Below are 55963 nucleotides of genomic sequence, written 5' to 3' on the forward strand. Positions count from 1 at the left end.
GCCCGGTGCTCCCCGCGCACGCGGGGATGGTCCCTGGAAGGACTCGCCCTGGACCTGCGAGTGCGGGTGCTCCCCGCGCACGCGGGGATGGTCCCAGCCGTTTGACGGGGTCGGGCCGCCCGGCCCGGTGCTCCCCGCGCACGCGGGGATGGTCCCTGGAAGGACTCGCCCTGGACCTGCGAGTGCGGGTGCTCCCCGCGCACGCGGGGATGGTCCCCGAGGCTTCCCGGGCGGGGGAAGTGGCCGGAAGTGCTCCCCGCGCACGCGGGGATGGTCCCCGGCTGTCCGGGGTCACCGGCGAACGGGTGTCGAACACCAGCTTGTGCTCCCCGCGCACGCGGGGATGGTCCCAGGTAGAGGGTCTCGGTGCTCATCGGGTGGTGGTGCTCCCCGCGCACGCGGGGATGGTCCCTGGTTGATGTAATTCCAGATCTGTGCATAGTCGTGCTCCCCGCGCATGCGGGGATGGGTCGCAGCTTCCGGGCCGGGGGAAGCTTCTGCTGGCTGGTCGCCGGATTGTTCTTCCTACAGGCCGTGTTCGCGTTTGGCCGCAGCGATGAGGCCGACCAGCGCGTCAGCGGTGTCCGCTTGCACCAGGACGTCGCCGGGGTGCTGTGCCCACAGGCCGTCCAGGTGGGTGACGGGGACGTTGCGGTGCAAGAACCCGACATACCAGCCGGGGTTGGTCTGCTCGATCCGCTCCAGGGCTTGAAGGTCGGCGCGCACCCGGCCGAGGTCCAGGACGCGCAGGGTGGTGGGGGTGTTCTCCCAGGGGCGTTGGAAACTCACCGCCGGGTGGCCGTTGTCCTCGGTGGGGGTGATCTGCCAGGTCATCGGCGCTCCTGTGCGCGTCTGGGCGGGGCCGGTCCGGGGAAGTACGACCGGCCCCGAGAGGGTGGGGCCCGGGTCCGGTACAGGCGGGTACCGGCCCCGGGCGTGGTGCGGCGCGGCAACCCCCCGGGGTCAGGGAACGGGGGAGGGTGCGTCATCGCCGCACCGACCGCCGGGTCCAGGCCCGGCGGGGTCTTTTCAGGGGGAGCGGCCAGCGGCGACCCGGCGGGTCACGTACCGCATGTGCTGGGACAGCTGGTCGGGGTGTGGGTGTCGGAGCGGGGTCACGGTGGCGGGGCCCAGGTAGAACGCCACCCACGCGCGTAGGGAGTAGGACCACATCACCCACCAGTGCGGGGCGTGCTGGAGGGTGAGGGCGTCGGCGGTCTCCTGCTGGGCCCGGTCGTGCTCGGGGTTCCACTTCACGGGTTCTCCACCACCGCGCGGATGGTGAGGGGCCCCATAGCGGTGCCCTTCCACTCCCAATCCCACTCCCAGTACACGGCCAGGTGATCGACCAGGTGCAGACCCGGCAGGGGGGCCTGGCGTGGGTCACCCAACCGGGGGTAGGGGATGGCGGTGTCCCTGCGGGGGCCGTTGTCGGTGACGGCGATGCCGATGAGGAACGGGTTGACATCGACCACGACCCGCACGGTTCCGCCGGGGTCCCCCGAGCGAGTGTGCTTGTGGGCGTTCGAGGCGAGCGCTTCGGCCACCAACGCCACCGGTTTCGCGGCCCGGCGGGGGATCTTGGCCCGCACCCAGTTCGACAGGGCGGTGTACTCGCGTTCGTGGCCGAGGACGATGCCGTGCTTGTTCGGCTGGTCGAACCCGATCCGGTGCGGGTACGGGACGCCGGCCTCAGGGTCGGGGTCTGGTTTCGGTGCCGTGGTGCCGGTAGTCTGCATTCGTCTCACCTCGTGTCTTTGCGGGACAGGTGGGGCTTTTGCCTCGGAGGTCGTTGCCCGCGACCACCGAGGCTCTCTTTTTGCCCGAGGTGGCCGCCCCTTTCGCATCCCTAATCGAGAGGGGCGCCACGTGCCGGTTGGGCGTTGAGCCCTTCCGGGGCTACACGATTACATGCCTGTGAGGGCTCACTGAAGAGCGCGAACCAAGCTTCTTACCTTTGTCGTTGACGTGTATTTTTTTGTCGTATTCTGTCGTCAAGAACTGCCTGGTTGTGATTTGCTTAAGACATGACAGAGGCCATGGAAAAGGACATATCGGATGTTCGCATGGGTCGGGCCCTCTCCCGCTACCGCAAAGGCACTGGCCTGACGCAGGAGCAACTAGCCCGGAGGCTGAAGATCAGCAAGGGGCTGGTCTCTCTCTTTGAGCTGGGGAAACGCAAAGTGTCAGCACCCCTCATCGCGGAGCTTGACAAGCATCTCCGCGCCGAGGGGCGACTCATCCGCGTCCACAAGGACCTGTACGCCCCAGATGAAGTTGACTGGTTGGGTCAACTCGCGCAACACCAGATGGAAGCGGAGCTGATCCGGGAGTATCAGCGGCTTCACGTACCAGGAAACCTACAGAGCCCCAGCTACGCCGCCGCGATCATCTCGTCGGGTGCGCCATGGTTCCCGCCGGACGAGGTGGACGAGAGGGTCGGAACAAGGAGGGAGCGAGCGCAGCGCTTACTCGAATGCCCTACCCCGCACTACCACGTCGTGTTGGATGATGCGGCGGTGCGTCGACCTCTGGCGAAACCCGAGGTGATGCGGGAGCAGTGCGCAACCCTGCTGGAAAAGCTCGAATCAGGGCGGGTCCTACTCCAGATGTACGAATGGGGCCAATACCCTCACCCTGGCGTTGATGGTTCGTTCGCGCTCATTGCGGCGCCGGCGGCGCCTGAAGTTCTCCACGTCGAATCGGTGTTGCGCGGACAGACCTCCGACGATCCGTCAACAGTGCGTCGATATGGCATGCTGTTCAGCAGATTGCAGGCCGCTGCCCGGACCCCGGCTGCTTCGGCGGACCTGCTTCGACGGTTGATTGAGGAGTACACGGTATGACGAACTCGTACCTGGACAGTGACGGCGCGTGGCACAAGTCGTCCTACAGCTCTGGGTCGCAGAACTGTGTGGAGGCCTTGGAGGGGGAGAGGGTCTTGGTCCGCGATACCCAGAACCGCGGGCACGGTCACATCGACTTCACCACTGATGCCTGGAGTGCAGTTCTCCGGGTTCTGTAGCACGCGAGTGCGCAGAACCGGCCCCTCGCCATCCGTATTGGCGAGGGGCCGGTTCTCGTGGTTCTGCGGATTCAGGCTACCCCGGGGTGCGACCTGCCACCAGGACCAAAGCCACGAGCATCTACCGCGCGCCCAGGTGCTCCGCCCACGCGGTGGCCGCCGCAGACAGTTCCCGCAGCCACCCTTCCTTGGGGTGCGACCGAGCGATCTCCACGTACTTGCGAGCGTTCACCGCAGAGCACACCTGCCGCGCCCGGACCGACGCAACCCTCCATGCCTTCAACTCGGACACCCAACTCAAAGCCGATGCAGGTGTGTGCCCAGCAGAGACCAGCTGCACGCCGAGCATGGTCGGCATCAGCGCCGCAGAGGCCCGGGTTGGCCACTCCCAGTCGACCACCCACCCACGCCCGCTCCCATCCAGCAGGATGTTCCGGCCGTGCATGTCGGTGTGGGTCAGGGCATCTCCGCGCAGGTAGGGAAGATCCTGCTGGTCCGCGAACTGGTCCCAACGGGTGTCCTCCCACTCTTCCGCCACGGCGGGCAGCCCCACCGTGTAGATGCGGTCGACCGCCGACATTGCCGGGCCCAGGTCCGGGGAACCCGGGGTGAGGTCGGTTGGGCGAGCATCCAGGGCCTCGACCACGGTCACGAGCCAACCATGGTCCTCGATGTGGAAGAGGAACCTGGGCGCCACCCCTTCCAGGTGAGGACCGATCGCGGCTTCGCGTCGAGTCGCCTTCCGGTTTCTCCCGGCCTTGTTCGGAGCGGCCTTGACGAACACGCGTTCACCCTGACTGTGTTCGACGATCGCGGTGGTGGCACCCCCGTACCCGCCCGTAGCGGGCTTGATGACGAGGTCTGTTCCCAGACGGGGTTCGAGCAGAGCGATGATGTCGCGGTCCATGGTCATTTCCTGGGCGGGCACCAGCTCAACGGGCCGGGCCGGCATTCGTTATCGGGTGCGCATTCAATGGTGACGTGGCCGTCGTCGTCCTCGTCGTTGTCCTTCTTCCCGGCCAGGATCTCAGAGCGGGCCTGAGCCATGTCCGGGCCGGTCAGGATATCGGCCAGCCCTTCGGCGTGGACGCTTCCTGTGGACATCCAGGTGGTGAACACGCACGGGGACACGGTGCCGTCCGGTGAGACCGACGCCCGGTTGTCTCCGCACGCCCCGCACAGGCCGGAGCAGTCGGGTTCTCGGCCTTGGGCTGCGCGCCCGTAGGGGCGGACGTGGTCGATGCCGATGCGGGTCACGCCGAGGGCTTCGAGTTCGGCCCGGGTCTCCTCCACCCCGTCCCCGTGGGTGGTGATGATGCTCGCCCGGGTGGGGATGCCCAGGGCCAGGGCTTTGACGAGGTTGCGGCGGGTGTGCCGGTGGGAGGCGGCCCGGCCGGTCATGGCGTTGTGTCGGGCGGGGTCGGCCGAGTAGTAGGAGGTGGCGAGCGACATGCCGGGGCGTTGGAGGAGTTCCCACCACGTGTCGGTGACGTGCACGAGGTTGGAATACACCTCGGCCGACATCCCGGAGTTCAGGGCGTGGGCTGCGATGGCCAGCGCGTCGGGGTGCAGGGTGGGTTCGCCTCCGATGAGCTGGAGGTGGCGGACCCCGGTGTCGGCGGCCTGGTCGATGGTGCGCATCCAGTCGGTGCGGGTCATGGTGCCGTGCCCGCCGGTGGGGCCGGAGTTGTTGTAGCAGTGGGCGCATTCGAGCTGGCATTGGCGGGTGAGGTCGAGCCAGATCATGCCGGGGGCGGTGGTTGGCCGTTCGGGGGTGATGGTCACGCGGCCTCGCTTCGGGAGGTGGTGGCTGTTCCATCGGGCCCAGGGGCCCACCACGGAAAGTAACCCCGCGACGCCGCTCCCACACCGGGTTGGCTGGAACCGGCCACCCGCACGAACGGCCGCCCCCACCCCGGGTCGTGGGGTGGAGGCGGCCGGCAGCGGGTTCTGCACGGGCGGCAACGGGACCGAACCGTCCCCGACCTGGCGCCGGGCAGGTGGTTGTCTGCGCGCCTCCGTGGCGGCCACGAACGCGTCGATCTCCTCGCCCGGCCCGGTCGTGCGGGGGCCTCGGGTAGGACTTGTGTGGCGAGCGCTCTCACCTGGTGCGACGCGACAAGATGCCGGAGTGCTGTCCGCGCCCGGCCTCTGCGGGAGTGAGCGGCAGCCCGACCGGAGCACCGATTCCAGTACCGGTATAGTATGGCCGGTATAGTTATCCGTTGCGTGAGAGGGGCGCCGCATGATCGAGATCCTGAAACCCGCCGAACTGGCCCGAGCCAAGGACACAGGCGCCCTGGTCGCCGACATCCTGCAGACACTGAAGGGCCGGAGCACGGTCGGCACGAACCTCCTGGACATCGACCGGTGGGCCGCGGCCATGATCACCGACGCCGGAGCGCAGTCCTGCTACGTCGACTACGAGCCCTCGTTCGGCCGTGGGCCGTTCGGCCACTACGTCTGCACGGCCGTCAACGACGCCGTGCTCCACGGACTGCCGCACGACTACACGCTCGCCGACGGCGACCTGCTGACACTCGACCTCGCCGTCTCCCTGGGCGGAGTCGCCGCGGACTCCGCCATCAGCTTCGTCGTGGGCGAAACGAAGCCCCCGGAGAGCCTCGCGATGATCAGCACGACCGAGCGCGCGTTGAGCGCGGGGATCGCCGCCGCCGGACCCGGGGCCCGCATCGGCGACATCTCCCACGCCATCGGCGCGGTTCTCAGCGAGGCGGGGTACCCGATCAACACCGAGTACGGAGGCCACGGCATCGGATCGACGATGCACCAGGACCCGCACATCGCCAACACCGGACGGCCCGGACGCGGGTACAAACTGCGTCCCGGACTGCTGCTCGCACTGGAGCCGTGGATCATGGCAGACACCGCCGAACTCGTCACCGACGCCGACGGGTGGACGCTCCGCAGCGCGACGGGCTGCCGGACGGCGCACAGTGAGCACACGATCGCCATCACCGGCGACGGAGCCGAAATCCTCACCCTGCCGAAGCAGGCGCACGCGTGAGGTCGCGGCCCGCTCCCAGGGGCCCCGGCCCGCGGTGTGAGGCGGGCCGACCGCCCCGGGCCGGTCAGAACACCGGGGCCACCACACCGTCCGGGTCGGCGGCCTCGCACTCGGCGCAGTCGCAGTAGTTCGTCATCGATATGGACCGGCACCGGGTGCAGATCTTGCGCTTGGCGCCGGGCGCGTCGTGCTTCCAGTCGTGGTGCCCGCGCCGACAGATCCCGGAGGGGCGCAGAGCGGTGTCGTCACGCGATGAGTCCATGGCAGAACCGTAGCCCCGCCGGACAACCGGGGCCAGGGCCACCGGTCCTCCCCGGTGGAGGCGTTCCTGGGCACTCCGGACGTTCCGGGCGCCGGCCGACGACCCTGAAGCTTCGGGGCCGGGCCCGGACAGGCCGAAGCCCGGTACCGCCGCGCGACGGCACCGGGCTCCGGTAGACCGACCTGGAGGGGTCAGGCGTCCAGGTCGGTGGCCAGCATCTCCACCAGCTCGTCCAGGACCTTGTCGGCGGTCTCGGACTCCTCGGCGGCGAGGGTCACGGTCTCGCCGTGCTTCACGCCCAGGGCCATCACCCCGAGCACGCTGCGCGCGTCCACAGGGTCGCCGCCCTCGCGGGCGACGGTGACGGGCAGGCCGGACGCGTTGACGGCCTGGACGAACAGGGAGGCCGGTCGTGCGTGCAGGCCGAGAGGCGAGCCGATGGCCACGGTGCGCTGGGGCATGTCAGTCCTCGGGGAGTAGTCGTCGGCCGGGAGGGAACCCGGCCCGGTTCACAGCTTCGCAATGTCAGAGCTTGTCGACCGACCACCGGGGGTCGGGGTCGGGTACCACGGTGATCGCGTCGGCGCCCACGTCCTCGGGGGAGGGGACCGTGGTTCCGGGAAGGGACACCGCGGCGGTCCCCCACGCGACGGCGTGCCGCAGCCGCTCGACGGGGGAGTCGCCCGAGCCCAGGAACCCGGCGAGGGAGCAGTCGCCCGCGCCCACCGTGCTGCGCGTGCGGACCTCGGGTCCGTGCGCCCACCAGGTGTGCTCGGAGTCGACGAGTATCGCACCGTGCCCGCCCAGTGTCACCAGGGCCGAGCGGTTGCCCCATCCGAGGACCTCACGCGCGGCCTCGACGACCTCCCCGACGGTCGGCAGGTCCCGGCCGATGAGCTCGGCCAGCTCCTCGTGGTTGGGTTTGAGCAGCGACACCGTCCCGGCGCGGGCCGCAGCCTCCAGGGGCTTGCCCGAGGTGTCCAGGGCGAGTGACACCCCGTAGGAGGCGGCGAGCTCGGCGACGCGCACGTACAGGTCCTCGGGCGCCCCGGCGGGGAGGCTGCCGCTGGCGACCACCCACTCGGGTCCCCCGGCCAGCTCGTTCTCCAGGGCGGCCAGGAGGGCGTCGGTCTCCTCGGGGGTCAGGGTGGGGCCCGGGGCGTTGAGCTTGGTGGTGGTGCCGTCGGCCTCCGTGACGGCGACGTTGGCGCGGGTCTCCCCCGCGATGGGGACGGTGACGCACGGCAGGTCGCCGAGGAGGGTGACGAGTTCGGCGCCGCCGCCCCCGCCGACAGGGAGGACGGCCTTCGTGGGGACGCCCGCCCGGCGCAGGGCCCGTGCGACGTTGACGCCCTTGCCGCCGGCCTGCGCGCGGGTGTCGGACACCCGCAGGACTTCGCCCCGTACGAGGTGGTCGACCTCCAGGGTGTGGTCCACGCTCGGATTGGGGGTGAGGGTGAGGATCATCGGTTCTCTCTTCGAGGTGTCCGTGCCCAGCCCGGCCCGGATGTGGGACTGCTTTTGATTATGTGTGTTTGTCTGTGTATGTCAACACTATTGTGTCTGGGTTTCCGGTTCCGCTCTGGGGGGTGGGGTCCGATGTGTGGTTGGCGGGTCCGGGTGTCTGTGGTGCCGCTCAGATGTTCTCCGCCCTCGTTTCCTGGTCATGCCGGTCGACTGAGGCGTGCGGAGCATGGGTCTTCGGCGGGATTGCTGCGATATTGGGAGGGGGTACCCCTTGTGTGTCCCAGGCAACACGATTAAACTCACCGAAAACCACACCGAAACACAGGTGATCCAACATGTACGCGGAAGAGCGCCAGAAGGTGATCCTCGAACGCGCCCGCCGTGACGGCCGGGTCGACGTGACGGGGCTCGCCGCGGAGTTCGACGTGACCTACGAGACCATCCGGCGCGACCTCACGGCGCTGGAGCGCCACGGTGTGCTGCGCAGGGTCCACGGTGGCGCGATCCCCGTCGAGCGGCTGGGCTTCGAGCCCACCCTCAACGTGCGCGACTCCGTCATGACAGAGGAGAAGGAGCGCATCGCCAAGGCCGCTCTGGCCGAACTCCCCGACGAGGGCGCGATCCTGCTCGACGCGGGGTCCACCACGGGACGCCTCGCCGAGCAGCTGCCCGCCGACCGGGAGCTCACCGTCGTCACCAACTCCCTGTCCATAGCGCTCACGCTCACACCGCGTACCAACATCAACCTCATGCTTCTCGGCGGGCGCCTGCGCACGAGGACCCAGGCCACGGTCGACGCCTGGGCTCTGAGGGCGCTCGCCGAGTCCTACGTGGACGTGGCCTTCATCGCCAGCAACGGCGTCTCCGTCGAACGCGGGCTCACCACCCCCGACCCCGCCGAGGCAGAGGTCAAGCGGGCCATGATCGCGTCCGCGCGACGCTCCGTCCTCCTTGCCGACCACACGAAGGTCGGCAACGACCACTTCGCCCGCTTCGCCGCGGTCGAGGACCTCGATCTGGTCATCACCGATACCGGGCTCGCAACCGGGCTCGCCGAAGAACTGGAGGCCTCCGGACCCCGCGTCCAGGTGGTCTGACCAGACCGGGTGCCCGGAGCAGCGGGAGGGACGACGGTTCGCCGTCCTGAACCGACCGCCCCACCCCTCCCGGGTGCCCCACCCGTCACTTTCTCCCCATATCGGCGCGGCAGATCGCCCGTCGTACCTCCCAGGAGGTCCCCCATGTCCACACAGCAGAGCAGCAGACTCACGACGGTGCGTTCCGCCGTCCAACGCTTCGGCGGGTCGCTCTCCAGCATGGTGATGCCCAACATCGGCGCGTTCATCGCCTGGGGCATCATCACCGCCCTGTTCATTCCCGACGGCTGGCTGCCCAACGAGTACCTGGCCCAGCTCGTCGACCCGATGATCAAGTTCCTGCTTCCGCTGCTGATCGCCTACACCGGCGGAAGCCTGGTGTACGGGCAGCGAGGCGGCGTCGTCGGCGCGGCCGCCACCATGGGTGTGATCGTCTCCGCGGACATCCCCATGTTCCTGGGCGCCATGGCCATGGGCCCGCTCGCCGCCTACCTGATGAAGCACTTCGACCGTGTCGTCCAGCCGCGCATCAAGACCGGCTTCGAGATGCTGGTCAACAACTTCAGCGCGGGTATCCTCGCGGCCCTCCTGGCGATCCTCGGCGCCTACGTCATCGGCCCGGTCGTGCGGACCATCGCCGACGCCCTGGGCGCGGGCGTGCAGTTCCTCGTCGACATGAGCCTGCTGCCGCTGGTGTCGATCATCGTCGAGCCGGCCAAGGTCCTCTTCCTCAACAACGCCATCAACCACGGCGTCTTCACCCCCCTCGGCTCGGCCCGCGCGCTCACCGAGGGCAGTGCCATCGAGTTCCTCCTCGAGGCCAACCCCGGCCCCGGTCTGGGCATCCTGCTGGCGTGCATGTTCTTCGGGCCGAAGATCAGCCGCGCCACCGCTCCCGGCGCCATCGTCATCCACCTCTTCGGTGGAATCCACGAGATCTACTTCCCGTACATCCTCGCCCAGCCGAAGCTGATCCTCGCCGTGATCGGCGGCGGCATGTCCGGTGTCGCGACCTTCATGGTCATGGACGCCGGGCTCATCTCGGCGGCCTCCCCCGGCAGCATCATCGCCATCATGGCCGTCACCCCGCCCGGAAGCCACCTCGGTGTCCTGGCCGGTGTCGCCGCTGCCACCATCGTCTCGTTCGTCCTCGCCTCGCTCCTGCTCGGCTTCGGCCGCTCCGAGCGCAAGGCGGAGAAGGAAGAGCAGGCCAACCAGGCCACAGCAGAGAACCAGGAGACCACAGCATGAGCAGCATCCAGGGGTCCGACATCAAGAGGGTCGTCGTCGCCTGCGACGCCGGTATGGGGAGCAGCGTCCTGCTGACGTCCCAGCTGAAGAAGTCCCTCTCGCCCCACGGTGTGACCGTGGAGCACTCCGGCGTGGACCGCATCCCGGAGGGCGCCGACGTCGTCCTGTGCCAGGCGGGCCTGGTCGCGCGGGCCAAGGCCCGGGTGCCCGACACCGTCGTGGTCGGCTTCCAGATGTTCCTGGGCGACCCCGCCTTCGCCCGCCTGGAGCAGGCCATCAAGGACGGGAGCACCCTTGCCGACTGACCTCACCCTGACCGCCGACGCGGTGCGCCTGGGGCGCGCCGCCGCCGACCGGGCCGCCGCCATCGACCAGTGCGGTGCGCTCCTGGTCGAGCTGGGCGCCGTCGAACCGGGCTACGTGACCGCGATGCACGAACGCGAGGCCTCCGTCCCCACCTTCGTCGGTGAGGGCGTGGCCATCCCGCACGGCACCGACGCCGGGCGGGCCCTGGTCAAGGAGACCGCGCTGGCCGTCATCCAGTTCCCCGACGGGGTCGACTGGGACGGGCCCACCGTGTACGTGGCCATCGGTATCGCCGCCTCCGGGGAGGAGCACCTGGGTGTGCTCTCCTCCCTGGCGGGGGTGCTCACCGACCCGGAGAAGGCGGCCCGGCTGCGCTCCGCCGCCACCCCGGCCGACGTCATCGAGCTGCTCGGCCCCGGCCAGAGCGACTGAGCGGCCCACACCGCGCGGTTCCCCGCACCGGCCCACAGGCCGGTCCGTCCACCACACCACCCGCTGGGCCGTGACCCGGCCCGGCGGGGCCCCACCAGAAAGGCCCGAACATGCTCGTCGCCCGCTTCTACGCACCCGGTGACATCCGACTGGAGCAGGCCCCCGAGCCGACCGCCGGACCCGGACAGCTCAAGATCGCCGTCGCCAACTGCTCCACCTGCGGCACGGACGTGAAGATCTCCCGGCACGGCCACCACCACATCCACCCGCCCCGCGTCATCGGCCACGAGATCGCCGGTCGCATCGTGCAGGTGGGCGAGGGCGTCACCGGCTGGGCCGAGGGCGACCGCGTCCAGGTCATCGCCGCCATCCCGTGCGGTACCTGCGTCGAGTGCGCCGACGGCCGCTTCACGGTGTGCTCCAACCAGGAGTCGATGGGCTACCACTACGACGGCGGTTTCGCCGAGTACATGATCATCCCCGAGTCGGTCCTGGCCGTGGACGGGGTCAACCGGGTGCCCGAGAACATCGACCTCGCCGAGGCGTCCGTCGCCGAGCCGCTCGCCTGCGTGCTCAACGGCCAGGAGATCGCCGGTGTCGGCAAGGGCGACACGGTCGTCGTCATGGGCGCCGGCCCGATCGGCTGCCTCCACGTCCGGCTCGCCCGCGCCAAGGGCGCCGCGAAGGTCTTCCTGGTGGACATCAACCGTGGCCGCCTCGACATGTCCGCCGACGTCGTCCAGCCGGACGCCACCATCTGCGGTGAGGAGGTCGACGCGGTCAAGGAGGTCCTCGAACTGACCGGCGGCCGCGGCGCCGACGTGGTCATCACCGCCGCCGCGTCCGGACGCGCCCAGGAGGACGCCCTCCAGATGGTGTCGCGCAGCGGCCGGATCAGCTTCTTCGGCGGCCTGCCCAAGGACGCGCCGATCATCCAGCTGGACTCCAACCTCGTGCACTACCGGGAGATCTCCATCTTCGGGGCCAACGGCTCCAGCCCGGAGCACAACCGCCGGGCCCTGGAACTGATCTCGTCCGGCGCCGTCCCCGTGGCCGACCTGATCACCGAGCGGATGCCCCTGTCGGACGTGCACAAGGCCATCGAGACGGTCGCCTCGGGCACCGCCATCAAGGTGACCATCGAGCCGTAGGACCCCCACCGGGGCCGGACCAGCGCCGGGGACGGCTGCCGTCCCCGGCCCGGAACCGGTCCGACCGGGCGGGGTTGTCCACAGCCCCTACCGGGGCCCGGAGCCCTGGGGTTTGCTTGACATAGGGGGCCCGGAAGGCCGGTCGGCACCGCGCTGCCCGTGGTCCGCCGCCGGCCCGGCTCCGCGCCGGGACGACCCGCCCGACCGGCACCGCGCCGGACCGGCCGCGACCACCGGGCCGCGACCGGGCGGGGGTCCCGCCGCCGCTTCCGAACCGCCCCCGAGCCCCTGCACCCTCTCCCGACCGCACCTCCCCCGACCAGCACCTCCCCCGACCGCACCGGCCCCGGCGTCCGACGCCGCGATCCGGGGCAGGAAGACCTCGGCCCGTCACCCTCCCGGGCCGCCCACCGCCCATCGACGTACGGAGCGACCATGGCGCAGACCGAACACCCCTCGCCCACCGGCGGTGCCACCCTGCTGTCGGGCATCCCGGCCAGCCCCGGCGCCGCCGTCGGGCCGGTCGCCCGGATGGCCGACCCGCCCACCCTCCCGGAGGACCGGCCCGCGGCCGGTGACCCCGGGGACGAGGCAGCCGCCGCCCGCGGGGCACTGGAACGGGTCGCCGACCTGCTCGACGCGCAGGCCGCGCAGCTCACCGGCGAAGCCGCCGCGGTGCTGGGCGCGCTGGCGCTCATGGCCCGCGACCCCGAGCTGGGGCGGAGGGTCGGGGAGCGCGCCGAGGCCGGTGAGCCCGCCGCCTGGGCGGTGCACTCCGCGTGCGGCGCCTACCAGGAGCTGATGCTCGCCGCCGGCGGCTACCTGGCGGAGCGCGCCGCCGACCTCGCCGACATCCGGGACCGGGCCACCGCACTGCTCCTCGACCTTCCGATACCGGGCCTGCCCGACCCCGGCGTCCCGCACGTGCTGGTCGCCGACGACCTCGCCCCCGCCGACACCGTCCGGCTCGACCCCGCGCAGGTCCTCGGCATCATCACCCGCCTCGGCGGCCCCACCAGCCACACCGTGATCCTGGCCCGCGCGCTCGGCATCCCCGCCGTCGTCGGGTGCGCCGGAGCCGAGACCCTGCTGGACGGGGTTCCGGTGGCGTTGGACGGCGACGCGGGGACGGTCCTCCCCGAACCCGACGCCGAGCTCGCCGACGAGATGGTGCGCCGCACCGAGCGCCGCCGGGCGCTGCTCGCCGAGTCCACCGGCCCCGGCCGGACCGCGGACGGGGTGCCCGTCGCCCTGCTTCTCAACGCGGGGGAGGGCAATTCCAAGGAGGCCGGCGCGCACGACAGCGAGGGCATCGGCCTGCTGCGCACCGAGTTCCTGTTCCTGGACCGCGCCGACCCGCCGACGGTGGACGCGCAGACCGCCACCTACACGCGGCTGTTCGAGGAGTTCTCGGGCCGGACCGTCACGGTGCGGACCCTGGACGCGGGCTCGGACAAGCCGCTGGCGTTCGTGGAGACCGGCCACGAGGACAACCCCGCCCTGGGCGTGCGCGGGTTCCGGACCGCTCGCGTGCACCCGGGCCTGCTCACCGACCAGCTCGCCGCGATCGCCGCCGCGTCCCGTGAGGCGGGCGCGCGGGTGCGGGTGATGGCTCCGATGGTGTCGACCCCCGACGAGGCGTCCGACTTCGTCGCGCTGGCCCGCGACGCCGGGATCTCCGAGGCCGGGGTGATGATCGAGGTGCCGGGGGCCGCGCTGCTCGCGGACCGGCTGATGAGCCGGGTGGACTTCGTCTCGATCGGCACCAACGACCTCGCCCAGTACACGATGGCCGCCGACCGGACCCTGGGTTCCCTCCCCGACCTCCTCGACCCCTGGCAGCCCGCCCTCCTCGCCCTGGTGGGCACGGTGGGCACGGCCGGCGAGCGGTCGGGCCGACCGGTGGGCGTGTGCGGCGAGGCCGCCGCGGACCCGCTGCTCGCCCTGGTCCTGGTGGGCCTCGGGGCCACCAGCCTGTCGATGTCGGCGCCCGCACTGTCCGCGGTACGCCACGCGCTGGCCCTGCACACCCACGAGCAGTGCCACCGCCTGGCCGAACTCGCCGTGGCGGCCTCCAGCGCCCAGCAGGCGCGCGAGGCGGTGCGCTCCGCCGCGCACCCGGAGTCACTGGACTGACCCGGGACCACCGGTCCGCGACCCCGCGCACACCCCGTGGTCACGGGCCGGTCCCCTCGGCCGGGGCCAGGACCGGGAGGTCCAGGTAGGAGTCCTCGCCCAGCGCGAGGGTGAAGGTCTCGTCCGGCGGGCCGTAACGCGCGAAACACGAAGCGTCATGGCCCGCCACCGAGACCCTGATCCGGTGACCGGCCCGCAGGACGAAGGAGACGGGCAGGAGTTCCACGGCGAGGTGGAGGAACCGCCCCGGGACGACCGGCAGTCTGTCGGCCCGGGTGAAGCTCCGCGGCACCCCGAGGCCCGCTGGTCCGGCGGGCCCGGCCGTCCCCCGGTGGACGAACCGCAGGCACCCCTCGGTCAGGTAGGAGACCACGCCGTCGGGGCCCACGTCGTCGAGGTAGACGTAGACGGCTCCGTCCGACCCCGTCGTCGCGAGCCGGAGCGCCACCAAGGGGAACCCGAGAACCCGGATCCCGTCGGGGAAGGGCGGGGTGGTGAAGGAGGGGAGGGCCTCGTCGGCCGCACCGCGGCCGGGGTACGCGGCTCCCCGTCCGGACTCACCGGCGAGCCACCGGTTGGTGCCCCCCGACGACGTGGCGGGGTCGACGCGGTACCGCAGGGTCGTCCGCGGCCCCGGCTCCTCCGTGAGGCCGCCCCGCGGCCCCGGGTACCAGCGTCGCGTACCCAGCCCCTCCGGCGGCCACGAGCCGACGGTCCGCCACTCCTCGGTCCCGAGGGTGCAAAAACCCAGCTTGCCGCGCCCCCCGGGCCGCCCGTCCCGGCTGTCCCGCCGCAGGTACCTCGCGAAGAAGTCCACGAGGCGGCGGCCTTGGCCCTCGGGGCCGAACCTGTCCCCCTCCAAGACACCGGCCGGGCGCAGCGGGTCCACCAGGGCCCTCCCGCCGTGGTCCCAGGGGCCGATCTCGACCTCCTGGTGGTTGCCGAGCGCCGCGAACCGCATCAGTGCCCCTGCCGCGAAGGCTCCGTCGATCCAGCCCGCGCGGATCAGCAGGGGGACGTCCGACGCCTCGGTCTCCCCCCGGTGGGAGGCCGGGGCGGTGGCCTTCCAGTCGAGCCCCTCGACCCCGTCGTCGCGGCAGGGCACCCGGTCCAGGAGGGCGCTCACGTCGACGTTGTCCTGGTGCTCTCCGACGGCCTCCTCCAGCAGGGCGGGGCCGTCCGGTCCGTCCACGGGCTTGACCGGCGGCGGGAGCGGGACGGACTCCGGAGGCAGCCCCGTGAGCGCGGCGAGTTCCGCGGAGGAGCCGGCGACACCGTCCTTGAGGCGGCTCTCGCACATCCACCGGGCGAACCTGCCCGAGGTGGCGCTCCCGCCCGGGTAGAAGAGCTGCCGGTACGGGTCGTACGGGCTGAACAGCGCGGCGGCGGCGACGACGTGGGGGTTGCGGAGCCCGGCCACCAGCTCGGCGGCCTGCCCCTCGTACGAGGTGCCGTAGAAGCCGACGCGGCCGTTGGACCAGGGCTGCGCGGCCACCCAGTCGACGACCTCCCCGTAGTCCGCGATCTCGCGCTCACCGAGTTCGCCGGAGCGGCTCCCGAACGACGCACCGGTACCGCGTGCGTCGACCACGACCAGTGCGAAGCCGGCCTCGTTCCACAGGTCCCCCTCCGGCCGGTTGGAGTCCTCCGCGGGACCGGGGCCCGGTGGAACCTGTGAGCGGTGGTAGCGGGTGGCCCGGACGACCGTGCCGACGGCGCCTTCCGCGGCGATCCGTTCGACCGGTAGCCACACGTCGGCGGCGAGTCGGACGCCGTCGCCGACCGGAACGTACAGGGCCTGGAGGCGGCGCGCCGTGTCGATCGTCATGGCGCGGAGTCTGGCACAGGGGCCCTGGCGGCGACATCGCTTTTCGGGCGGCGGGGCGCCGCTCGAAGGAGCCCTGCCGCGCCGCAGGGTCGACGGCGGACACCCGGCGGGTCTCCCGCCGGGCGTCCCGCCCGCCCCTATCGGCTCCGGGCGCCTCAGGTGGTGTAGTCGGCGTTGATCCGGATGTAGCCCTCGGTCAGGTCGCAGCCGTAGGCCGTGAACCCGCCTGCGCCGATCCCCAGGTCGACGCCGATCAGGACCTCGTCGCCCTTCATGTGCCGGGAGGCGCGCTCCAGGACCTCGTCCGTGGGCTCGGCGGGGTAGGTCTCCACGTCGCCGAAGACGATCCGCACGTTCTCCGGCGAGATGTCGGTCTCCTGCTCGCACTTGCCGACGGCCATCGCCACCCGGCCCCAGTTCGGGTCGGCGCCGTGCACCGCGGTCTTGACCAGGGGCGAGTTCACGACGGTCTTCGCGACGAGTTTGGCCTGGGCGTCGTCGCGCGCACCGGTGACGCGCACCTCCAGGAGCTTGCTGGCGCCCTCGCCGTCCGAGGCGATCATGCGCACCAGCTTCAGGGCCACCTCGTACAGGGCCGCCTCGAACGCGGCGGTGTCCACGGGCCCCGCCAACCCGTTCGCGAACACCGCCGCCGAGTCGCTGGTGGAGGTGTCGGTGTCGATGCTCAGGGCGTTGAACGTCCGGTCCACCACCCGGCGGAACACCTCGTCGAGCACGGGCTGCTCCAGCTCGGCGTCGGTGAAGAACCAGGCCAGCATGGTCGCCATGTTCGGCTCGATCATGCCGACGCCCTTGGCGATGCCCGTCACGGTCGCCCCGCCCACCCGAGCGGAGGCGGCCTTGGGGCGGGTGTCGGTGGTCATCATCGCCCCCGCCGCCCGGTCCAGGTCCGCCGGGGGGAACCGCGCGGGCAGGCCCGCCAGGTGGGTGCGCACCTTCTCCATCGGGTAGGGGTGCCCGATCACGCCGGTCGACGCGACCAGGATCTCCTCCGGGCGCACCCCGGCGGCGCGGGCCACGCCCTCCTGTAGTTCGCGGGCGTGGTTGTCGCCGGCCCGGCCGGTGGCGACGTTCGCGTTGCGGGCGATCACGGTGACGCCGCGCGCGCGGCCGTCCGCGGCCGTCTCACGGCTGAGTATCACACTGGGCCCGGCGAACCGGGACCGGGTGAACACGGCCGACACGTGCGCGGGAACCTCCGACACCACCGCGAAGAAGTCGTCCTTCGGGTCCTTGATCCCGATGTTTCCGGCCACGCTGCGGAACCCGGCGGGTACGGGGGTCTGGTTGCTCATGGTCCTCCTCGGGGGCTTCTCCGGCGCCACACTACTCCGGCGTCCCCGGGCTCGTGCCCCCGCGGTCACCGGGCCCCATTACGGCCGTGACCTGCTCGGGTTTCGTCCTGCGCAGGGAAACCTCCCGTGTGACAACAACCGGATAACGGGGTATCCGCCGAGTGTGATACCACCCGGGGGGAGGCGTGTTGTGCGTGATGGTGACTGGCTCACGGAGACCGGGGCGCAGATTCGGGGCGTCCTGAAAGTGATGGTGGACGCCGGGTGGCTGCCGGGCGGCGCGGCCGTCATCGGCACCGGCGGCATGTGGGAGTTCGTCGCCGTGGGCCGGATCGACGGTGAGAACGACACCGCGCCGGACGTCGCCTACGACGTGGCGAGCCTGACCAAGGTCATGGCGACCTGGCCGTTGGTCGGGCAGGCGGTCGCCGAGGGGATTTTGGACCTGGACGCACCGATGTCCGAATATCTGCCCGCGGAGGGGCTGCCAGGGGCCCGGGTGACCGCGCGGCAGATCCTCACCCACACCAGCCGGCTCAATCCGGTGACGTGGCTGGAACGGTACGTGGGTACCGGCCAGGACCTGGGGGAGGCCATCCTCGCCGACCCGTTGGAGGACCCCGGCTACCAGTACGTCGACCGGGGGTTCATCCTGCTCGGCCTGCTCCTGGAACGCCTCTACGGCATCAGCCTGGACCGGCTTGCCGCAGACCTGTGGGATGAGCTGGGGATGCGTTCGACGACCTTCGGGCCGGTGGCGCGGTCACCGGCCGTGGCGCCCACCGAGCGCCGCCTGCCGGGAGCCGCGCCCGCCTGGGGGGTGGTGCACGACGAGGCGGCGGCGCTGATGGGCGGGGTCGCGGGGCACGCGGGCGCGTTCTCGACCGCCATCGACGTGGGGGCGTTCGCCCGGGAGGTGCTGCGGATGCACGAGGGAGGGCCCGGCCCGGTCCCCTCGCCGTTCGTGCGGACGAGCTGGCAGCCGCACGTCGACGCGGGCCAGCGCCTGTGGCGGGGGCTGGGCTGGCTGATCACCCCCGAGGGGGTGGTCTACCACAACGGGTTCACGGGGACGAGCCTGTTCCTGCACCCGGACAGCGGACGGTACGTGGGTGTGCTCACCAACGCGGTGCACTACGGACGCGACCGGGTCGGGTTGGGGGACCTGCGCTCGGCGGCACGGTCGGCGCTCACGCCCCAGGCGCACGGATCGCCTCCGTGAGTCCGTCGAGCAGCTCCGCCAGACCGGCGGGGCCGGGGACGACCAGGTCGGAGGCGTCGGCCACCGCGGTGACCTCGTCGGAGGAGGAGCACACGGTCAGACCGGGGACGCCCTGCCCGCGCAGGGCGGCCACGGCCCCGAACGCGGGGAGGTCGCCGAGGTCGTCGCCGGCGTAGAGCACGGCGCGCGCACCGGTCTCCTCGACGAGGGCGGTGAGGGTCGCACCCTTGTCCACACCCTGTGGACGGAGTTCGACGACCATCCGCCCCGGCTCCACCTGGAGGTCCGCCCGCTCGGCCAGGGCGGTCAGGGCGGGGGTGAGCAGGGCGAGCGCACCGTCGGGATCGGCGGTGCGCCGGGTGTGCACGCTCAACGACCGGCCCTTGTCCTCGATCCAGGTGCCCTCCGGTGCGCCCGTGCGGGCGACCAGGTCGGGAAGCTCCTCCCGGACGAGGGCCACGCCGGGCGGCGGCTCGGCGGCGACGACGTGCCCGTCCCTCCAGTGCTCGGCGCCGTAGTGGCCGAGCACGGTGATACCGGGGACCCGCTCCAAACCGCCCATCCGGACCGCCGTGGCGGCGGGCCTCCCGGTGATCACGGCGACCGAGCCGATCAGCCCGGCCAGGTCGGCGAGGGTCTCCACGATCCCCGGATAGGGGGCGGACGTGCGCGGGTCGGCGACGATCGGTGCGAGCGTGCCGTCGAAGTCGAAGGCGGCCAGGGCGCGCCCGGGCACGGCGACGAAGGCGTCGAGCCCGGTGCGTCCGGCGTCCGTGCTCGGTCGGGGCAGGTTCATGGAAAGCCTTTCCGGTGAAGCCGCGTACGCGGGCGAAACGGAGTGGGACGGGCGGGGCGCCGGACCGTCCGCGCGCTCCCGCCCGGGCCGGGCTCGCGCGGATGGGCGCCCGGTCGTGCTTCTGTGTCCCCGGCGGCGGTCGGTGTCCCTGACCGGGAAGGGGGCGGTACGCCGGGGATGGCCCGTACGACACGCCCGAGGGGATTCGGTGAGGATCCGGTGGAGAACGCAGCCCGCAGGGGTGAGACCGCTGCCCTCAGCGGGTACCGCGTCCATGTGACCGAAAAGAGAAGAGGGACAAGGGTTCAGAGTTGGATGCCGAGCTGACGTGCGTTGCGCTGTCGGCGGCGGTCGGCGCGAAGCCGACGCAGGCGCTTGACGGTCATCGGGTCGAAGGCCAGAGCCTCGGGGCGTTCCACCAGCCCGTTCAGCAGTTGGTAGTAACGGGTCGCGGAGAACCCGAACTCGTCACGGATCGCCTGTTCCTTGGAGCCCTCGAACTTCCACCACTGGCGTTCGAAGGCGAGGATGCGCTGTTCGCGTTCGGCGAGGGCCGACTGACCGTCTCCGGTCGGACCGATATTCGGCATGGGACACCCCCTGGACGGGAAATTGGTTTGTCCGGATCGGCGCGACTCATGCTAGCGACTCGCCATGCCGTACGCGGACCCCGAAACACAGGACTGGCACCAGGGATACAGTTACGTTTTCTACCCCCGAGGCCACTTGTCCACGCCGGAATCCTGTGCTCGTGACAGGATTGTGGAGGTCCGGGGAGGGCCGCGTGGAACGTCGACCGCATCGTTCGAGGGAGCCAGACGTGCTCGGGGGCAACAGTCGTGACAGGACACACACACGCCATGTTCGTGGCGCAACCGCCGCGGCATGCGCGGCCGTCACCGTCCTCGGCCTGACGGCGGTCCCCGCCGCGGCCGACGGCCAACCGGACTTCCGACCGGAGCAGTGGGGCCTCCAGTCGATCGGCGCACAGGAAGTGTGGCCGGACACCCAGGGCCAGGGCATCACCGTAGGTCTGCCCGGGATCTCCGTCTACGAGGACCACCCCGACCTGGTGGACAACCTCACGGTCGACACGCAGTTCGGGGAGGGCGGCGACCCCGAGACCGGCAGCGGAGCGGCGGCCCTGGTCGGGGGACACGGCCACGGCATGGACGCCGACGGCGGCGTGCTCGGGGTCGCGCCCGCCTCCACCCTCCTCGTGCTTCCCACCCAGGACGAGCTGGACGACGCCGTCCGTTTCGCGGCGAACGAGGGAGCCCAGGTCATCCTGCTGCCGGAGACGGACGGATCCGTCGACCTGACGGACGCCACCCGGGAGGCCGTCCAGAACGGCGCGCTGGTCGTCGGCCCGGCGGGGGGCGGCGAGGACGCCAGCGTGCTCACGGTCGCCGGAACCACCGAGGGCGGCGACCTCATCCCGGGCTCGCCCGCCGCCGAAGGGGTCGAGCTGACCGCTCCCGGCGCCGACCTGGAGACCGCCGGACCGGACATGGGACAGGTCCAGGTCACCGGTACCCCCTACGCGGCCGCCGTGGCCGCCGGTGCGGCCGCGCTGCTCCGCGCCGACTACCCGCAGCTGCGCCCCGAGCAGGTCCGCGAGGCCCTGGTCCAGGGCGCGCAGCAGGGCCCCGGCGGGCTGCCCGCCCTGCACCTGCCCACCGCGCAGGCGCAGGCGGCCGATACCGCCCAGGACATCCCGCTGATCGACGAGGACCTCGTGAACGAGGGGGAGCAGTCGCAGGGCGTGCCCGTCTGGGCGTGGTTCCTCACGGTCGGCGCCGTCCTCGTCCTCGGGGTCCTCCTGCTGGTCGTGTGGCTCCGCCGCTCCACCGCCGACCCCTACGGGGTGAAGGCCGAGCGCCGCGAGGAGGACGCGCAGATCGCCGCCGAGCGCGCCGCCGAGGCCCCGTCCAACGGCCGCCGCAAGCAGAGGGGCGGTCGCCGCCGCAAGACGCGCGGCAACTGACCGGCCCCTGCGCCCGTCCCCGGGGCGCCGACGACCACTCGGCGCCCCGAAACGCTCCCTACCGGCGGCCCGAATCCCGCGGGAACCCCACGACCCCCTCGGAGGGCACCCTCCGGGAGAGCTCTTCGTGAGCCCTCGGGGTGGGAAGTGTTGCGGGTCGTCACCCAGGTCACACAGCCTGTGATGTAACGTCTGCGCGTGCATATGTAAGCACGCCCGGACGCTCTTGACGCGGGCACGCGAGGGGACAAGGCTTTGGAGAATGTCACCCCTTGAAGCATCGCCGTTGCCCTCACGAGGTGCTCCGCGGGTCGGGTCCTCACCCGAGTCCCGCAACCTCGTCAACGGCCGTGTCCACATCTCTGAGTACGACGCCAAATGGCCCTACCTCTTCAAACGCGAGTCGGCGAAGGTGCGCGCCGCCCTCGGTGACCGCGTCCTCCTCTTCGAACACGTCGGTTCCACCGCCGTCCCCGACATGGCCGCGAAGCCGTGCGTCGACCTGCTGCTGGTCGTCGCCGACCCCGCGGACGAGTCCGCCTACCTGTCCGACCTGGAGGCCGCCGGGTACTCCCTGGTGATCAGGGAGCCCGACTGGTACGAGCACAGGGTCCTCAAGGGCCCGGACATCAACCTCAACCTGCACGTGTTCGGTGAGGGATGCGCGGAGGTGGAGCGGATGCGCCTCTTCCGCGACCACCTCATCGCCGACGCCGACGCGCGCGAACGCTACACCGCGGTCAAACGCGAACTGGCCGAACGCACCTGGAGCCGCATCCAGGACTACGCCGACGCCAAGACCGCCGTCGTGAAGCAGATCCTCGCCGAGGCACAGGCCCGGCGGACGGCGCTCTCGGGCAGCTGACCCGCGTGACGCGGTGCGGGGCGCCCCCGCCGCGAGGAACACCCCCGGCCCCTCCCGGGGGCCGGGTCCCGGCGCCCGCCCCGACCCGCCGCGCTCAGCCCAGGGAGCGCAGCTGGTCCTGGAACCACCGGCGCGGAGGCAGGGCGACAGCCGCCTCGGCCAGCCCCTCCCGCCGCTTCCTGCGCTCGTCCTCCGGCATCGACAGGGCTTGGTGCAGCGCCTCCGCCGTCTCCAGGGTGTCGTAGGGGTTGACCAGCAGCGCGTGCCGTCCCAGCTCGTCGGCGGCGCCCGCCTCGCGGGAGAGCACCAGCACCGAGTCGCGCTCCGACAGCACCGGCCCCTCCTTGGCCACCAGGTTCATGCCGTCCCGGGTCGGGTTGACCAACAGGACGTCGGCCAGCTGGAACGACGCCAGCGAACGCGGGTAGTCGTCGTTGACCTCCAGCACCAGCGGCGTCCACCCGGGGGTCGCGAACTCCTCGTTGATCTCCTCGGCGGTCCGCAGCACCGAGTCGGTGTACTCGCGGTACTCGGGCACGTCGCCCCGGCTCGGGTAGGCGAACGCCAGGTGCGTCACCCGGCCCCGCCACTCCGGATGGGCGGTCAGCAGCTCCCGGTACGCCTCCAGGCCGCGCACGATGTTCTTGGACAGCTCGGTGCGGTCCACCCGCACGATGAGCCGCGTGTCGCCGACCGTCTCCTCCAGGGTCCTGCGGCGCACGGCCACGGCCGGCTCGGCGGCGCTCTCGCGCAGCCCCTCCTCGTCCGCCCCGAGCGCGTGCACGCCCACCGCGATGAGCCTGCCGCCGTACTCGACGGTCCTCTGCGTGAAGTCCACCTCCGCGCGCAGGATCTCGGCGCAGCAGCGCAGGAACGCGTCCGCCCAGCGGGGACTCAGGAAGCCCAGCCGATCCGCACCGAGCATGCCCTCCAGCAGGTCGCGGGCGACCTGGTCGGGCAGCATCCGGAAGTACTCCGGCGGCGCCCACGGCGTGTGCGAGAAGTGCGCGATACGCAGGTCGGGGCGGCGGGCGCGCAGGATGCGCGGCACCAGCGCCAGGTGGTAGTCCTGCACGGCCACGCGGGCGTTGTCGGCGGCGCCGGCCACCAGGGCCTCGGCGAACGCGTTGTTGTAGGCGGTGTAGTCCTCCCACAGCCGCCGGAACTCCGAACCGAAGGACGGCTTGTTCGGGATGTCGTACAGCATGTGCTGCACGAACCACAGGGTCGAGTTGGCGACCCCGGTGTAGGCCCCCTGGAAGGTCCGCTCCGGGATGTCCAGCATGTGGACCCGCATGCCGTCGAGGTCGTACGCCAGGTCCAGCCGGGACTCCGGGGCCTCCGCCGCCGCCCGCCTGTCGGCGTCGGACAGGGCGGCGCACACCCAGATGCTGTCGATCTCCGTGGCCACGGAGATCATCCCGGACACGAGCCCGCCCCCGCCCCGGCGTTGTTCCAGGGAACCGTCCTCGGCGGTCGAGAAGGACACTGGTCCCCTGTTGGAGGCAATGAGGATCTGTGCCTTGTCCACGTGGTCGTCCTCTCGAAGCTGCGGATGGGGCGGTCGCTGCCGTCGGCGGTGGGGCGGAGCCCACGCGGAAGCGGGACGCATCTTATGTCTCGCCGGTCGGCAGCCGCCCCAAACCCGTCCGGGGCCGACGACGCGGGGCGTCACCGCCCCGAAACGGAGCACGTGCACACCGGGCGCGCTGACCGGTGGCGTCTCAGCATGTGAGCGAGATCGTGTTACCCGGATCACCAGCCGTGGAAAACCGGTCAACGCGTCCGTTACAGTGACGGTGCGGATCCGACAGGACCGCCCACAACTTCATATTGCTCATCCAGAGGGGTGGAGGGACCGGCCCTGCGAAGCCCCGGCAACCATCTCAGCGCGCACTACTCACGAACCCGTGAGGCGGCTGGGGCAGGTGCCAACTCCGGCCTGGGGACAAGGTGTCCGCCAGGAAAGATGAGGGGAGACGCCTCGCTATGGCGATGACCGCCACCGAACCCACCTCCGTCCGCGCCTTCGGCCCCGGAACCGCGCTCTCCTGTCGCGAATGCGGCCGGCGCTACGAGCTCACGCCCCAGTTCGCCTGCGAGTTCTGTTTCGGCCCCCTAGAGGTGGCCTACGAGTTCGGGAACGTCACCCGGGCCGACATCGAGAGCGGCCCCAACAACATCTGGCGCTACCGCTCCCTCCTGCCGGTCCCGGCCCACGTCGCCGAGCTGCCCAACATGGCCCCCGGCCTGACACCGCTGGTGAAGGCCGACCGCCTCGCCGCCGAGCTGGGCATCGACTCCCTGTACGTCAAGGACGACTCCGGCAACCCCACGCACTCCTTCAAGGACCGCGTGGTCGCGATCGCCGTCGAGGCGGCCCGCACCTTCGGCTTCACCACCCTGTCCTGCTCCTCCACGGGCAACCTGGCCGGTGCGGTCGGCGCCGCCGCCGCGCGAGCCGGGTTCGAGTCCTGCGTGTTCATCCCCGCGGGGCTGGAGGAGGCCAAGGTCGTCATGGCCGCCGTCTACGGCGGCAAGGTCGTCGCCATCGACGGCAACTACGACGACGTCAACCGCTTCTGCTCCGAGCTGATCGGCGACCCGGTCGGCGAGGGCTGGGGGTTCGTCAACGTCAACCTGCGCCCCTACTACGGCGAGGGCTCCAAGACGCTGGCCTACGAGATCGCCGAGCAGCTCGGCTGGCGGCTGCCGGAACAGATCGTCATCCCGATCGCCTCCGGGTCCCAGCTCACCAAGATCGACAAGGGCTTCCAGGAGCTGATCAAGCTCGGCCTGGTCGAGGACAGCCCGTACCGGATCTTCGGCGCCCAGGCCACGGGGTGCTCCCCGGTCGCGCAGGCCTGGGAGAAGGGCATCGACGTCATCCAGCCGGTCAAGCCCGACACCATCGCCAAGTCGCTGGCCATCGGCAACCCGGCGGACGGGCCGTACGTGCTCGACATCGCCCAGCGCACGGGCGGCTCCGTGGAGCACGTGAACGACGACGAGATCGTCGACGCCATCAAGCTCCTCGCCCGCACCGAGGGCGTCTTCGCCGAGACGGCGGGCGGCGTCACCACGGGTGTGCTCCGCAAGCTGGTGCGCGAGGGCAGGCTCGACCCCAAGGCCCAGACGGTCGTGCTCAACACCGGTGACGGGCTCAAGACCCTCAACGCGGTGGACGCCGGTGTGACCGCCACGATCAAGCCGTCCCTGAGCGCCTTCACCGACGCGGGCCTGGTCTGACCGCCGTCCCGGAAACCTCCGGCCACCCCGGAGGGCCGCCCGCCGGCCCTCCGCCCCACAGCAGAAGGAAGAACTCCGCCATGAGCGCCAGCGTCCGCGTCCCCACCATCCTGCGCACCTACACCGACGACGCCTCCGAGGTCGAGGCGAAGGGCGCCACCCTCGCCGAACTCCTCGACGACCTGGAGGCCAACTACCCGGGCATCCGCGCCCGCATCCTCGGCGAGGACGGCAAGGTGCGCCGCTTCGTCAACGTGTACGTCGGCGACGAGGACGTGCGCTTCGAGAAGGGCCTCCAGACCGAGATCGCCGACGGCGCCAAGGTCTCGATCATCCCGGCGGTCGCCGGGGGCTGCTGACCGGTTCGCCGCGCGCCGACCGGCGCCGGCCCGCACCGCCCGCGAGGGGGCGGCCCGTCATTTCCGCGAGACGCGGGAAGGCCGTGGCCGCCCCCTCGCCGCGTCCCGGCATCCTCCACCCGCTGTACGCGACCGACGTCCCGCTGGGGTTCGGCCCGTCCGGGGGCGTGTTCGGCGAGTACTCACCCTGCTGCGCGACGGGCGGTATCCGCAGAACACGGCCCTAGCAGGCACGAAGGGTGGCGGCGTCTGTCCGCTGAGCGCGGAAAACAGCTCACCATGGGTTGTATGTGCAGGTAGGGGCTGCTATGGGAGGAGGGGAAATCGTGACCACATCGTTTGCACTCTCCATGGCCGAGTGCTAAAAAGGGATCTGGTTAGCACTCGTCTTCCTAGAGTGCTAACCGGATCGAGGCTGCGAGACCGTGGCAACCGACAGCAGGGTTGTCGGTGCGCTCCGGTCGTCCGTCGCGGGCGCATGCCTCGTCCCATCGCGTATCAGCCCGGTCACGGGAGGACAAGAACTCAATGGCAGCCAAATTGATCGCGTTCGACGAGGAGGCCCGTCGCGGCCTCGAGCGCGGTATGAACCAGCTCGCGGACGCCGTCAAGGTCACGCTCGGCCCGAAGGGTCGCAACGTCGTTCTGGAGAAGAAGTGGGGCGCCCCCACGATCACCAACGACGGTGTCTCCATCGCCAAGGAGATCGAGCTCGAAGACCCGTGGGAGAAGATCGGGGCCGAGCTGGTCAAGGAGGTGGCCAAGAAGACGGACGACGTCGCGGGTGACGGCACCACCACCGCCACCGTGCTCGCCCAGGCCCTCGTCCGCGAGGGGCTGCGCAACGTAGCCGCCGGCGCCAACCCGATCAGCCTCAAGCGCGGCATCGAGGCCGCCGTCGCTCGCATCAACGAGGAGCTCGGCAACCTCTCCAAGGACATCGAGACCAAGGAGCAGATCGCCTCCACCGCCTCGATCTCCGCCGGCGACCCCCAGATCGGCGAGACCATCGCCGAGGCGATGGACAAGGTCGGCAAGGAAGGCGTCATCACCGTCGAGGAGGGGCAGACCTTCGGGCTTGAGCTGGAGCTCGCCGAGGGCATGCGCTTCGACAAGGGCTACATCTCGCCCTACTTCGCCACCGACCTTGAGCGCATGGAGACGGTCCTTGAGGACCCCTACATCCTCATCGTCAACTCCAAGATCTCGAACAACAACGAGTTCCTGCCCGTCGTGGAGAAGGTCCTCCAGGCCGGTCGCCCGCTCGTCGTCATCGCCGAGGACCTGGAGGGCGGCGCCCTCCAGACGCTGATCGTCAACAAGATCCGCGGCACCTTCAAGTCCGTCGCCGTCAAGGCTCCGGGCTTCGGTGACCGCCGCAAGGCCCAGCTCGGCGACATCGCCGTGCTGACCGGCGGCCAGGTCGTCACCGAGGAGGTCGGCCTCAAGCTGGAGAACACCGAGCTCGACATGCTCGGCCGTGCCCGCAAGGTCGTCGTCACCAAGGACGAGACCACCATCGTGGACGGTTCCGGTGACGCCACCGCGATCGCCGGTCGCGTGAACGAGATCCGCAACGAGATCGAGCGCACCGACTCCGACTACGACCGCGAGAAGCTCCAGGAGCGTCTCGCCCGCCTGGCCGGCGGCGTGGCCGTCATCAAGGCCGGTGCCGCGACCGAGGTGGAGCTCAAGGAGCGCAAGCACCGCATCGAGGACGCCGTCCGCAACGCCAAGGCCGCGGTCGAGGAGGGCATCCTGCCCGGCGGTGGCGTCGCGCTGCTGCAGGCCAGCGTCCCCGCGTTCGCGAAGCTCGACCTGGACGGTGACGAGGCCATCGGCGCCGACATCGTCCGTCGCGCCATCGCGGAGCCGCTCAAGCAGATCGCCATCAACGCCGGCCTTGAGGGCGGCGTCGTGGCGGAGAAGGTCCGCAACCTGGAGCCCGGTTTCGGCCTCAACGCCGCCACCGGTGAGTACACCGACCTGTTCAAGGACGGCGTCATCGACCCGACCAAGGTCACCCGCTCCGCCCTCCAGAACGCGGCTTCCATCGCCGGTCTGTTCCTGACCACCGAGGTCGTCATCGCCGAGAAGCCGGAGAAGGCGTCGGCTCCGGCCGGCGACCCGACCGGTGGCATGGGCGGCATGGACTTCTAGGACCTCCTGGAGTTCAGGGGTCCGATACGCGACCTCGCCCGCGACGACCGGGCGGCCCTTCGGGGCCGCCCGGTTTCGCTGTGTCCGGGGCCGGTGTGCGCGGGGGATCGCCGGGCGCGCGGACTGTCCTTCGAGGAGGGCCATGGCTATTCTGCGAAGTGTCGGGTGGACGGGGACACGGAGCGTTGCGCTTCCTGTCCGAAGGTGCGAGGCGAAATGGGTCTGGCTATGACGGAAGCCGCCCCGGCGATGGGGTTGTCGCGGTGGGACTACCTGCTGAGCACCTGGCGAGAGCTGGATGTGCCCGACGGCTGGCGGGCCGAGATCATCGATGACAACGGAGTCGTGCTCGCGGCCCCCCCATCTGACCCCCACAACTACATCGCGGTCCGAGTGAACCGGGCACTCGGCAGCATCATCCCCGATGACTGGGACGTGTACCAGACCCTTGGCATCCAGCTACCGGTCATCGAGCGCTTGTACGTGCCGGACCTCGTGGTCATGCCCGAGTCCGTCGTCCTCGATCCGTCCAGGACCCCCTGCCCGGGGACGAGGCGGAACTGGTGGTCGAGATCGTGTCCCGGAGCAGCATGGACATCGACCGGAGAAAGAAGCTGTGGGGCTACGCGCACGCGCCGGTCCCGCTCTATCTGCTGATCGACGCGTGGGATGAGGCGGGTCCGTCGGTCACGCTCTACGAACAGCCCGGAAACGGCCGGTACAACCACGCCACGACCGTGGAGTTCGGCGAGAAGATCCGGTTGCCCGAGCCGTTCGGCGTGGAGCTCGACACCTCCAGGTTCCCCCGCCCCGAGCTGTGGCCCTCCTGAGAACACCGGACCGGACGTGGGCCCGACCGCGGTGCCGTGCGTGTCCGGTGCCGCCGTGCCGGGGCCGGTGTGCGCGGGGGATCGCCGATCAGGCCTTCCCGTCGACGGCGCTCCCCTCAACGGCCAGGGCCGCGTGCGGCCTCAGGCGTCCCCGTGCCAGGCGTGCCACAGGTCGGCGTACGAACCACCCCGGGCCAGCAGCTCGTCATGGCTGCCCAGCTCGCTGATCAGCCCGTCCTCCACCACGGCGATCCGGTCGGCGTCGTGCGCCGTGTGCAACCGGTGCGCGATCGCCACCACCGTGCGACCCGACAGCACCCCGGCCAGCGACCGCTCCAGGTGACGGGCCGACCCCGGGTCCATCAGCGACGTCGCCTCGTCCAGCACCAGCACCTCCGGATCGGCGAGTACCACCCGGGCCAGCGCGAGCTGCTGCACGTGGGCCGGGTCCAGCGGGAGGTGCCCCGACCCCACCCGCGTGTCCAGGCCCTCCGGTAGGGACCGCACCCACGCGTCGGCGTCCACCGCGGCCAGCGCCTCCCACAGCCGGTCCCGGTCCACGTCGGCGGCGTCCAGGGCCAGCGCCAGGTTCTCGGTCACGGTGCCCCGGAACACGTGGCTCTCCTGGCTCAGGAGGATCACCCGTTCGCGCCGCAGCTCGGGCGACAGCCCCGCCATGTCCACCCCGCCGACCCGGACGCTCCCGGAGGTCGGCCCGTGGACGCCCGCGACCAGCTTGCCCAGCGTCGACTTGCCCGCCCCGCTCGGCCCGACCACCGCCAGCCGCTCACCCGGTCGCAGCACCAGGTCCACCCCGTGCAGGACCTCCTTGCCGGTGTAGCCGAACCGGGCGCCACGCACCTCCACCGCCCCCGGAACGTGCTCCCCGGTCCCCTCCTCGGAGGCCGTCCGCTCCTCGGCGAGCCGCACCCCGAGCAGGCGCCGCAGGCTCGTGAAGCCCATCATCAGGCTGTCCACCTGGTCTATCAGCTGCTCCACCGGCCTCGCCATCTGCAGGGAGAGGAACACGGCGGTGGCGATCTGGCCGACGCTCACCAGGCCGTCCGCGTACAGGTGGCCCGCCACCAGGAACGTGCACGCGGTCGCGAACAGGTAGGCGAACTCCAGCGGCGGGTACCACGCGCACCGCAGCCACAGCGTGTACCTCTCGGCCAGGTAGGCGCGGTGCACCATGTCGTCGGCCCGCGCGGTCTGGCGGATCTGGCGTCCCAGCGACTCCAGGGTGTGCGCCCCCTCCACGGTGTCCGTGACGCTCTGCGTCAGGTCCGAGTAGGCCGCCAGCTCCCTGACGTACCCGTCGGGGGCCCGGCGGGAGTACCAGCGGGTGGACACCCAGATGATCAGCAGGGACGGCACCCAGGCCAGGAGCAGCGCGGGGTGCAGCAGGCTGATCGCGGTCATGATGACGGCCACCGTCACCGTGCTCACCGCCACGACCGGGACCGACTGGCGCACCGTATGGCTCAGGTGCCCGATGTCGCGGCCGGACCTGGCCACGAGGTCACCGGTCCCGGCGCTCTCCACCGTTCCGAGCGGCAGGCGCAGGACCGCGCGGACGAACTCCTCGCGCAGCTCGGCCAGCACCCCCTCGCCGAAGCGGATCGACTGCGCCACCGACACGAGCGTGAACCCGGCGTGGAACACCAGGCTGACGACGATCACCACGGCGAGCAGGTCGACCCGTTCCGGGGCGGCTCCCGCGCGGACCGCGTCGACGACCATGCCGAGCACCCACGGGGCGACCAGCGCGGCCAGTGCCCCCGCCCCGTACAGGAGCACGACGCCCAGGAGCGCTCGGCCGTGGTCGCGTCCGGCCCGGCGCAGCCGCGCCCAGACCATGGGACCCGACGCGACCGGCAGCGCGGCGGTCGCGGCCTGCTGCGCCGGGGGCCGCTCGGGCGGGGCCGCGAGGGGTGTGGTGTGCGTGGAGGTCCGGGTCATGGCTTCCCACCCGTGGAGACGGTGCGCAGGACGGTGGCGGCGTAGTCGGGGACGGCCGCGAGCAGGTCCCGGTGGGTGCCCTCGGCGACGACGCTCCCGCCGTCCACGAACAGCACGTGGTCGGTGTGGTCGAGCAGGAGGGGGCTGGTGGTGACCAGGGCGGTGGTGCGTCCCTGGCGCTCGGCGGCCAGCCGTTCGCCGATGGCCGCCTCGGAGTGGGCGTCCACGGCGGAGGCCGGTTCGACCAGGACCAGGATCTCGGGGTCCAGGCCGAACGCCCTCGCGAGCCGGAGGCGCTGCTGCTGGCCGCCGGAGTACTCGCGACCGCGCTCGGTGAGCAGCGCCTCGAACCCCGCCGGGGACTGGTGCACGACGTCGTCGGCGTAGGCGGCCCGGACCACCGCGGCGAGGCGGTCGTCGGACAGCCCGCTGTCGGGGGACAGCTCCTCCCGGAGCCTGCCGGAGAAGAGGTGGGCGCTGTTAAACGCGACCAGCACGCGGCGGCGCACGTCGCGCAGCGGCAGGTCGCGCAGGCGCACCTCCCGCGCGGTCTCCCGCTCGACGAGCAGGGCGTCCGCGCCGTCCTCGTCGCGGTACCGGCCCAGGCGCTCGGCGAGAGCGGTCGCCCCGGCAGCGTCCGAGCACACCACCCCGGTGGTACGCCCCGCGGCCACGACGACCCCGCTGGAGGGGTCGCGCAGGTCGCACGGGGCGGCGGGGGCCTCCGCCGGGTGCTCGGGGTCGGGGTGGTCGTGCTCCAGCGAGAGCACGCGCACCACACGCCCCGCCGCGACCCGGGCCGAGATGAGGAGTGAGGAGGCGTGCATCAGGTACCGCACCGCCACGGCCAGGTTGCCCGTGTACCCGTAGAACGCCACCAGCTGACCCACGGTGATCTCCCCGGCGAGGGCCAGACGGGCGCCGTACCAGACGATGCCCACCAGCAGCAGCCCCGGATACAGCTCGCGGACCGCTTGGAGGGCGGCGTCCATCCATCCCACCCGCACACCGGCGGCGCGCACGCGCTGGGACTCGTCCCGGTAGCGGTCGCCGACGGTCCGCTCCCCGCCCACGCCCCGCAGCACCCGCAGCCCGGCGACCAGGTCGGTGGCCCGCGTGGTCAGCTCGGCCTGCCTGGTGCGGTGGTGTTCCTGGCGCCGGGAGAAGGGGCGCAGCAGCGGCACCATGCCGACCATCATCACCGGAACCGCGACGAGCACGATCAGGCCGAACGTGACGTGCGACGAGAGCATGAGGGCGCTCACCGCGCCGACCGTCATGACCGCGGCGGGGACGAGCGCGAAGTTCTCGTAGAAGTCGCCCAGCCGGTCGATGTCGTCCGTACCGACCGCGACCACCTCGCCCGACGGCAGCCGCCGGGTGAGGGTGGGGCCCAGGGCGGCGGACCGCGCGATGGTGACCTGCGCGGTCCGGTAGGCGGCCGTGTACCAGTTGAAGGCCATGGCTCTGCTGCAGAGCGGGACGAGGGCCGCGCTCAGCAGGGTCAGCGCGGTGAAGACACCGAACCAGGTGAGGAGCGACCCGGGGTCGCCCTCCACCACGTCGGAGTCCAGTGTGGCGCCGATGGCCGCGGACATGAGGACGCCGCAGAGCTTGTAGGCGCCGTTCACGACCCCCGCCCAGGCGAGCGATCGCCACTCCGCGCGGGCGAGCCACAGCAGGAAGCGGTCGGCCGAACGGTGGTCGGGGAGCCCCGGAGGCTGGGGAAGTACACGCACAGTTCTCGGACTGTAACCGGGCGGCCGTGGCGGGGCCACTGGTTTTTCCGGGGCCCCGGTCCGCCCGATCGTGCCTGGTGGGCGGGGGTGCCCGGCATGGCGCGGTCGCGGCCTCCGAGGTCAGGCGAGGGTGCCCTGCGCGTGGAGCGTCTCGATCAGGCGGCGCACCGCCGGGGCGCACCGCTCCCGCTCCGAGAAGCCGATCCAGTCCAGTTCGGCGATCTCGTTGGCCACCGCGGGCTCGCCGTCGTGCTCGGCGGAGTAGCAGGCCAGCCGCACCCGCGTCCCCGGGGCCTTGTCGTAGGCCAGTTCGTCGATGACCGTCACCCGGCGGAACGTCCCCGGGCGGAGCACCACGCCGACCTCCTCCCGGGCCTCGCGCGCCACGGCCGCCTCGTCGCTCTCGCCGGGCTCGCGCTTGCCGCCGGGGAGGTAGAACAGGTCGACGCCTTCGGTGCGCACGCACAGGAGCCGTCCGTCACGCACGTGGACCCAGGCCAGGGCGTCGATCACAGCGGGGGTACCGGGCTGTGCCGGTGGGGTCGAGGACATGGGCCCACTGTAGGACGGGGAGGGAACCTCCGAACCCGCGTCCGCCGGGCGCCCCGAAGGACTAGCATCCGGACAGCGGCGAACACAGGGCGGCCCCGGCACCCCGGGGCCCGGGAGGGCAGGCGGCATGACGACGCGAACCCACGGAACCCGCGGAGGGGAGTCCGCCGGAGCGACCGTCGGGCCGCTCCTCGCGGACAGTTCCAGCGGTGGGGTCCCCCCGCAGGACGATGCCGGCAGAAAGGCCCGCGAACAGGCGTACAACCTGTACAGCGCGGCCGTCGGCGCCTGCCTGGGCCGCGCCGGCATCCGGCCGGATCTCAGGGGGAGGGCGGCCGCCCTCCTCGCGGAGGAGGCCCGCCTTCCCTTTCTCACCCCGGACGAGGTCGACGCGGTCAACGCGGAACTGCCCGGAGTCGTCGCCGGGCTGCGCGCCGAACCGGTGCCGGTCCGCGACGGGGCCACACCACGGGACCCCGGCCGCGTCCTGGACGACGCCGAGCTGGGCGCACTGTTCGACCTCGCCCTCCGCGACCGCCTCACCGGCACCGCCCGCGAACACCCCCGGCTGCTGCTCCTCGGCGGCCAGCCGGGGGCGGGCAAGTCCACCCTGCAACGCCTCGTCCTGCCCGTCCTGCCGGAGGGCACCGTCAGCTACGACGGCGACGACCTCCTGCGGCTCGCGCCCGACTACGAGTGGGCGATGGGCGCGGACGACGCGGCCGCCTCGGTCTCCCTCGCCCGACAGGTCGGCGGCCTGCACGGACTCGCCATGGAGTACGTGCGCGCCGGACGGGTGGACGTCGTGTGCAGCCACCCGCTGGGCCGGGCCGACTGGGCGGCCTCCTGGGTCGGAGGGTTCCGCGACGCCGGGTACCGGGTCGAGGTGGCGTTCGTGGCCACCCACGCCTCCAACAGCCGCCACGCGCTCGCCGACCGCCACGCGCGGGCCCGGGCGCACCAGGGGTTCGGCCGGGTCATGCCGGAGCTCCACCACGATCGCTTCTACATGGGGGTTCCCAACACGGTGGAGTTTTTGGAGACCCACCGGCTCGTGGACTCCCTCTACGTCCTCTCCCGCGACGGGGAGGTGCTCTACGCCAACCATCTGCGGGACGGCGACTGGCGGACCGAGCCCTTCGGCCGGATAGCCCTGGAGGCCGAGCGCGGTCGGCGTGAGCTCTGGCGCAGAGGAGCCGACGCCCCCTGACGCGGTGACCGGAAGGGGCCACCGGCCGGTGGGCCGGGAGATCTCGTACTTGGAGCGGGTGTGGGAGCCCACACCCGCTCCAAATACAGGGTCACCGGGTCTGAGGCCCTCGCGTCACACCGGTAACGGTTCCGGTCGGCCCGCTACCTCCGCGCGGTCAGCCTGGCCATGGCCTCCCGGTCCTCCTCCCCGAACCTCTCCTCCAGCTCCTCCGGGGCGGCGTCCAGGTCGATCCGCGACAGCGGAACCCCCCGCGCGGACCCGATCGCCCCGAGCCGCCGCAGCGCCCGGTCCCCGGCGTACTCCAGCAGCTCGCCCGGCGGCAGCTCGTAGTGCTGCGCCCCGGAGCTGCGGGACGGCTCCTCGCCCCGCGCCACCGTCGACATCACGTGCGGCAGCAGCTCGTCGAGCCGCTCCCGCACCACCTCCCAGTTGGCGTCGTCGGCCGCGACGTGCCTGCGGCACGTGAAGGTGCCCCACGCCATGTGCCGGCGCTCGTCGTCGCCGATCCTCCGCACGATCTGCCGCATCCCGGGGAAGATGTCCCGGACCGTGCACACGTGGTTCCACGCGTAGTAGCCGGTGAGCGCCAAAGAGCCCTCGATGATGTGGTTGTAGGTCACCGACGCCCGCACCTGGTTCCGGGGGCCCGGGTCGTCCATGAGCGCCTCCAGCGAAGCGGGCAGCTCCTCGTAGAACAGCGCCCGGTAGCCCGGGTTGGCGTCCACGTGCTCGTGGAGGTCCTCGTACACACCGAGGGCGTCCAGCCACAGCCGGAACGCCTGCACGTGCTTGGCCTCCTCGAAGGCGAACTGGGTCAGGTACATCTCGTCGCCGAGCCTGCCCTCCGCCGCCATCGCGCGCAGGAACGGCTGGAGGTCCTCGGTCACGGCCTCCTCACCCGCCACGAAGAACGCGCACAGCCGCAGGATGCGTTCGCGCGCCTCCCCTCCGAGCTTCTCCCAGTCCTCGGCGTCCCGGCTGAGGTCGATGTCCACCGGGTTCCAGAAGCGGGCGTTGCCCTTGGCGAACAGCTTGAGGGGCAGGGAGTCCCAGTTCAGGCCGCCGCTTCGGAGTGAGTGGAACCCTGTCCGGTGCGCGCCGGGGGAGCGGTGCGGGGGCCCGGGGGCGGGGGCGGGCTCGTCGGGCATGGGGGGACCTCCTGGGGGTGGGCTCTCCTCATGATTGGACACGATGGGGTCTCGTGTAAAGGGGATGAGTGGCGTGGGTCACTCGGAAGCCGAATTCGGTTCGGCCAGGAGGGCCCGAATGCGCACCTCGCACCGCCGTGGTCGGCATCACCGGCGATCCACCCCTCTCCGGAGCGGTACGGTCGTTGGGTACCGCTCGCACTGAACGATCCGATCGGGGGACGACGTGTTCTGTGGTGATCCCGGCACCGCCGGTTACGCCGCCTGCGCCGCCCAGACCCAGCTGTTCGCGCTGGCCTCCGCCATTCCCGCGCTTCTCGGGATGGTGCTCCTCATGGCCGCCTTCACAGCCCCGTCCGTCCGCGGGGACCGGATCCTGCGCACCCGCACCCTCAGCTACTCGCTGGTGGCGTGGGGCATCGCCGCGGGCACCTACGTCATGGGCGGCCTGCCCTCCGTCTGAGGGTCCCGGAACCCGGGCCCGGCCACGGGCCGAGGCGGCGGGAGGCCCCGCCCTAGGGCGTGTTCCGTGGATGCTTTCGGTTGATTCGGCGCTTGCGCCGATCGCCGCGAGCGGCCTCCAGGCAATCTCTCGCAAGACGAGTAGCGCAGGTCAGCCCGGGTCTGGCTGTCCAAGCGTGGTCGGCGCAGCGAGAGGCAGCCTGGCGGTTGCGAGCCCGGAATGATCCGCGGAACACGGCCTAGATCTCCTCGCCGGCCAGCAGGTCCGACGCGTCGGTGATCCGGTACGCGTACCCCTGCTCGGCGAGGAAGCGCTGGCGGTGCGCCGCGTAGTCCTGGTCGAGGGTGTCCCGGGCCACCACCGCGTAGAAGCGCGCGGCACGGCCGTCCGCCTTGGGCCGCAGGACCCGCCCCAGTCGCTGCGCCTCCTCCTGGCGGGACCCGAAGGAGCCCGACACCTGCACCGCCACACCGGCCTCGGGCAGGTCGATGGAGAAGTTGGCGACCTTGGAGACCACCAGCGTGCGCAGCTCACCGGAGCGGAAGGCGTCGAACAGCCTCTCGCGCTCCTTGTTGCGGGTCTCGCCCTTGATCACCGGGGCGCCCAGGGAGGTGCCCAGCTCGTCCAGCTGGTCGATGTAGGAGCCGATGACCAGCACCTGCTCCTCCGGGTGGCGCTCCACGATCTTGCGCACCACCGAGGTCTTGGTCTCGGACGACGCGCAGAACCGGTACCGGTCCTCCGGTTCGGCGGTCGCGTAGGCCAGGCGCTCGGAGTTCGAGAGGTCCACCCGGACCTCCACGCAGTCCGCCGGGGCGATCCACCCCTGGTTCTCCATGTCCTTCCACGGGGCGTCGTAGCGCTTCGGGCCGATGAGCGAGAACACGTCACCCTCGCGCCCGTCCTCCCGCACCAGTGTCGCGGTGAGCCCCAGGCGGCGCCGGGCCTGGAGGCTCGCGGTCATCCGGAAGATCGGCGCGGGCAGCAGGTGCACCTCGTCGTAGACCACGAGTCCCCAGTCGCGGGCGTCGAACAGCTCCAGGTGCGTGAACACGCCCTTCCGCTTGGCGGCCATCACCTGGTAGGTCGCGATCGTGACCGGCCGGATGTCCTTGCGTGTGCCCGAGTACTCGCCGATCTCGTCCTCGGTCAGGGACGTGCGCTTCAGCAGCTCCGTCTTCCACTGGTGCACCGACACGGTGTTCGTCACCAGGATGAGGGTGGTCGCACCGGTGAGCGCCATCGCGGCCGCGCCCACCACGGTCTTGCCCGCCCCGCAGGGCAGCACGACCACGCCGGACCCGCCGGCGTGGAAGCTCTCCGCGGCCTCCTTCTGGTACCCGCGCAGCTCCCAGCCGTCCTGGTCAAGATCGATGGTGTGGGCCTCGCCGTCGACGTACCCGGCGAGGTCCTCCGCGGGCCAGCCGATCTTCAGCAGCGCCTGCTTGAGGTTGCCGCGCTCGCTGGGGTGCACGGACACCGAGTCCTCGTCCAACCGGTCGCCCAGCATGCCCTTGAGCTTCTTCGCCCGTACGACCTCCTCCAGGACGGCCCGGTCGGAGGACTCCAGGACCAGCCCGTGCACGGGGTCGCCGACGATGCGGAGCCGCCCGTAGCGCTGCATGGTCTCGGTGATGTCCACCAGCAGGGAGTGCGGCACCGGGAACCTGGAGAAGCGGATCAGGGCGTCCACGACCTGCTCGGCGTCGTGCCCGGCGGCGCGGGAGTTCCACAGCGCGAGCGGCGTGATCCGGTAGGTGTGCACGTGTTCGGGCGCACGTTCCAGCTCGGCGAAGGGCGCGATGGCTCGGCGGCACTCACCGGCGAGCTCATGGTCGACTTCGAGCAGGAGCGTCTTGTCGGACTGGACGATCAGGCAGGACACACGGACCTTCAATCTCGCGGGTCGGGGGCGGCCTCAGGTGCAACGCGTCCGGGCCCCTGATCATGCCCTGCGGCCGAAAGACCCGCCCGGGGCCGCCCCCGCCCGCCGGAACGGTGTCCTCTCGTTCCCACGCGCCCGTATGCTCCGCGCCGGTCAGCCGTCACGGAGCGGACGGGAGGTCAGGTCTCGGAGGTGGCGATGAAGAAGACCATCAGGCATGCGAGGACGGCCATGATGCCCAGGACCACCCCGTTGGCGATCCAGGCGTAACGGAGGTGGCGCCGCGCCTTCTCCTGGTCGTTCTTCTCCGCCATGGAGAGTGCCGAGAAGACGAGGCCGACGACACCCAGGGCCCCGCAGCAGCTCACCACGAGGAGGATGGACACCACCAGCGCGAAGACCGAGCTCGTCTGGTGGGGCGGAGCCCCCCGGTACGGCTCCGCGGCGTGGCCGTACCCGGGTACGGGGTTGCCGTAGGCGCCGGGCGGGGAGCCGTACCCACCTTGGGGGGAGCCGTACCCACCTTGGGGAGCGCCGTATCCGGCAGGGTCGCCGTACCCGCCGGGATCGCCGTAGCCGCCGGTCGGCTGGGGGTAGGGGTTGCCGTAGGGGTCCGCAGGTGGTCCCGGCTGTCCGTCCGTCGGGTTGCCGTAGGGGTCTGGGTGCGATCCCGGCTGTCCGCCCGCGGGGGTGCCGTAGGGGTCGCCGGGAGGGCCGGGCTGCCAGTTCTCACTCAAGGTCGTGATCTCCGAAACGTGTGGATACGGGGATGGCGGGGCGCCGTCCTGCATGACGGCGGGTGGGGGAGGGGCGGGCGCGCGGCGGGGACCGGACGGTCAGACGCTGAGGAGGATGACCGCCAGGATCATGATCGGGATGAGGAACACCACCGACAGCACGGCGTAGGCGAAGTTGCACGCCCATGAGTACCGGAGGAAGCGTTCGACCTCCGCCGCGTCCGGGTTGCGCACGACCGCCATGATCCCGAAGCCGATACCGGGCAGGTTCGCCACCAGGAGGAAGAACCACATCCCCAGGTACAGGCCCAGAGCGGGCACCACCAGGCTGAGCACCGCCGCCACGAGGGCCGCGACCGCCCCGCCCAGCCGGGCCGGGGGACCCGTCGGACCTGCCTGGAGGTGCTCCCGCGAGGGGAAGCCGGCGGTCGGAGGACCGGCGGGGGGCGCGGTCCGTGCGCCGGGCGCCCCGGTCGGGCGTACCGAGCCGAGAGTGGAGCCCTGCTCCCGCTCCCAGAAGGCCTTGGGTCCGCCCTGGCCGCTCATCACCGCTCGCCCGCCTCCCGTCGTCGCCGAGGCCGCCCTCGCGGCCGTCACATACTGCCGCATACCCAGACCGCTGCGTGCGGACCCGGCGCCCGGCGGCACGGTTCGCCAAGCACCGGTCAGTAGTTGGTCACCGGGACGATCCCCTGGATCCACGAGCCCGCCTGGGTGAACATCACGAACGTCAGGACCATCATCACGAAGAGCATCACCCCGGCTGCGCCCAGGCAGTACCAGGAGTAGCGGGTGAGCGTCTCCGCCTGCTCCGGGCGGCCCCGGTCGCGGGCGTGGCCGGCACGCACCGCGAACACGATCCCGGCGACCCCGAACAACCAGTTCGCGCAGCACACGAAGGTGAGCGCGTGCAGGATGAGGGCCATGGTCGAACTGTTGGAGCCGCCGGGAAGCACCGTCCGGGTCTCCCCACGGGAGTCGTCCCGGTCGTCACCGCCACGGCGGTCCCGTTCGTCGAGGTCGTCCCGGTCGTTGCCGCGGGGAGGGTTCTGCGGGTCGCGGTTCCCCGCCCCACGGCCCCTTCCACGGCCGCCGGCGCGGTCGTCGTCACGTCCGTGGTCACGGGGGGACGATGCCCCGGGGGGCAGCGATGTGTCGCTCATGGGGGTGTCTCTCGCTGTCGGTGGGTCGACCAACTCGTCCCCACCCTAGTAGGACTCCGCCGCCCCGTGTCGGTCTCCGCCGCCGTCCTGGGCGCCTTTCCCGCCGCTCCGGCCGGGCCCGTCCAGTTCGGCGACCGCGTCGACCCGGTGCACGGCGAACCGGTGCACGGCCGCGCGCGTCGCGTCGTACGCGGTGAGGAAGCCCCCGTCCACACCCGACGGTTCCACGATCCGGCTCACCTGGCGGCCGTCCGTGTCCGTGTAGCCGATCCACACCCGCCGACCGTCCTTCGCGGCCCGGGTGAGCGCCTCCGACACCGCCGCGATCCGCGCCCCCGGCGGCCCGTCCTCCGGAAGGGGGATGAGCCAGCGCGCCGCCGTGGACGCCTCGTCCCCGGCCCGGACCGCCCGCACGGCCGCGCGCGCCATCTCCCGGAAGGAGCCCCCCGGGGGCGGCGGGGCGTCCACCGGGTCGGCCCGTCGCGCCTCGGGGCGGCTCAACCGCATGGACCCGTCCCCGCTCTCGGACACGGGGTGGTAGCCGAGCTGCCGCAGCCGCTCCATCAGGGAGGCCCGGTTGGAGCTGCTCGCCACCACGGTGGGCGCCAGCCGGAACAACCCCAGTTCCTGGGTGCGGCGGTCGCCGAGCAGCTCGTCCAGCAGTGCGGGCTCGTCGCAGCGCAGGTAGCTGGAGGCGGAACCGGCCCGCAGCCGCCCGTGCCGCCGCCCCACGTCGGACACCAGGTAGAGCAGCGCCTGGGGGAGCGGTGTACGCGAGTGGCGTTCGAGCAGGGTGGTGATGTCGGCGACCCCCTGCCCCGCGTCCAGCGCGCGGCGCACGGAGTCCTCCGTGAAGCGGTAGACGGTGGCGCCCCCGGTGGACTCCACGTCGGCGACCAGTGCCAGGTCGCGGGCGAGGCCGGTCACGAGGGGGCCGGGTGCCACCGCGGTCAGGTCGCCCTGGACGAGCACGTAGTCCAGCGGTTTCGGCATCTCCACCGCGAGGATCCTCGCGGCGTCGTCGTCCTCCCCGTCCAGGAGCGGACGGGTGTGCTCGGCCAGTGCACCGCGCCCGGTCAGACCGAGCGCCGCCGCCTCGGAGGCGGCGATCCGCACCAACTCGGCGTAGACGGGCGACTGGCGGCGCGGGTGGCGCCAGGACAGGCGGGAGGACAGGGACTCGGGCAGGGGCGCGAACCCGACCGGTGCGGTGGCCATCTCGCCCAGCAGGTCCCGGCGCGACTGGGGCGCGGCGGGGCGGACCAGACCGGCCCCGAGCACGTTGCGCACCCGGCCGCCGGAGTCGCGTGAGCCGTTCAGGGCCGCGACCCGGTCGGAGTCCAGCCACGCGGAGGCCAGCCGGAGCCAGCGGCGTTCGGGCGGGCCCGCCCGCCACAGGTCGTACACGCGGGTGGGCAGCCACTCGCCCTCGACCCGGTCGTCGGTGCCGAGCAGTCCGGCGGCGTAGGCGACCTCGACGTACAGGGCGGCGGTGGTCTCGTCGGTGTCCATCGTCTGGGCGGCGCGCCGCAGGTCGCGCACCCCCATGCCGCCGTTGCGGAGCACGGCGGCCGGGTCCTGGGACCAGCGTTCCAGCAGTTCCTCGATCGCCCGCAGGACGGTGAACGCCTGCCCGGCCGCAGCCCGGGTGACGGCGTCCCCGGGGTTCTCGGTGCCCGCGAACGGCGGCGGCGCGGTGGTGACCTCCCGGAACAGCAGCCCCGAGCGCAGGGCGAGGGCGGCCTCGCGCGGCAGCGTGAGGGTGTCGTCCCCGGTGGGGAGGAGCAGCGCGCGGGCGATCAGGGTCTCGACCGGGGAGGACGCCGTGGCGAGGGAGACCTCGCGGCGGGCGTCGGAGACGGTCCCGTTGGGAGGCCCCCACGCCATGCCGTCCAGCAGCCTGCGCGCCTGCGGCCCGAGCTGCCCGATGAGGCCCAGGACGCGCGCGGGGTCGGCCAGGAGGGTCGCGACCGTCTCGACGGGCGTGTGCGCGGTGCTGTCGGGGGCCAGATCGCGGGCGAGCCGCGTGGCCGCCCCGTGCGGCAGTCCGGCGAGCAGCACACGGGCGGGCGGCCCGAGCTGCGCCGGGTGGGGGATCAGGTCGCGCAGGACCTGGACGGGACGGATCCGCCCCCGGTCGGGCCAGACGAGGGCCAGTTCCAGCAGGGTGTCCAGGGCGTCGGTGAGGGGGTCGCCCGCAGGGGCGGCCCCGGTCGGGGCTCCCCCGCGTGCCGTCGTGCCCGCCCCGTCCGCCGGACCGGGGAGGGGGAGCGTGCCCAGCGCCTCGGCCAGGTCCACGGTCCGCGCCCCCACCGGTTCGGAGAGCCGGTCGTCGCCCAGCGCGATCACGGCCTCCAGCACCTGGAGGGTGAACCGGTCGAGTCGTTCGAGGACCCGTAGGACCGTGTTGCGGCTGGTGGCGCGGGCGGCGAGCGCGCCGATGTCGGCCGGGACCGGCTGCACGAGGTCGGGCCGGGCGGAGAGCAGGGCGGCCAGCTCGCCGTCCGACCGGCTCCGCAGCCAGGAGGTGAAGGTGGGGGGACGGCCCGGGGCGGAGGCCGCGGAGGTCCCCTCCCCTGGGTCGTGCTCGTCGGGTGCTGCGTTGTCGGTCATCGGTTCCACGCTAGGCGATGCCGGGCCCCGTGTTCGCGCGCGTCCCCGCGGTTCCCCGTTGTCACCATCCGTCACGGGTAGTGAGTCCGTATCCGAAGGGGATTCGGTGACCGAAACATGGAAAGGGGGGTTAAAGGCCAGGTCAATCTCGGCCAATATGGAATCATGACCCAGCGCTCGGAACAACTGGTACTGGACTATCTGTCCGAGGTCGGCCTGGTCCTGCACGGTCGGATGACGCCGAGGGAGCGAACCGCCTACCTCACGAAGGTGCGCTCGCGGATCGACGCGCGCCGCGCCGCCGCGGAGACCGACGGCCCCGAGGCCGTGCGAGGGATCCTCAGGGGCCTCGGCAGCCCGGAGGACCTGGTGGAGCGGGAGATCGCCGGCCGAGACCTCGACATCGAGGACGAGGAGCTGATCCCGCCCAGGCCGCGCCACGCCGACCGGCCGCCACCGCCCTGGCGGGGCGGACCCAGCCGTGGACTGATGTCCCTCGTGGAGGGGCCCGGCCAGACGGACATCCACATCACCGGCCGCCGCGCGGACCGGGCCGCCCGTGTGGCCCGGAGCGCCGAGAACCGGAGCACCGCGGGCCGGAGCGGCCCGGGCGGGGTGGTGGCACTGGTGCGTCACCACCCCGCCGAGGCGGCAGCCCTCGGCCTGATGCTGCTCACGGTGCCGTGGACACTCGGCCTCGCCTACCTGTGGGTGCTCGGCGCCGTGCTCGTCGTGCTCAGCCGGGTGTGGAGCGGCCGGGACAAGTGGGTCGGCGTCGGGGTGCCCCTGCTGGCGTGCCTGGTCGGGATGGCTTTGTGGGGCGGGGAGGCCAAGTTCGTCGACCAGTACGTCCAGGAGTCCCTGGCCGCCACCGGGGTCATCGGCCTCGCCCTGGGCTCCCTGGTGGGCGTGGTCTACCTCTACCCGAGGGCGCGGCGCTCGGCCGACGCGGCGGAGCGCCGGGCACGGACATGACGTCGCGCGCCTGGTGACCGTCCCGTGCCGCTGTCCTTCGGCGGGCGGAAGCGTGTTCGCGCAGTTCCGGCTGGTCATTGCTTGGCAAACGCTGAGGAATAACCTTTTACGGTCTGCCTGTTACTACGAGTCCTACGACACGGATTCGGGTAACCATGTCAGTACACCGTCGCTTTCGCTTCACGACGGTCGTATCGGTAACCGGCGAACCGGCCTCCAGTTCGGGCGCCACTCCGGTCGAGGCGGCCCGTTTCACCGCCGAGTCCCGTCCCACACTCCGCAACCAGCGGTAGGGGCCGCCAACACCGTACGAGGCCCGGGTGAGCCGTATCCGGGCCTCGTTCTCGTGCAGGGGGAAGCCGTTCGGCACCCCCGGAGAGTTCCCCGCTTTCCCGGCGGAGAATGATGCCCTCGCGTCCGGAAGGCCTTCCGCACTAACCTTGATCCACCACCCATGAAAACCACGGGAGCCCGGGGAGACGGGCGGGCCACGGGACACGTGCGCCTTTCCGGCCCCGGCGCCCGCCAGCGAAAGCACGAGGTCCCCACGTGCCCACCGGCAAGGTCAAGTGGTACGACGGCGACAAGGGTTTCGGATTCCTCACGCGCGACGACGGTGGTGAGGTCTTCGTGCACTCCTCGTCCCTCCCGCCCGGCACCACGGCGCTGCGGCCCGGACAGCGGGTCGAGTTCGGCGTCGCGGACGGCCGCAGGGGCACCCAGGCGCTCCAGGTCGTGCTCCTCGACGTCCAGCACTCCGTGGCCAGGGCCCGCCGCAAGAGTCCCGACGAGATGGTGGCCATCACCGAGGACCTCATCAAGCTGCTGGAGGGCCTGTCCACCGGCTACCGCAGGGGCCGCCACCCGGAGGGCAGGGAGGCCGCCAGGATCGCCTCCGTGCTGCGCGTGGTGGCCGACGACCTGGAGTCCTGAGGGTTCCGGGCCCTCCCGTTCCGCCCCGGGAGGGCCCCTCCGACGCCGCAAGACTTGATCAAGAGCATGTATCGGGCGAACCTTGACCCGCGTTATGGTCAAATCGGTGCTCGCGATCAGTGAGAATGGGGAACGTGAGCCCTTCTCGACGTTCTCCTGTACCGGACAAGGCCTGTGTCGACGCGGTGGAGTTGGCCCGCTCGGTGGCTGCCGAGGCCGGGCGACCCGAATGGGTGGGTGACGCTCTCGCTCCCCAGGTCGAGGACACGCGCCTGGTCACCCACTACTTCACCTGCCTCGACCCCGCCTACCCGGGGTGGAACTACGCGGTCACCGTGGTCCGCGCCTCGCGCGCCAAGGACGTCACGGTCAACGAGGTCGTTCTGCTCCCCGGCGAGGGCGCTCTCGCGGCGCCCGAATGGCTGCCCTGGAAGGAGCGGCTGCTCCCCGGCGACCTCGGTGTCGGCGACCTCCTGCCCACGGAGGAGGACGACGAGCGCCTCATCCCCGGCTACGCCCAGGTGCCAGAGAGCGAGCTGGACGCCGAGGGCATGGACCAGCAGATGGTCTGGGAGCTGGGACTGGGCAGACGCCAGGTCCTCTCCGAGGTCGGGCGCGAGCAGGCCGCCGAGCGCTGGTACAACGGCGATGCCGGCCCGCGCAGCCCGATCGCCGCGGCCGCGCCCGACCGCTGCACCACCTGCGGTTTCATGACCCCGCTGGCGGGTGAGCTGCGCCAGATGTTCGGCGTGTGCACCAACGAGTACGCACCCGACGACGGCCGCGTCGTCTCCATGGACCACGGCTGCGGCGCCCACTCCGAGGTGCGCCGTCCCGAGCCGCAGGCCGGTCCCAGCGGCCCGGTCATCGACGAGATGGGTTACGACCACATCGTCTTCGACGACACCGCCGAGCTGGAACTGGTCTCCTCCGACTCCTGACGGGCCGCACCCCGCCGCCGGAGAAAGCACGCCCCACCGCGTTGTCAGACCCTGGCCCCCCTTCCAGGTGGGCTAGGGTCTTCCTACCGCACCCACCCTCGCCCCGGGTGCACCGTGCCGGGTCGTGCCCGCAGCGCAGGAGGAACCCACCATGGCCGAGCCGGTGACCGCTTCGGCGGTCGACCCCTACAACACCGCCGAACTGCGACGACGCGTCCTCGCGGCGTGGGCCGACGCCCCGGCCAGGTTTCGGGAGGACGCCAACGCGGAGGAGGACTTCGCGCTCGGCGGCTACCGCGACAGGGTCGTGGTCGAGCTCGCACAGAACGCCGCCGACGCGGCCCGCAGGGCCGGTGCGCCGGGGAGGTTGCGCCTGGCGCTGGACGGACTCCGGCTGACCGCCGAGAACACGGGCTCCCCGCTGACCCCCGACGGGGTGGAGTCGCTGGCGACGCTGCGCGCCTCCACCAAACGCGGCGAGCAGGGCGCGACCGGACGCTTCGGCGTCGGCTTCTCCGCGGTCGCCGCGCTCAGTGACGACGTCACCGTGGACTCCGGCGGCTCGGCGGTCCGCTTCAGCGCCGAGGCCGCCCGCGAGGCCGTCGCGGGGCTGCTGGCCGAAGGCGGGACCCACGCCGACCTGGTGGACGAGGTGGGCCGCCGCTCCGGGCACGTGCCCATGCTGCGGCTGCCGTTCCCCGCGGTGGCGGCGCCCCCCGGCGACTACGACACCGTCGTCACCCTCCTGCTCCGCGACGACACCGCACGCCTGCGCGTGCGTGAACTCCTCGGCCGCACCGGGGAGGCACTGCTGCTCGCCCTGCCCGGCCTCGCGGAGGTCCGTGTGTCCGTGGACGGTGAGGAGCACGTCCTCACCCGGCAGGACGTGCCCGCGGACCCCGCGGACGTTCCGGACACCGACCCGGCCACGCTCGCATCAGAGGCCTCATCCGCCTCTGGGAACGCCCCCGCCGCACAGGTGGCGGGCACCGGCACCGCCGACCTCGTCACCAGCCGCCGGGACGCCGAGGGCACGCGCACCACCCTGTGGAGGGTCCTCAGCCGCTCCGGCGAGTTCGATCCCTCCCTCCTGGTGGACCGTCCCACGGAGGAGCGCGACCGCACCTCCTGGTCGCTGACCTGGGCGGTTCCGGTGGCCTCCGACGGAACGGTCTCCGCACTGCCCGCCGGCGTCGAGAACGTCGTCCACGCCCCCACCCCCACCGACACCGAACTCGACCTCCCCGCCGTCCTCATCGGCACGTTCCCGCTCGGCAGCGACCGCCGCGCCGTCCAACCCGGAGCGGCCACCGACCTGCTGCTCATGGAGGCGGCCGAGGCCTACTGCGCGCTCCTGCGCCGCTTCGACGGACGGGTCGCCCTCGACCTCGTCCCCGGCACCCGCGTGGGCGGCGGCGCCATCGACGCCGTCTTCCGCGCCCGCGTCGCCGAACCCCTCCGGGACACCGCGTTCCTGACCACGGCCTCCGGCGCACCCGTCGCCCCGCGCGACGCGGCACTGCTCGACACCGGCGGGGCGGGCGGCGCCGCGGACCTCGCCGCCCTCCTGGCCGAACTCGTCCCCCCGCTGCTTCCCGGCTCCTGGAGCCCGCGCCACCCGGCGCTCGCCGCGCTGCGCGTCCACCGCCTCGGCCTGGCCGACGTCGCCGACCTGCTCGCCGACACCGACCGGCCGCCGCACTGGTGGGCGTCCCTCTACTCCGCTCTCGACAGCGCCGGAAGCGGCGGCGCGGACCTGGACGAGCTCGGCTCCCTCCCGGTCCCGCTGGCGGACGGCCGACTCGTGCGCGGCCCCCGCTCCCTGCTCCTCCCCGGCGAGGACTGGGCCGACGTCGGCGACGCCCGGGGCGACAGGATCTCCACGGAGGCCCTCGCCGCACTGGGCGTGCGCGTGGTCCACCCCGAGGCCGTCGACCCGCTCCTGCGCCGTCTGGGCGCGGTGGAGGCCGGCCCCGCCACCGTCCTGTCGGACCCCCGCACCGAGGCGGCCGTGCGCGACTCCCTCGACGCCGACGACCCCGAACCCCTCGCCGAGGCCGTCCTCGACCTCGTCGCGGCGTCCGGCACGACCGTCGCCGACGCGCCCTGGCTGGCCGAACTCGCCCTGCGCGACGACGAGGACGGCTACTCGGTCGCCGCCGAACTCCTCGTCCCGGGCGCGCCCCTGGCCGCCCTGCTCGTCGACGACGCACCCTTCGGCACCGTCCACGAGGACCTCGTCGAACGCCACGGGGCCGACACCCTGCGCGCGGTCGGCGCCCTCTGGGAACTCAACGTGGTCCGGGTCGAGGAGGCCGCGCTGGGGGAGGACCTGGTCGCGGAGTTCGACGGCGCCGCCGGCGAGGACGGCCCCGACGGGCTGGAGGACTGGGCCGACGAGGTCCTCGAACGCGTCGGCGACCCCGAACTGCCGCCGGTGGTGCCCGAGCTCGTGTGCGTCGCCGACCTCGACTGCGTGGCCGACGACAGCTGGACGCAGGCCCTGGCGATGCTGTCCCGCGGACCGCTCCGCGAGGCCGTGACCGAACCCGCCCGCCTCCTCATGCCCGACGGCCGCGTCGTGGACGTGCCCTCGTACACGGCGTGGTGGCTGCGCTCCCGCGCCCTCCTGGGCGGCAGCGCGCCGGTCGAACTGCGCACCGCCGACGCCGACCCGGCCCTGGCCGGTCTCTACGACGAGGTCCCGGCCGACGTCGATCCCGAGTTCGCCCGCGCCCTGGGGGCGCGCGCCACCCTCGCCGACCTGATCACCGACCCCGAGGGGCCGGACGACCTGCTCGCCCGTCTGGCGGACCCCGCACGGCACGTGGACCGCGCGTCGCTGCGCCTGGTGTGGACCGCGCTCGCCCTCGTCGACACGGAACTGGTGACCCCGCCGTCCCGTGTGCGGGCCGTACGCGGCGGGGCGATCGTGGTCGCCGACGCGGAGGAGGCCGTGGTGGTGGACTCCCCGGACCTGCTGCCGCTGCTGGAGGGCCGTCCGCTGGTCCTCGCCCCCGACGACGCCGCCGAGGCCCTGGCGGACGTCCTCGACCTCGACCTGGCGAGCGAGTCCGTCACCGGGAAGGTCGGGTCCGCCGGGCAGGTCCGCCCGGTCCCCGACGAGGCGGACCTGTTCCTGGACCCCGCGGGGGAACCGGACCGCACCTACGTGCACCACGAGACTCTCACCGTGGACGGTGTCGAACTGGAGTGGTACGTCGGCGACGGCTCCGCGCACGCGTCCACCACGGACGGCCTGGCGCGCGCCCTGTGCTGGCGCGCCCGGCAGTGGCCCCGGCGGCACCTGGTCGCCGCCGCGCTGCGCGACCCGTCCTCCGCCGCCCGCCTCCTCGCCGAGGCGGACCTGGAGTAGCGCGGGACCGCACCCCGCACGGCCCCCGGCCCCGCCGGGGGCCGGGTCAGGCCAGGACCTCGGCCAGACGCTCGCCCAGCCCCCGCTCGGGCTCGCCCCACGTGCCCACCTCGACCTCGTCGCCCACCGCCAGGCCCCCCGGCCGGGTGACGGCGAACATGGCGCCGAAGGACACCCCGCCGCCGTCCGCGCGCCGGTAGCCCGCCAGGGTCCGCAGGGGCTCGGGTCCGTCCCTCTCACCCCGCACCTGGTCCACGGTCGTCACCACACAGCGGATGCACACCTTCGCGTAGCCCAGCTCGGCGGTCCCCAGGCGGAGGGAGCGCACCCGGTCCTCGGTGTGCGGCCGCTCCCACCCGGACACCACGACGTTGGGGCGGAACCGGTCGATCGGCACGGGCTCGGCGCCGCGCTCCAGGATGCGCGTGCTGAGCAGGTCCAGGGAGGAGGCGGACACCAGAAGGACCGCGCTGTTGTCCGCGAACCCGCTGGTACCGGGGGTCGTCCCCCCGGTCAGGCGTCGGTGGTCGTCGGGTACCCGCACCAGGCGGCTCGGCGCGCCCAGCACGTCGGACAGCCACGCGGCGACCGCGTCCCCCTGGTCCACGCCCACGAACGGCTTCCGGTGCAGGACGACGTCCAGCCGGGGGCCTTCGGGGTCGACCCCGACGTCGAGGGGTCCGAACCCGTCCGTGTCCAGCCGCAGGACGGTGCCGTCGTCGGTGACCCCGGCGCGCACACGCGCCAGCCGGGGGTCGTTGCGCTGGCTGCGGAAACCGCCGCCGCCGTCGACCACCATGAACGCGCGGTCGTGGATGATCCCGGCAGGGGTCACGGGGGCGGAACGCAGGGAGGTCCCGGCACACCCCTTGACGGGGTAGTGGACGAGTTCGGAGATTCGAGCCATGGGCAGACGTTACCGCCCGCCCCTGTCGGGGGTTGCGGGCCCTGCGGCCCCGCGGGGTAGCCTCCACTCCTCCGAGACCGTGTTCCGACACCGACGGGATTCCCCATGCGCGCCACCCTCCCCCGCCTCGCCCTGGGTGCCCTTTTGCTCACCACCGGCTGTGCCGGCGGGGAGGGGGCCGTCGGCCCTTCCCCCGCGGTGCCCGCGGAGGACGAGCCGACGGAACACGTCTTCGCCGCCGGTGAGCAGATCACCGCGGACCTGACGATGTACGACGGTGACGACGGCCGCCGGACGCCCTTCTTCTCGGGGTACCGGCCCACGATCGAGTTCCGGCACACGGGGCGGTCCGGCGAGTGCGGGGTGCGGCTGCCCGTCGACCTGCGGGAGTTTTCGCCGGGGGAGACCCACATGGTCGTCCTGGAGTGCGACATGGAGGTCGTGGTCCCCGTGGACGATCCGGGGTTCGCACTGGTGGAGGAGGGCGTCGAACGCGGCACGGGCGAGGTGGTCCCCACCGGGGAGGGGTGACCGCCCACCCTGATCGTACCGCCCTTGCCTTATATAGGTGCATGCTTATATTCTGGCGGCATGCACGCCTTCGACGTCCTCGGGGACCCCGTCCGCCGCCGCCTGCTGGAGCTGCTCAACGACGGCGAGCGCTCCTCGGGCGAGCTGACCGAGGTCGTACGGGCGGAGTTCGGCATCTCACAGCCCGCCGTCTCCCAGCACCTGCGGGTGCTCAGGGAGAACGGGTTCGCCACCGTGCGCAAGGACGGCAACCGCAGGCTCTACGCCGTGGACACCGAGCCGATGCGCGACGTCGACGCCTGGCTGCGGCGCTTCGCCGCGCGCTGGGAGCCGCACCTGATGGCACTCGACACCGAACTCGCCCGGGGCAGACGCGAACGCCGGCTCCGGAGCCGCACCGATCAGGAACGGAAGCCATGACACCCACACCGGGGGAAGCACGATGGACATAGAGCACGAGGTCGACGAGGTCGGCCGATCGGTCAGCACCCGTGCGACCGGGTCCGGCCAGGAGAGCGCCGTCACGATCAGCCGCGCCTATGACGTGCCGGTCGAAGACCTGTGGGACGCCTGTACCGACCCGGAGCGCCTCCCCCGGTGGTTCCTCCCGGTCACGGGGGACCTCCGCGTCGGCGGCACGTACCGGCTGGAGGACAGCGCGGGTGGCCGGGTCCTGGCCTGCGAGCCGCCGCACTCCTTCAGCGTGACCTGGGAGTACGACGGTGAGACGAGCGAGGTGGAGGTCCGCTTCTTCGCGGAGTCCGGCAGCCGCTCGCGGTTCGAGCTGTCCCACATCGCGCCGCACAACGAGTTCTGGGAACGGTTCGGGCCCGGGGCCACGGGCATCGGATGGGAACTGGGGCTGATCGGTCTCCTCCCGCATCTGGTCAGCGGCGCGAACGTCGCGCCGGAGGTCACCGCATGGGCCCGGTCCGAGGAGGCGCGGCGGTACATGGAGCTGAGCGGCCGCCGCTGGGCGACGGCGCACGCGGAGTCCGGCGCGGACCCGGAGAAGGCGGATGCCGCCGTGGACCGCACCATCGCCTCCTACACGGCGCCGCCGGAGGAGGACCCCGCCGACCAGGACTGAGGGCCCGGAGCCGGAGCGGCCCGCCCCGGGCGGCGGATCAGCGGGCGACCCGGAAGAAACCCTCCGAGATGAGCGTGCGCAGTGCGTCCGGCGTCCGCTCCCGCACGACCGCCGGGTCCTCGCCGATGAGCTGTGCGATGGCGTCCAGGAGCGGACCCACGGGCATGGTGCCGTCGCACACCCCGGCCAGGGCGGCCTCGACGGTCCCCACCCGGGCGACCCGGCGGGGGCCGTTCTGCTGGCGCAGCACGATCTTCTCCGGGTCCGGGGCACCCGGCGTGCCCACCCGCTCCTCCACCACCCCGGGAGCGAGCGCGACGTGGGCCGACAGCAGGGCGGCGTCGGTGAGCCGCAGCGCCGTCATCGCCCCGTCCACCACGTCGGGCAGGTACGGGCCGACCGGCTGCTCGATGTCGTGCCGCAGTTCCTCCACGCGCACCGTCGCGTCCTGGGCCACGTCGTTGCGCAGACTGATCCAGCCGAAGCCGATGCCCTTGATGCCCTCGCGCTCGAAGTAGTCCAGCCAGGCGTCGTAGCGGCGCGTGTACTCGGGCGTTCCGTGCTCGCAGGAGTCGCGCAGCCACAGCTCGACGTACTGGGCGGGGTCCTGCACGTCGCGCTGGACCACCCAGCCCGAGCAGCCGGTCCCCGTCACCCAGCCGCCGACCCTGTCCTCCCAGTCGTCGCCGTCGGAGTGCACCCAGTTCGCGAGGATCTGGCACCAGCCGCCCTCGGTGAGGTGCGCGGGAGCCTGCCGCACCAGCTCGGCGCAGACGGTGTCACCGGGAAGGTCGGACTCCCGGTAGGTGTACCGGGACGAGTCGGGGGTGATCACGAACGGCGGGTTGGACACGATGAGGTCGAACCGCTCACCCTCCACCGGTTCGTACAGGGAACCCTGTGCCAGGCGCGCGCCGGTGACCCCGGACAGGGCGAGGCTGATCCCGGCCAGGCGCACGGAGCGCGGGTTGAGGTCGGTGGCGACCACCTCGCGGGCCCGTGACGCCAGGTGCAGCGCCTGCACGCCGCAGCCGGTGCCGACGTCCAGGGCGCGTTCGACGGGGCCGTCGACGATCAGCTGGGACAGGGTGGCGGACGCGTTGCCCGCGCCCACCACGTGGTCGTGGCGGGGGACGGCGCCGCTGCCGGGCCGCACCTTGGGGTCGGAGACCACGAAGCCGGGCCTGCCGTCCTCCAGGTCCCACGGGCCCAGGTGGACGAGGGCGCGCACGACGGGACCGCCGGCGCCCTCCTCGACGGTGACCAGACCGGCCTCGGCCAGTTCGTCCACGGGCAGGATGGTCCGCGCGGCCCGTGCGGGGATGGGCGACTGGAGCCACCACAGGCGCAGCAGCAGTCCGAGCCGTTCCTCCCCGCCGGTGGCGCGCAGGGCGGGCACCAGCTCTTCGCGGGCCAGGGCCCGGGCGGCGGCGTCGCCCAGCCGGTCGCGGACGCCGGACACCGTGTAGTCGGCGTCGATGAGGATGCCGCGGAGTCGGTCGGCGAGGCCGCGCGGGAATTCTGTCTCAGACACCCGCCCATTATCGGGCAGAACAGCGGTGCCCCGCCGACAGGAGGTGCGTCCTGGTCAGGGGGTGTCGGAGAAGCGGGAGGCCAGGCGCTCTGCGGACTCGTCCCTTTTGCGGAGCAGGCGCGGTATGTACAGGAATCCGAACACGCCGAGTGCGGTACCGGTCACGCAGACGCCGATCCACCAGCGCTCGGTCTGCGGGAGGGCGTCGCCCATGGCGAGGAGGACGACGAGGGCGACGGCCCACGCGAGGGTGCCGATCGCGGCGGGCACGCGGTAGTCGCTCTCGTGGACTTCCGGGTCGGGCTGGCGAGGTGTGCGCACGGACCAAGGCTATCCGTTCACACGGAGACGGCGGCGGTGCTCTCGCGCCCTGGGCTCCGAACAGGGAAGCGTTCGTCACACTCCACTTTCGGATCATCCGATCATATGGCGATTTCTATGAAACTCGTGTGAAACATGTGTCGGCTCTTGTATGAACCTGCAACTAATCTGGCGCAGAATCCTTGTTGTCCGGTAACACGACCAGGTCAGGCTGACGACGTGAACGCACCAACACCATCCCCCACCGACGACAGAGCGGCCTCAGCCCCCAGGGGCCCCGTGGACCGCTTCTTCCACATCTCCGAGCGGGGCTCCACCTTCGGCACCGAGATCCGTGGCGGTCTGGCGACCTTCTTCGCCATGGCGTACATCATCGTGCTGAACCCCCTGATCCTGAACGGCACCGCGGACGTCAACGGCGACGTCCTGGAGGTCCCCCAGCTCGTCGCCGTCACCGCTCTGGTCGCCGCGATCAGCAGCGTCCTGATGGGCATCGTCAGCCGCTACCCGTTCGCGCTCGCCGCGGGCATGGGCCTCAACGCCGTCGTCGCGTACGGTGTCGCGCCGCTGATGACCTGGTCCGACGTCTTCCTCCTGCTGATCCTTGAGGGCGTCATCCTCATGGTCCTGGTCCTGACCGGCTTTCGCACCGCGGTCTTCGCCGCCATCCCCGGTGGGCTGAAGATCGCCATCGGCGTCGGTGTGGGCCTGTTCCTGACGATCATCGGCTTCGTCAACTCCGGCTTCGTCCAGGGCGGCGGCGGCACGGTCGTCAGCCTCGGGAACGGCGGGCTGAACACCCTTCCCCTGCTGATCTTCGTCATCGGCCTCCTGGTCACCATCGGGCTCTACGTCCGCAAGGTCCCCGGCGCGATGCTGCTGGGCATCGTCGTCTCCACGATCGCCGCCATCGTCGTCCAGTCGCTGTTCGGCAACCGCGGTGACGGCCTCGCCTGGCAGCTGCCGGGCTCCACCCCGAGCCTGCCGACGTCGGTCGGCGACGTCGTCGCCCTCCCGGACCTCTCCCTGATCGGCCTGTTCGCCGAGGGCGGCTTCAACATCGCGGCCCGCTGGTCCGACGTGGGCATCGCGACCGTCGTCATGCTGCTGTTCACGCTGATGCTGGCCGACTTCTTCGACACCATGGGCACCATGGTCGGCGTCGCCCACCAGGCGGAGCTGACCGACGAGAACGGCAACCTGCCCAAGACCCGCGAGGTCCTGGCCGTCGACGCGTTCGGCACGGTCTTCGGCGGCGTCGCCTCCGCGTCCATCGCGACCGTCTACGCCGAGTCCGCCGCGGGCGTCGCCGAGGGTGCGCGGACCGGCATCGCGCCCATCGTCACCGGACTGATGATGCTCGGCGCGACCTTCTTCGCGCCGCTGGTCACCATCGTGCCGTTCGAGGCCGCCACCCCGGTCCTCATCATCGTCGGCTTCATGATGCTGCTGCCGGTCGGCAAGATCGACTTCATGGACCCGGCCGTGGGCCTGGCGTCGTTCTTCGCGATCGTGATCATGCCGTTCACGTACTCGATCGCCAACGGCATCGGCATGGCGTTCATCGTCTACACGTTCGTGCGCCTGGTCGAGGGCAAGCCGCGCCAGGTCCACCCCCTCATGTGGGTGGTCTCCGTCGTCTTCCTCCTCCACTTCGCCGAGGCTCCGATCTACGCGCTCATCGGCTGATCCCCGCCCCGGCCCGGGCCGGGAATTCCTGCGACAGTGGACGGCGTTGACCCCAGTGATGAGTCAACGCCGTTTACTTATGTGTCCACACCATGGGTCGGTGGCCGCATCAGTCCCTCCCCGGCAGCCCGTCCGGGCGGGGAGGGACTGATGCGGCGTATCGCCATGTTCCGCTCACTGGCCGTCCGCAACTACAGGCTCTACGCCATCGGCCAGCTACTCTCCAACCCCGGCACCTGGATGCAGCGCATCGCCCAGGACTGGCTGGTCCTCCAGCTCAGCGGCGGCAGCGGCATCGCACTCGGTATGACCACCGCGCTCCAGTTCCTGCCACTGCTCCTCTTCGGGCTGTGGGGCGGCGCGCTGGTCGACCGGCTGGACAAGCGCAGACTGCTGATCTGCACCCAGAGCGTCATGGGAGCGCTCGCCGTCGCCCTGGGCGTCCTCGCCACCGCCGGCGCGGCCCAGGTCTGGCACGTGTACGTGTTCGCCTTCGCCCTCGGCCTCGTCACCGTGCTCGACAACCCCGGGCGCCAGGCCTTCGTCCCCGAGATGGTCGACCGCGAACACCTGTCCAACGCGATCGCGCTCAACAGCGCCAGCTTCCAGCTCGGCAGGGTCACCGGCCCGGCCATCGCCGGCCTGCTCATCGCGGTGATCGGCAGCGGCCCCGTGTTCCTGATCAACGGGGCCTCGTTCGGGTTCACGATCATCGCCCTGGCGATGATCCGCACCGCCGAGCTGACCACCACCGAGCGGGTGCCCCGCGGCAAGGGGCAGATCCGCGAGGGGCTGCGCTACATCGGCGGCAGACGCGACCTCGTCCTGCTGCTGGTCCTGGCCGCCGCCACCCAGTTCTTCGGAGCGAACGGCCAGAACCAGATCGCGCTGGTGGTCAACAACGTCTTCGAGGCCGGCGCGGCCGCGTTCGGTGTGGCCGCCGCCTGCCTGGCCGTGGGCGCCCTGGTCGGCGCGCTCCTCGCGGCCCGGCGCGACCGCCCCAGGCTGCGCCTGGTGCTGATCGGGGCGATGTCCTTCGGCGCGCTCCAGGTGGTCGCGGGGCTGATGCCCGGCTACGTGGCGTTCATCGTGGTGCTGGTGCCCATGGGCATGGCCTTTTTGACCTACGTGACGACCCTCAACGCCACCTTCCAGCTCAGTGTCGACCCCCAGATGCGCGGGCGCGTCATGAGCATGTTCCTGCTCGTGTTCATGGGCGTGACCCCCATCGGCGCACCCGCCGTGGGGCTGCTGGCCGACGCTTTCGGACCGCAGGCCAGCCTGATCATCGGCGGCACGGTCACCGTGCTGGTGGTCGCGGCGCTCACCGGCCCGCTGTTCAGGGTCCACGGGGTCAGGGTGCGCGACCTGTTCCCGGGCCGCCGGAGGGCGGCAGCGCCGCCCGCCGATCCGGAGCCGCAGGA

The 55963-nt window shown here is 71.9% G+C and carries 53 protein-coding genes, 1 CRISPR repeat array and 1 riboswitch (1 of these 55 cut by a window edge); of the genes, 28 read left to right on the forward strand and 25 right to left on the reverse strand.

The window, feature by feature from the left end:
• Positions 1-5: 5 nt before the first annotated feature.
• A CRISPR array of direct repeats spans positions 6-473; the repeat unit is 29 nt; unit sequence GTGCTCCCCGCGCACGCGGGGATGGTCCC.
• A gap of 52 nt (positions 474-525) precedes the next feature.
• The 3 genes from ACFWTE_RS06480 to ACFWTE_RS06490 form a co-directional block, all read right to left on the reverse strand.
• On the reverse strand, positions 526-834 hold the full coding sequence (locus tag ACFWTE_RS06480; protein WP_378778305.1) for a hypothetical protein: 309 nt from the start codon (positions 832-834) through the stop codon (positions 526-528).
• Between the two features lie 195 nt (positions 835-1029).
• Positions 1030-1257 (reverse strand): hypothetical protein, encoded by a 228-nt coding sequence (locus ACFWTE_RS06485; protein WP_378778306.1) that lies wholly within the window; start codon positions 1255-1257, stop codon positions 1030-1032.
• Positions 1254-1739 (reverse strand): ATP-binding protein, encoded by a 486-nt coding sequence (locus ACFWTE_RS06490; RefSeq protein WP_378778307.1) that lies wholly within the window; start codon positions 1737-1739, stop codon positions 1254-1256. The genes ACFWTE_RS06485 and ACFWTE_RS06490 overlap by 4 nt, the downstream gene beginning before the upstream one ends.
• A gap of 288 nt (positions 1740-2027) precedes the next feature.
• Between ACFWTE_RS06490 and ACFWTE_RS06495 the strand changes: the two genes are divergently transcribed.
• Positions 2028-2846 carry a Scr1 family TA system antitoxin-like transcriptional regulator gene (locus ACFWTE_RS06495; RefSeq protein WP_378778308.1) on the forward strand — a complete coding sequence of 273 codons (819 nt, stop codon included), beginning with the start codon at positions 2028-2030 and terminating at the stop codon, positions 2844-2846.
• Positions 2843-3025: a DUF397 domain-containing protein gene (locus ACFWTE_RS06500; RefSeq protein WP_378778309.1), complete on the forward strand. Its 183-nt coding sequence runs from the start codon at positions 2843-2845 to the stop codon at positions 3023-3025. The genes ACFWTE_RS06495 and ACFWTE_RS06500 overlap by 4 nt, the downstream gene beginning before the upstream one ends.
• Before the next feature lie 121 nt (positions 3026-3146).
• Here ACFWTE_RS06500 and ACFWTE_RS06505 read toward each other — a convergent pair whose 3' ends face one another.
• A complete protein-coding gene (locus ACFWTE_RS06505) occupies positions 3147-3932 on the reverse strand; it encodes a protein kinase (RefSeq protein ID WP_378778310.1) in 786 nt (261 codons plus the stop codon).
• Between the two features lie 2 nt (positions 3933-3934).
• Positions 3935-4810: a radical SAM/SPASM domain-containing protein gene (locus ACFWTE_RS06510; protein ID WP_378778311.1), complete on the reverse strand. Its 876-nt coding sequence runs from the start codon at positions 4808-4810 to the stop codon at positions 3935-3937.
• Positions 4811-5270: 460 nt separating this feature from the next.
• Between ACFWTE_RS06510 and map the strand changes: the two genes are divergently transcribed.
• On the forward strand, positions 5271-6053 hold the full coding sequence (gene map, locus ACFWTE_RS06515) for a type I methionyl aminopeptidase (protein ID WP_378778312.1): 783 nt from the start codon (positions 5271-5273) through the stop codon (positions 6051-6053).
• Between the two features lie 64 nt (positions 6054-6117).
• On the opposite strand, the gene ACFWTE_RS06520 is transcribed toward map, so the two are convergent.
• The 3 genes from ACFWTE_RS06520 to pfkB form a co-directional block, all read right to left on the reverse strand.
• Positions 6118-6315: a hypothetical protein gene (locus ACFWTE_RS06520; RefSeq protein ID WP_378778313.1), complete on the reverse strand. Its 198-nt coding sequence runs from the start codon at positions 6313-6315 to the stop codon at positions 6118-6120.
• A gap of 191 nt (positions 6316-6506) precedes the next feature.
• Positions 6507-6776 carry an HPr family phosphocarrier protein gene (locus ACFWTE_RS06525; RefSeq protein ID WP_378778314.1) on the reverse strand — a complete coding sequence of 90 codons (270 nt, stop codon included), beginning with the start codon at positions 6774-6776 and terminating at the stop codon, positions 6507-6509.
• A 64-nt stretch (positions 6777-6840) separates the two neighbouring features.
• Positions 6841-7782, reverse strand: coding sequence for a 1-phosphofructokinase (gene pfkB / locus ACFWTE_RS06530; RefSeq protein WP_378778315.1), 942 nt, complete (start codon positions 7780-7782; stop codon positions 6841-6843).
• Positions 7783-8117: 335 nt separating this feature from the next.
• Between pfkB and ACFWTE_RS06535 the strand changes: the two genes are divergently transcribed.
• From ACFWTE_RS06535 to ptsP, 6 genes are all read left to right on the forward strand, one after another.
• Positions 8118-8879, forward strand: coding sequence for a DeoR/GlpR family DNA-binding transcription regulator (locus tag ACFWTE_RS06535; RefSeq protein WP_378778316.1), 762 nt, complete (start codon positions 8118-8120; stop codon positions 8877-8879).
• A gap of 144 nt (positions 8880-9023) precedes the next feature.
• Complete coding sequence (mtlA, locus tag ACFWTE_RS06540; protein ID WP_378778317.1) at positions 9024-10130, forward strand: mannitol-specific PTS transporter subunit IIC; 1107 nt, start codon at positions 9024-9026, stop codon at positions 10128-10130.
• Positions 10127-10435 carry a PTS lactose transporter subunit IIB gene (locus tag ACFWTE_RS06545; protein ID WP_378778318.1) on the forward strand — a complete coding sequence of 103 codons (309 nt, stop codon included), beginning with the start codon at positions 10127-10129 and terminating at the stop codon, positions 10433-10435. Before mtlA ends, ACFWTE_RS06545 begins: the two co-directional genes overlap by 4 nt.
• The gene (locus ACFWTE_RS06550) at positions 10425-10868 is read left to right on the forward strand and encodes a PTS sugar transporter subunit IIA (protein WP_378778319.1); all 444 of its coding nucleotides are present in this window, start codon (positions 10425-10427) and stop codon (positions 10866-10868) included. The genes ACFWTE_RS06545 and ACFWTE_RS06550 overlap by 11 nt, the downstream gene beginning before the upstream one ends.
• Positions 10869-10978: 110 nt before the next feature.
• Positions 10979-12019 carry a zinc-dependent dehydrogenase gene (locus ACFWTE_RS06555; protein ID WP_378778320.1) on the forward strand — a complete coding sequence of 347 codons (1041 nt, stop codon included), beginning with the start codon at positions 10979-10981 and terminating at the stop codon, positions 12017-12019.
• Positions 12020-12454: 435 nt separating this feature from the next.
• A complete protein-coding gene (gene ptsP / locus ACFWTE_RS06560) occupies positions 12455-14155 on the forward strand; it encodes a phosphoenolpyruvate--protein phosphotransferase (protein WP_378778321.1) in 1701 nt (566 codons plus the stop codon).
• 40 nt (positions 14156-14195) lie between these two features.
• Here ptsP and ACFWTE_RS06565 read toward each other — a convergent pair whose 3' ends face one another.
• Together ACFWTE_RS06565 and argJ are read right to left on the reverse strand one after the other, a co-directional pair.
• Entirely contained in the window at positions 14196-15983 is a 1788-nt protein-coding gene (locus tag ACFWTE_RS06565; protein WP_378778322.1) for a CocE/NonD family hydrolase, read from the reverse strand.
• 155 nt (positions 15984-16138) lie between these two features.
• Positions 16139-17299 carry a bifunctional glutamate N-acetyltransferase/amino-acid acetyltransferase ArgJ gene (gene argJ, locus ACFWTE_RS06570; RefSeq protein WP_378778323.1) on the reverse strand — a complete coding sequence of 387 codons (1161 nt, stop codon included), beginning with the start codon at positions 17297-17299 and terminating at the stop codon, positions 16139-16141.
• A gap of 190 nt (positions 17300-17489) precedes the next feature.
• Between argJ and ACFWTE_RS06575 the strand changes: the two genes are divergently transcribed.
• Positions 17490-18521: a serine hydrolase domain-containing protein gene (locus ACFWTE_RS06575; RefSeq protein WP_378778324.1), complete on the forward strand. Its 1032-nt coding sequence runs from the start codon at positions 17490-17492 to the stop codon at positions 18519-18521.
• On the opposite strand, the gene otsB is transcribed toward ACFWTE_RS06575, so the two are convergent.
• On the reverse strand, positions 18490-19317 hold the full coding sequence (gene otsB, locus ACFWTE_RS06580) for a trehalose-phosphatase (RefSeq protein WP_378778325.1): 828 nt from the start codon (positions 19315-19317) through the stop codon (positions 18490-18492). The genes ACFWTE_RS06575 and otsB overlap by 32 nt on opposite strands.
• A 305-nt stretch (positions 19318-19622) precedes the next feature.
• Positions 19623-19907 carry a DUF3263 domain-containing protein gene (locus ACFWTE_RS06585; protein WP_267947912.1) on the reverse strand — a complete coding sequence of 95 codons (285 nt, stop codon included), beginning with the start codon at positions 19905-19907 and terminating at the stop codon, positions 19623-19625.
• A 230-nt stretch (positions 19908-20137) separates the two neighbouring features.
• Here ACFWTE_RS06585 and ACFWTE_RS06590 point away from each other — a divergent pair, with 230 nt between their 5' ends.
• A complete protein-coding gene (locus ACFWTE_RS06590) occupies positions 20138-21304 on the forward strand; it encodes a S8 family serine peptidase (RefSeq protein ID WP_378778326.1) in 1167 nt (388 codons plus the stop codon).
• Between the two features lie 262 nt (positions 21305-21566).
• Complete coding sequence (locus tag ACFWTE_RS06595; protein WP_378778327.1) at positions 21567-22169, forward strand: GrpB family protein; 603 nt, start codon at positions 21567-21569, stop codon at positions 22167-22169.
• A gap of 94 nt (positions 22170-22263) precedes the next feature.
• Here ACFWTE_RS06595 and ACFWTE_RS06600 read toward each other — a convergent pair whose 3' ends face one another.
• Positions 22264-23700, reverse strand: a complete 1437-nt coding sequence (locus tag ACFWTE_RS06600; protein ID WP_378778328.1) for a trehalose-6-phosphate synthase — start codon at positions 23698-23700, stop codon at positions 22264-22266.
• Between the two features lie 303 nt (positions 23701-24003).
• A riboswitch (SAM riboswitch) is annotated at positions 24004-24145 on the forward strand.
• 13 nt (positions 24146-24158) lie between these two features.
• On the opposite strand from ACFWTE_RS06600, the gene thrC reads away from it, so the two are divergent.
• The 5 genes from thrC (at position 24159) to ACFWTE_RS06625 (ending at position 28767) form a co-directional block, all read left to right on the forward strand.
• Positions 24159-25418, forward strand: a complete 1260-nt coding sequence (gene thrC / locus ACFWTE_RS06605) for a threonine synthase (protein ID WP_378778329.1) — start codon at positions 24159-24161, stop codon at positions 25416-25418.
• 80 nt (positions 25419-25498) lie between these two features.
• Positions 25499-25777 carry a ubiquitin-like small modifier protein 1 gene (locus tag ACFWTE_RS06610; RefSeq protein ID WP_378778330.1) on the forward strand — a complete coding sequence of 93 codons (279 nt, stop codon included), beginning with the start codon at positions 25499-25501 and terminating at the stop codon, positions 25775-25777.
• Positions 25778-25860: 83 nt separating this feature from the next.
• Positions 25861-26004: a hypothetical protein gene (locus ACFWTE_RS06615; RefSeq protein ID WP_378778331.1), complete on the forward strand. Its 144-nt coding sequence runs from the start codon at positions 25861-25863 to the stop codon at positions 26002-26004.
• A gap of 301 nt (positions 26005-26305) precedes the next feature.
• On the forward strand, positions 26306-27937 hold the full coding sequence (groL, locus tag ACFWTE_RS06620) for a chaperonin GroEL (RefSeq protein WP_378778332.1): 1632 nt from the start codon (positions 26306-26308) through the stop codon (positions 27935-27937).
• 563 nt (positions 27938-28500) lie between these two features.
• Positions 28501-28767: a Uma2 family endonuclease gene (locus tag ACFWTE_RS06625; protein WP_378778333.1), complete on the forward strand. Its 267-nt coding sequence runs from the start codon at positions 28501-28503 to the stop codon at positions 28765-28767.
• Between the two features lie 141 nt (positions 28768-28908).
• On the opposite strand, the gene ACFWTE_RS06630 is transcribed toward ACFWTE_RS06625, so the two are convergent.
• The 3 genes from ACFWTE_RS06630 to ACFWTE_RS06640 all read right to left on the reverse strand — a co-directional run bounded on the left by ACFWTE_RS06630 (position 28909) and on the right by ACFWTE_RS06640 (position 33020).
• Positions 28909-30729, reverse strand: a complete 1821-nt coding sequence (locus ACFWTE_RS06630) for an ABC transporter ATP-binding protein (protein WP_378778334.1) — start codon at positions 30727-30729, stop codon at positions 28909-28911.
• Positions 30726-32468 (reverse strand): ABC transporter ATP-binding protein, encoded by a 1743-nt coding sequence (locus ACFWTE_RS06635; RefSeq protein ID WP_378778335.1) that lies wholly within the window; start codon positions 32466-32468, stop codon positions 30726-30728. The genes ACFWTE_RS06630 and ACFWTE_RS06635 overlap by 4 nt, the downstream gene beginning before the upstream one ends.
• A 120-nt stretch (positions 32469-32588) precedes the next feature.
• Positions 32589-33020 (reverse strand): NUDIX domain-containing protein, encoded by a 432-nt coding sequence (locus tag ACFWTE_RS06640; protein WP_378778336.1) that lies wholly within the window; start codon positions 33018-33020, stop codon positions 32589-32591.
• Positions 33021-33147: 127 nt separating this feature from the next.
• Here ACFWTE_RS06640 and ACFWTE_RS06645 point away from each other — a divergent pair, with 127 nt between their 5' ends.
• On the forward strand, positions 33148-34230 hold the full coding sequence (locus ACFWTE_RS06645; protein WP_378778337.1) for a zeta toxin family protein: 1083 nt from the start codon (positions 33148-33150) through the stop codon (positions 34228-34230).
• 143 nt (positions 34231-34373) lie between these two features.
• Here the strand turns inward: ACFWTE_RS06645 and ACFWTE_RS06650 are convergent, their stop codons facing one another.
• Positions 34374-35381 carry a R2-like ligand-binding oxidase gene (locus tag ACFWTE_RS06650; RefSeq protein ID WP_378778338.1) on the reverse strand — a complete coding sequence of 336 codons (1008 nt, stop codon included), beginning with the start codon at positions 35379-35381 and terminating at the stop codon, positions 34374-34376.
• A gap of 226 nt (positions 35382-35607) precedes the next feature.
• Here ACFWTE_RS06650 and ACFWTE_RS06655 point away from each other — a divergent pair, with 226 nt between their 5' ends.
• A complete protein-coding gene (locus tag ACFWTE_RS06655; protein WP_378778339.1) occupies positions 35608-35844 on the forward strand; it encodes a hypothetical protein in 237 nt (78 codons plus the stop codon).
• A gap of 238 nt (positions 35845-36082) precedes the next feature.
• Here ACFWTE_RS06655 and ACFWTE_RS06660 read toward each other — a convergent pair whose 3' ends face one another.
• From ACFWTE_RS06660 to ACFWTE_RS06680, 5 genes are all read right to left on the reverse strand, one after another.
• On the reverse strand, positions 36083-37729 hold the full coding sequence (locus tag ACFWTE_RS06660; protein WP_378778340.1) for a DNA repair helicase XPB: 1647 nt from the start codon (positions 37727-37729) through the stop codon (positions 36083-36085).
• Positions 37730-37908: 179 nt separating this feature from the next.
• Positions 37909-38466 carry a hypothetical protein gene (locus tag ACFWTE_RS06665; RefSeq protein WP_378778341.1) on the reverse strand — a complete coding sequence of 186 codons (558 nt, stop codon included), beginning with the start codon at positions 38464-38466 and terminating at the stop codon, positions 37909-37911.
• A 99-nt stretch (positions 38467-38565) separates the two neighbouring features.
• Positions 38566-39075 (reverse strand): hypothetical protein, encoded by a 510-nt coding sequence (locus tag ACFWTE_RS06670; protein WP_378778342.1) that lies wholly within the window; start codon positions 39073-39075, stop codon positions 38566-38568.
• Positions 39076-39131: 56 nt separating this feature from the next.
• Positions 39132-39629 (reverse strand): hypothetical protein, encoded by a 498-nt coding sequence (locus ACFWTE_RS06675; RefSeq protein WP_378778343.1) that lies wholly within the window; start codon positions 39627-39629, stop codon positions 39132-39134.
• 45 nt (positions 39630-39674) lie between these two features.
• A complete protein-coding gene (locus tag ACFWTE_RS06680) occupies positions 39675-42242 on the reverse strand; it encodes a helicase-associated domain-containing protein (RefSeq protein ID WP_378778344.1) in 2568 nt (855 codons plus the stop codon).
• Positions 42243-42407: 165 nt separating this feature from the next.
• Between ACFWTE_RS06680 and ACFWTE_RS06685 the strand changes: the two genes are divergently transcribed.
• The 4 genes from ACFWTE_RS06685 (at position 42408) to ACFWTE_RS06700 (ending at position 48467) form a co-directional block, all read left to right on the forward strand.
• Entirely contained in the window at positions 42408-43217 is an 810-nt protein-coding gene (locus ACFWTE_RS06685) for a hypothetical protein (RefSeq protein ID WP_378778345.1), read from the forward strand.
• 549 nt (positions 43218-43766) lie between these two features.
• Positions 43767-44150 (forward strand): cold-shock protein, encoded by a 384-nt coding sequence (locus ACFWTE_RS06690; RefSeq protein ID WP_378778346.1) that lies wholly within the window; start codon positions 43767-43769, stop codon positions 44148-44150.
• A gap of 185 nt (positions 44151-44335) precedes the next feature.
• Positions 44336-45091, forward strand: a complete 756-nt coding sequence (locus tag ACFWTE_RS06695) for a DUF3027 domain-containing protein (RefSeq protein WP_378778379.1) — start codon at positions 44336-44338, stop codon at positions 45089-45091.
• Positions 45092-45242: 151 nt separating this feature from the next.
• On the forward strand, positions 45243-48467 hold the full coding sequence (locus ACFWTE_RS06700; protein ID WP_378778380.1) for a sacsin N-terminal ATP-binding-like domain-containing protein: 3225 nt from the start codon (positions 45243-45245) through the stop codon (positions 48465-48467).
• A gap of 46 nt (positions 48468-48513) precedes the next feature.
• Here ACFWTE_RS06700 and ACFWTE_RS06705 read toward each other — a convergent pair whose 3' ends face one another.
• The gene (locus ACFWTE_RS06705; RefSeq protein WP_378778347.1) at positions 48514-49374 is read right to left on the reverse strand and encodes an MOSC domain-containing protein; all 861 of its coding nucleotides are present in this window, start codon (positions 49372-49374) and stop codon (positions 48514-48516) included.
• A 105-nt stretch (positions 49375-49479) separates the two neighbouring features.
• Between ACFWTE_RS06705 and ACFWTE_RS06710 the strand changes: the two genes are divergently transcribed.
• Genes ACFWTE_RS06710 through ACFWTE_RS06720 form a run of 3 tightly spaced genes read left to right on the forward strand, consistent with a single transcriptional unit; the run spans position 49480 to position 50995 of the window.
• Complete coding sequence (locus tag ACFWTE_RS06710; RefSeq protein WP_378778348.1) at positions 49480-49905, forward strand: hypothetical protein; 426 nt, start codon at positions 49480-49482, stop codon at positions 49903-49905.
• 60 nt (positions 49906-49965) lie between these two features.
• Complete coding sequence (locus ACFWTE_RS06715; protein WP_378778349.1) at positions 49966-50325, forward strand: ArsR/SmtB family transcription factor; 360 nt, start codon at positions 49966-49968, stop codon at positions 50323-50325.
• A gap of 22 nt (positions 50326-50347) precedes the next feature.
• Positions 50348-50995: an SRPBCC family protein gene (locus tag ACFWTE_RS06720; RefSeq protein WP_378778350.1), complete on the forward strand. Its 648-nt coding sequence runs from the start codon at positions 50348-50350 to the stop codon at positions 50993-50995.
• Positions 50996-51032: 37 nt separating this feature from the next.
• Here the strand turns inward: ACFWTE_RS06720 and ACFWTE_RS06725 are convergent, their stop codons facing one another.
• Positions 51033-52529 (reverse strand): methyltransferase, encoded by a 1497-nt coding sequence (locus ACFWTE_RS06725; protein ID WP_378778351.1) that lies wholly within the window; start codon positions 52527-52529, stop codon positions 51033-51035.
• A 54-nt stretch (positions 52530-52583) separates the two neighbouring features.
• Entirely contained in the window at positions 52584-52850 is a 267-nt protein-coding gene (locus ACFWTE_RS06730) for a DUF2530 domain-containing protein (RefSeq protein WP_378778352.1), read from the reverse strand.
• A gap of 219 nt (positions 52851-53069) precedes the next feature.
• On the opposite strand from ACFWTE_RS06730, the gene ACFWTE_RS06735 reads away from it, so the two are divergent.
• Together ACFWTE_RS06735 and ACFWTE_RS06740 are read left to right on the forward strand one after the other, a co-directional pair.
• A complete protein-coding gene (locus ACFWTE_RS06735; RefSeq protein WP_378778353.1) occupies positions 53070-54539 on the forward strand; it encodes an NCS2 family permease in 1470 nt (489 codons plus the stop codon).
• A gap of 150 nt (positions 54540-54689) precedes the next feature.
• Positions 54690-55963, forward strand: partial view of an MFS transporter gene (locus tag ACFWTE_RS06740; protein ID WP_378778354.1) — the 5' portion only. The gene runs 121 nt beyond the window's last position; 1274 of the gene's 1395 nt are visible here — the first part of the coding sequence; the start codon lies at positions 54690-54692; its stop codon lies off the right edge, out of view.

This window comes from Nocardiopsis sp. NPDC058631 (assembly GCF_042716955.1).
In the GTDB taxonomy this organism is placed as follows: domain Bacteria; phylum Actinomycetota; class Actinomycetes; order Streptosporangiales; family Streptosporangiaceae; genus Nocardiopsis.

Bases quoted from the DNA above. Each gene is read 5' to 3' on its own strand.
- ACFWTE_RS06480 (WP_378778305.1), bottom strand. From the start codon at position 834: ATGACCTGGCAGATCACCCCCACCGAGGACAACGGCCACCCGGCGGTG.
- ACFWTE_RS06490 (WP_378778307.1), bottom strand. From the start codon at position 1,739: ATGCAGACTACCGGCACCACGGCACCGAAACCAGACCCCGACCCTGAG.
- ACFWTE_RS06495 (WP_378778308.1), top strand. From the start codon at position 2,028: ATGACAGAGGCCATGGAAAAGGACATATCGGATGTTCGCATGGGTCGG.
- ACFWTE_RS06500 (WP_378778309.1), top strand. From the start codon at position 2,843: ATGACGAACTCGTACCTGGACAGTGACGGCGCGTGGCACAAGTCGTCC.
- ACFWTE_RS06505 (WP_378778310.1), bottom strand. From the start codon at position 3,932: ATGGACCGCGACATCATCGCTCTGCTCGAACCCCGTCTGGGAACAGAC.
- map (WP_378778312.1), top strand. From the start codon at position 5,271: ATGATCGAGATCCTGAAACCCGCCGAACTGGCCCGAGCCAAGGACACA.
- ACFWTE_RS06520 (WP_378778313.1), bottom strand. From the start codon at position 6,315: ATGGACTCATCGCGTGACGACACCGCTCTGCGCCCCTCCGGGATCTGT.
- ACFWTE_RS06525 (WP_378778314.1), bottom strand. From the start codon at position 6,776: ATGCCCCAGCGCACCGTGGCCATCGGCTCGCCTCTCGGCCTGCACGCA.
- pfkB (WP_378778315.1), bottom strand. From the start codon at position 7,782: ATGATCCTCACCCTCACCCCCAATCCGAGCGTGGACCACACCCTGGAG.
- ACFWTE_RS06535 (WP_378778316.1), top strand. From the start codon at position 8,118: ATGTACGCGGAAGAGCGCCAGAAGGTGATCCTCGAACGCGCCCGCCGT.
- mtlA (WP_378778317.1), top strand. From the start codon at position 9,024: ATGTCCACACAGCAGAGCAGCAGACTCACGACGGTGCGTTCCGCCGTC.
- ACFWTE_RS06545 (WP_378778318.1), top strand. From the start codon at position 10,127: ATGAGCAGCATCCAGGGGTCCGACATCAAGAGGGTCGTCGTCGCCTGC.
- ACFWTE_RS06555 (WP_378778320.1), top strand. From the start codon at position 10,979: ATGCTCGTCGCCCGCTTCTACGCACCCGGTGACATCCGACTGGAGCAG.
- ptsP (WP_378778321.1), top strand. From the start codon at position 12,455: ATGGCGCAGACCGAACACCCCTCGCCCACCGGCGGTGCCACCCTGCTG.
- ACFWTE_RS06565 (WP_378778322.1), bottom strand. From the start codon at position 15,983: ATGACGATCGACACGGCGCGCCGCCTCCAGGCCCTGTACGTTCCGGTC.
- argJ (WP_378778323.1), bottom strand. From the start codon at position 17,299: ATGAGCAACCAGACCCCCGTACCCGCCGGGTTCCGCAGCGTGGCCGGA.
- otsB (WP_378778325.1), bottom strand. From the start codon at position 19,317: ATGAACCTGCCCCGACCGAGCACGGACGCCGGACGCACCGGGCTCGAC.
- ACFWTE_RS06585 (WP_267947912.1), bottom strand. From the start codon at position 19,907: ATGCCGAATATCGGTCCGACCGGAGACGGTCAGTCGGCCCTCGCCGAA.
- ACFWTE_RS06595 (WP_378778327.1), top strand. From the start codon at position 21,567: ATGTCACCCCTTGAAGCATCGCCGTTGCCCTCACGAGGTGCTCCGCGG.
- thrC (WP_378778329.1), top strand. From the start codon at position 24,159: ATGGCGATGACCGCCACCGAACCCACCTCCGTCCGCGCCTTCGGCCCC.
- ACFWTE_RS06610 (WP_378778330.1), top strand. From the start codon at position 25,499: ATGAGCGCCAGCGTCCGCGTCCCCACCATCCTGCGCACCTACACCGAC.
- groL (WP_378778332.1), top strand. From the start codon at position 26,306: ATGGCAGCCAAATTGATCGCGTTCGACGAGGAGGCCCGTCGCGGCCTC.
- ACFWTE_RS06630 (WP_378778334.1), bottom strand. From the start codon at position 30,729: ATGACCCGGACCTCCACGCACACCACACCCCTCGCGGCCCCGCCCGAG.
- ACFWTE_RS06640 (WP_378778336.1), bottom strand. From the start codon at position 33,020: ATGTCCTCGACCCCACCGGCACAGCCCGGTACCCCCGCTGTGATCGAC.
- ACFWTE_RS06645 (WP_378778337.1), top strand. From the start codon at position 33,148: ATGACGACGCGAACCCACGGAACCCGCGGAGGGGAGTCCGCCGGAGCG.
- ACFWTE_RS06650 (WP_378778338.1), bottom strand. From the start codon at position 35,381: ATGCCCGACGAGCCCGCCCCCGCCCCCGGGCCCCCGCACCGCTCCCCC.
- ACFWTE_RS06670 (WP_378778342.1), bottom strand. From the start codon at position 39,075: ATGCGGCAGTATGTGACGGCCGCGAGGGCGGCCTCGGCGACGACGGGA.
- ACFWTE_RS06675 (WP_378778343.1), bottom strand. From the start codon at position 39,629: ATGAGCGACACATCGCTGCCCCCCGGGGCATCGTCCCCCCGTGACCAC.
- ACFWTE_RS06680 (WP_378778344.1), bottom strand. From the start codon at position 42,242: ATGACCGACAACGCAGCACCCGACGAGCACGACCCAGGGGAGGGGACC.
- ACFWTE_RS06685 (WP_378778345.1), top strand. From the start codon at position 42,408: ATGACCCAGCGCTCGGAACAACTGGTACTGGACTATCTGTCCGAGGTC.
- ACFWTE_RS06700 (WP_378778380.1), top strand. From the start codon at position 45,243: ATGGCCGAGCCGGTGACCGCTTCGGCGGTCGACCCCTACAACACCGCC.
- ACFWTE_RS06705 (WP_378778347.1), bottom strand. From the start codon at position 49,374: ATGGCTCGAATCTCCGAACTCGTCCACTACCCCGTCAAGGGGTGTGCC.
- ACFWTE_RS06710 (WP_378778348.1), top strand. From the start codon at position 49,480: ATGCGCGCCACCCTCCCCCGCCTCGCCCTGGGTGCCCTTTTGCTCACC.
- ACFWTE_RS06715 (WP_378778349.1), top strand. From the start codon at position 49,966: ATGCACGCCTTCGACGTCCTCGGGGACCCCGTCCGCCGCCGCCTGCTG.
- ACFWTE_RS06720 (WP_378778350.1), top strand. From the start codon at position 50,348: ATGGACATAGAGCACGAGGTCGACGAGGTCGGCCGATCGGTCAGCACC.